The sequence below is a fragment of the Actinomadura sp. NPDC000929 genome (assembly GCF_040492065.1).
GTDB lineage: Bacteria > Actinomycetota > Actinomycetes > Streptosporangiales > Streptosporangiaceae > Spirillospora > Spirillospora verrucosospora.
Genome location: NZ_JBEUPA010000060.1, coordinates 1 through 41,846, shown reverse-complemented (window position 1 = coordinate 41,846; position 41,846 = coordinate 1). Strand labels below are relative to the sequence as shown.

General features: G+C 71.9%; 41 protein-coding genes and 1 pseudogene. 24 read left to right on the top strand and 18 right to left on the bottom strand.

Going from position 1 to position 41,846, the window contains the following annotated elements; all coding sequences use genetic code 11:
- Positions 1-204: 204 nt before the first annotated feature.
- The 3 genes from ABWI04_RS21625 to ABWI04_RS21615 form a co-directional block, all read right to left on the bottom strand.
- Complete coding sequence (locus tag ABWI04_RS21625; RefSeq protein WP_353833573.1) at positions 205-1,227, bottom strand: tyrosine-type recombinase/integrase; 1,023 nt, start codon at positions 1,225-1,227, stop codon at positions 205-207.
- 224 nt (positions 1,228-1,451) lie between these two features.
- Complete coding sequence (locus ABWI04_RS21620) at positions 1,452-1,613, bottom strand: hypothetical protein (RefSeq protein ID WP_353833572.1); 162 nt, start codon at positions 1,611-1,613, stop codon at positions 1,452-1,454.
- A 458-nt stretch (positions 1,614-2,071) separates the two neighbouring features.
- Positions 2,072-2,506, bottom strand: coding sequence for a carboxylesterase family protein (locus ABWI04_RS21615; RefSeq protein ID WP_353833575.1), 435 nt, complete (start codon positions 2,504-2,506; stop codon positions 2,072-2,074).
- Between the two features lie 518 nt (positions 2,507-3,024).
- Here ABWI04_RS21615 and ABWI04_RS21610 point away from each other — a divergent pair.
- Both ABWI04_RS21610 and ABWI04_RS21605 read left to right on the top strand, forming a co-directional pair.
- On the top strand, positions 3,025-4,275 hold the full coding sequence (locus tag ABWI04_RS21610; protein WP_353833571.1) for a hypothetical protein: 1,251 nt from the start codon (positions 3,025-3,027) through the stop codon (positions 4,273-4,275).
- A 269-nt stretch (positions 4,276-4,544) separates the two neighbouring features.
- Positions 4,545-4,724, top strand: a complete 180-nt coding sequence (locus tag ABWI04_RS21605; RefSeq protein ID WP_353833570.1) for a hypothetical protein — start codon at positions 4,545-4,547, stop codon at positions 4,722-4,724.
- Between the two features lie 371 nt (positions 4,725-5,095).
- Here the strand turns inward: ABWI04_RS21605 and ABWI04_RS21600 are convergent, their stop codons facing one another.
- A complete protein-coding gene (locus ABWI04_RS21600) occupies positions 5,096-5,479 on the bottom strand; it encodes a peptidase inhibitor family I36 protein (RefSeq protein WP_345181903.1) in 384 nt (127 codons plus the stop codon).
- 670 nt (positions 5,480-6,149) lie between these two features.
- Positions 6,150-6,284: pseudogene (locus ABWI04_RS21595) on the bottom strand (glycosyltransferase family 2 protein); the annotation flags it as partial.
- Here ABWI04_RS21595 and ABWI04_RS21590 point away from each other — a divergent pair.
- Together ABWI04_RS21590 and ABWI04_RS21585 are read left to right on the top strand one after the other, a co-directional pair.
- Complete coding sequence (locus ABWI04_RS21590; protein WP_353833569.1) at positions 6,227-6,691, top strand: SbtR family transcriptional regulator; 465 nt, start codon at positions 6,227-6,229, stop codon at positions 6,689-6,691. The pseudogene ABWI04_RS21595 and the gene ABWI04_RS21590 sit on opposite strands and share 58 nt — an antisense overlap.
- A gap of 12 nt (positions 6,692-6,703) precedes the next feature.
- The gene (locus tag ABWI04_RS21585) at positions 6,704-7,480 is read left to right on the top strand and encodes a recombinase family protein (RefSeq protein ID WP_353833568.1); all 777 of its coding nucleotides are present in this window, start codon (positions 6,704-6,706) and stop codon (positions 7,478-7,480) included.
- Positions 7,481-7,600: 120 nt separating this feature from the next.
- Here the strand turns inward: ABWI04_RS21585 and ABWI04_RS21580 are convergent, their stop codons facing one another.
- Positions 7,601-8,680: a Gfo/Idh/MocA family protein gene (locus tag ABWI04_RS21580; protein WP_353833567.1), complete on the bottom strand. Its 1,080-nt coding sequence runs from the start codon at positions 8,678-8,680 to the stop codon at positions 7,601-7,603.
- A 113-nt stretch (positions 8,681-8,793) separates the two neighbouring features.
- Here ABWI04_RS21580 and ABWI04_RS21575 point away from each other — a divergent pair, with 113 nt between their 5' ends.
- The 6 genes from ABWI04_RS21575 (at position 8,794) to ABWI04_RS21550 (ending at position 14,313) form a co-directional block, all read left to right on the top strand.
- Positions 8,794-9,372 (top strand): TetR/AcrR family transcriptional regulator, encoded by a 579-nt coding sequence (locus tag ABWI04_RS21575; RefSeq protein ID WP_353833566.1) that lies wholly within the window; start codon positions 8,794-8,796, stop codon positions 9,370-9,372.
- A 377-nt stretch (positions 9,373-9,749) separates the two neighbouring features.
- Positions 9,750-10,508 carry an SDR family oxidoreductase gene (locus ABWI04_RS21570; RefSeq protein ID WP_353833565.1) on the top strand — a complete coding sequence of 253 codons (759 nt, stop codon included), beginning with the start codon at positions 9,750-9,752 and terminating at the stop codon, positions 10,506-10,508.
- A 36-nt stretch (positions 10,509-10,544) separates the two neighbouring features.
- Complete coding sequence (locus ABWI04_RS21565) at positions 10,545-10,982, top strand: cupin domain-containing protein (RefSeq protein WP_353833564.1); 438 nt, start codon at positions 10,545-10,547, stop codon at positions 10,980-10,982.
- Between the two features lie 71 nt (positions 10,983-11,053).
- Entirely contained in the window at positions 11,054-12,082 is a 1,029-nt protein-coding gene (locus tag ABWI04_RS21560; protein ID WP_353833563.1) for a class I SAM-dependent methyltransferase, read from the top strand.
- A gap of 38 nt (positions 12,083-12,120) precedes the next feature.
- On the top strand, positions 12,121-13,215 hold the full coding sequence (locus ABWI04_RS21555; RefSeq protein ID WP_353833561.1) for a ferritin-like domain-containing protein: 1,095 nt from the start codon (positions 12,121-12,123) through the stop codon (positions 13,213-13,215).
- Between the two features lie 156 nt (positions 13,216-13,371).
- Positions 13,372-14,313: an RNA polymerase sigma-70 factor gene (locus ABWI04_RS21550; RefSeq protein WP_353833560.1), complete on the top strand. Its 942-nt coding sequence runs from the start codon at positions 13,372-13,374 to the stop codon at positions 14,311-14,313.
- Positions 14,314-14,427: 114 nt separating this feature from the next.
- On the opposite strand, the gene ABWI04_RS21545 is transcribed toward ABWI04_RS21550, so the two are convergent.
- Positions 14,428-14,670 (bottom strand): hypothetical protein, encoded by a 243-nt coding sequence (locus ABWI04_RS21545; RefSeq protein ID WP_353833559.1) that lies wholly within the window; start codon positions 14,668-14,670, stop codon positions 14,428-14,430.
- A 221-nt stretch (positions 14,671-14,891) separates the two neighbouring features.
- Between ABWI04_RS21545 and ABWI04_RS21540 the strand changes: the two genes are divergently transcribed.
- The 5 genes from ABWI04_RS21540 (at position 14,892) to ABWI04_RS21520 (ending at position 18,738) form a co-directional block, all read left to right on the top strand.
- Complete coding sequence (locus ABWI04_RS21540) at positions 14,892-15,356, top strand: SDR family NAD(P)-dependent oxidoreductase (protein WP_353833558.1); 465 nt, start codon at positions 14,892-14,894, stop codon at positions 15,354-15,356.
- Between the two features lie 294 nt (positions 15,357-15,650).
- Positions 15,651-16,406, top strand: coding sequence for a nuclear transport factor 2 family protein (locus tag ABWI04_RS21535; RefSeq protein ID WP_353833557.1), 756 nt, complete (start codon positions 15,651-15,653; stop codon positions 16,404-16,406).
- Positions 16,407-16,795: 389 nt separating this feature from the next.
- Positions 16,796-17,167: an SAM-dependent methyltransferase gene (locus tag ABWI04_RS21530; RefSeq protein WP_353833556.1), complete on the top strand. Its 372-nt coding sequence runs from the start codon at positions 16,796-16,798 to the stop codon at positions 17,165-17,167.
- A complete protein-coding gene (locus ABWI04_RS21525; RefSeq protein ID WP_353833574.1) occupies positions 17,086-17,736 on the top strand; it encodes an SAM-dependent methyltransferase in 651 nt (216 codons plus the stop codon). The genes ABWI04_RS21530 and ABWI04_RS21525 overlap by 82 nt, the downstream gene beginning before the upstream one ends.
- 444 nt (positions 17,737-18,180) lie before the next feature.
- The gene (locus tag ABWI04_RS21520; protein WP_353833555.1) at positions 18,181-18,738 is read left to right on the top strand and encodes a dihydrofolate reductase family protein; all 558 of its coding nucleotides are present in this window, start codon (positions 18,181-18,183) and stop codon (positions 18,736-18,738) included.
- A gap of 417 nt (positions 18,739-19,155) precedes the next feature.
- On the opposite strand, the gene ABWI04_RS21515 is transcribed toward ABWI04_RS21520, so the two are convergent.
- The gene (locus ABWI04_RS21515) at positions 19,156-19,740 is read right to left on the bottom strand and encodes a cupin domain-containing protein (RefSeq protein ID WP_353833554.1); all 585 of its coding nucleotides are present in this window, start codon (positions 19,738-19,740) and stop codon (positions 19,156-19,158) included.
- Positions 19,741-19,911: 171 nt separating this feature from the next.
- Here ABWI04_RS21515 and ABWI04_RS21510 point away from each other — a divergent pair, with 171 nt between their 5' ends.
- Positions 19,912-20,532, top strand: coding sequence for a dihydrofolate reductase family protein (locus tag ABWI04_RS21510; protein ID WP_353833553.1), 621 nt, complete (start codon positions 19,912-19,914; stop codon positions 20,530-20,532).
- A 180-nt stretch (positions 20,533-20,712) separates the two neighbouring features.
- Here the strand turns inward: ABWI04_RS21510 and ABWI04_RS21505 are convergent, their stop codons facing one another.
- The 3 genes from ABWI04_RS21505 to ABWI04_RS21495 form a co-directional block, all read right to left on the bottom strand.
- Positions 20,713-20,979 (bottom strand): RIO1 family regulatory kinase/ATPase domain-containing protein, encoded by a 267-nt coding sequence (locus tag ABWI04_RS21505; protein ID WP_353833552.1) that lies wholly within the window; start codon positions 20,977-20,979, stop codon positions 20,713-20,715.
- Positions 20,980-21,102: 123 nt separating this feature from the next.
- On the bottom strand, positions 21,103-21,699 hold the full coding sequence (locus ABWI04_RS21500; RefSeq protein WP_353833551.1) for a hypothetical protein: 597 nt from the start codon (positions 21,697-21,699) through the stop codon (positions 21,103-21,105).
- A gap of 19 nt (positions 21,700-21,718) precedes the next feature.
- A complete protein-coding gene (locus ABWI04_RS21495) occupies positions 21,719-21,973 on the bottom strand; it encodes a DUF4158 domain-containing protein (RefSeq protein ID WP_353833550.1) in 255 nt (84 codons plus the stop codon).
- A gap of 354 nt (positions 21,974-22,327) precedes the next feature.
- Between ABWI04_RS21495 and ABWI04_RS21490 the strand changes: the two genes are divergently transcribed.
- The 3 genes from ABWI04_RS21490 to ABWI04_RS21480 all read left to right on the top strand — a co-directional run bounded on the left by ABWI04_RS21490 (position 22,328) and on the right by ABWI04_RS21480 (position 25,669).
- Complete coding sequence (locus tag ABWI04_RS21490; RefSeq protein ID WP_353833549.1) at positions 22,328-23,308, top strand: hypothetical protein; 981 nt, start codon at positions 22,328-22,330, stop codon at positions 23,306-23,308.
- A gap of 192 nt (positions 23,309-23,500) precedes the next feature.
- Entirely contained in the window at positions 23,501-23,941 is a 441-nt protein-coding gene (locus tag ABWI04_RS21485) for a hypothetical protein (protein WP_353833548.1), read from the top strand.
- A gap of 174 nt (positions 23,942-24,115) precedes the next feature.
- Positions 24,116-25,669 carry an FAD-binding oxidoreductase gene (locus ABWI04_RS21480; protein WP_353833546.1) on the top strand — a complete coding sequence of 518 codons (1,554 nt, stop codon included), beginning with the start codon at positions 24,116-24,118 and terminating at the stop codon, positions 25,667-25,669.
- Positions 25,670-25,754: 85 nt separating this feature from the next.
- On the opposite strand, the gene ABWI04_RS21475 is transcribed toward ABWI04_RS21480, so the two are convergent.
- Positions 25,755-26,150, bottom strand: coding sequence for a hypothetical protein (locus ABWI04_RS21475; protein ID WP_353833544.1), 396 nt, complete (start codon positions 26,148-26,150; stop codon positions 25,755-25,757).
- 74 nt (positions 26,151-26,224) lie between these two features.
- Entirely contained in the window at positions 26,225-26,902 is a 678-nt protein-coding gene (locus ABWI04_RS21470; protein WP_345181948.1) for a TetR/AcrR family transcriptional regulator, read from the bottom strand.
- 75 nt (positions 26,903-26,977) lie between these two features.
- Here ABWI04_RS21470 and ABWI04_RS21465 point away from each other — a divergent pair, with 75 nt between their 5' ends.
- Entirely contained in the window at positions 26,978-28,582 is a 1,605-nt protein-coding gene (locus tag ABWI04_RS21465; protein WP_353833543.1) for an ABC-F family ATP-binding cassette domain-containing protein, read from the top strand.
- Between the two features lie 17 nt (positions 28,583-28,599).
- Here the strand turns inward: ABWI04_RS21465 and ABWI04_RS21460 are convergent, their stop codons facing one another.
- Genes ABWI04_RS21460 through ABWI04_RS21450 form a run of 3 tightly spaced genes read right to left on the bottom strand, consistent with a single transcriptional unit; the run spans position 28,600 to position 33,565 of the window.
- On the bottom strand, positions 28,600-29,796 hold the full coding sequence (locus ABWI04_RS21460) for an FAD-dependent monooxygenase (protein ID WP_345181951.1): 1,197 nt from the start codon (positions 29,794-29,796) through the stop codon (positions 28,600-28,602).
- Between the two features lie 35 nt (positions 29,797-29,831).
- Positions 29,832-32,756 carry an ATP-binding protein gene (locus ABWI04_RS21455; protein WP_353833542.1) on the bottom strand — a complete coding sequence of 975 codons (2,925 nt, stop codon included), beginning with the start codon at positions 32,754-32,756 and terminating at the stop codon, positions 29,832-29,834.
- Between the two features lie 26 nt (positions 32,757-32,782).
- Positions 32,783-33,565, bottom strand: coding sequence for an SDR family NAD(P)-dependent oxidoreductase (locus ABWI04_RS21450; RefSeq protein ID WP_345181958.1), 783 nt, complete (start codon positions 33,563-33,565; stop codon positions 32,783-32,785).
- A 247-nt stretch (positions 33,566-33,812) separates the two neighbouring features.
- On the opposite strand from ABWI04_RS21450, the gene ABWI04_RS21445 reads away from it, so the two are divergent.
- The 3 genes from ABWI04_RS21445 (at position 33,813) to ABWI04_RS21435 (ending at position 37,770) form a co-directional block, all read left to right on the top strand.
- A complete protein-coding gene (locus ABWI04_RS21445) occupies positions 33,813-35,342 on the top strand; it encodes a carboxylesterase/lipase family protein (RefSeq protein ID WP_353833541.1) in 1,530 nt (509 codons plus the stop codon).
- A gap of 106 nt (positions 35,343-35,448) precedes the next feature.
- Positions 35,449-36,333 carry an LLM class F420-dependent oxidoreductase gene (locus tag ABWI04_RS21440; protein WP_345181963.1) on the top strand — a complete coding sequence of 295 codons (885 nt, stop codon included), beginning with the start codon at positions 35,449-35,451 and terminating at the stop codon, positions 36,331-36,333.
- A 123-nt stretch (positions 36,334-36,456) separates the two neighbouring features.
- A complete protein-coding gene (locus tag ABWI04_RS21435; protein ID WP_353833540.1) occupies positions 36,457-37,770 on the top strand; it encodes an MFS transporter in 1,314 nt (437 codons plus the stop codon).
- A gap of 94 nt (positions 37,771-37,864) precedes the next feature.
- Here ABWI04_RS21435 and ABWI04_RS21430 read toward each other — a convergent pair whose 3' ends face one another.
- Both ABWI04_RS21430 and ABWI04_RS21425 read right to left on the bottom strand, forming a co-directional pair.
- The gene (locus ABWI04_RS21430; protein ID WP_353833539.1) at positions 37,865-39,400 is read right to left on the bottom strand and encodes an FAD-dependent monooxygenase; all 1,536 of its coding nucleotides are present in this window, start codon (positions 39,398-39,400) and stop codon (positions 37,865-37,867) included.
- Positions 39,401-39,574: 174 nt separating this feature from the next.
- Entirely contained in the window at positions 39,575-40,576 is a 1,002-nt protein-coding gene (locus ABWI04_RS21425) for a helix-turn-helix domain-containing protein (protein ID WP_353833538.1), read from the bottom strand.
- 98 nt (positions 40,577-40,674) lie between these two features.
- Here ABWI04_RS21425 and ABWI04_RS21420 point away from each other — a divergent pair, with 98 nt between their 5' ends.
- Positions 40,675-41,712: a saccharopine dehydrogenase family protein gene (locus tag ABWI04_RS21420; RefSeq protein ID WP_353833537.1), complete on the top strand. Its 1,038-nt coding sequence runs from the start codon at positions 40,675-40,677 to the stop codon at positions 41,710-41,712.
- Positions 41,713-41,846: the final 134 nt, after the last annotated feature.

Here is a 41,846-nt window from a genome sequence, read left to right as displayed (position 1 = left end):
GAAGGCCGCCGTCGAGACACCGACATCGACGCTCAAGCCATCCGCCTGCTGGGATTCCCGACCCCTGTCACCAACCCGATCACTCAAGCCGACATTCAGGAGTTCATGCGCACCCACACCCGCACGCGCTACACCTACGGCCCCGACGGCAACCTCGTCCCGATCGAGAAATGAGCCTCGTGACGGCGAATCGTGAACCAGACGTCATCGGCGGCGGGACAGCAGGCCGCTGGCCAGGTAGGCGGCGTGCCCGTCCATCTGGACCCCGGCGTGGTCGTAGCGCTGAAGGGTGGCCAGGGACGCGTGCCCGGTCAACTCCTGGATCTTGTTCGGGGGGACACCGGCGGCGCTGAGCAGGGTGACGACGGTCGCGCGGAGTACGTGCGGGGTCAGCTGCCCGGGGCGCAGGTCGACGGCGCGGGCGGCGCGGCGCAGCGCGGTGGTGACTCGGCCCCGGTTCCACGGCCGCCCGTCGGGGTGCTGCAACAGGAACTCGTGGTCGGCGCGGCCGTGCAGGAGCGGCTCGACCAGCAGCCGCACCCGAGGCACGACCGGCACCGGGAGGACCCTTCCTCCTTTGACACGGAACCGGGCGACGAAATGCCCCCCGTCCCAGGTGAACGCAGACACCGGCATGGCCTCGAGTTCCCCCGTGCGCAGCCCGATGTTCAACAGCAGCGCGACCGCGGCGGCGTCCAAGGGGCGGTCTCCGGCGATCGCCTCGGCGCCGTCCATCAGGTCGGAGGCCTCGTGCTCGGCCAACGCGGGCGTCATCCCGATCCTGGGAGTCTCCGGCGGGTCGACGAACACAGCCGGGTCGTAGTCGATGACGTGCCGGCGCAACGCGTAGGCGTACAGCGACCGCAGCGCCGAGATGCGCTGTGCGGCGGTGGCCGCGCCGAGCGGGCGCCCGCCCTTCAGCAACTGCGCGGCATGACCGGTGCCGGTGAGGATCTGGTCCTTGTAGGCGACCAGGACGTCCTCGGTGACCTCCCACAGCCCGGCGCCGGGTACCGCGATCTCCAGCCACCGCAGGAACGCCGCCAGGCAGTGCAGGTAGCCGCGGCGGGTGGCGACGGTGTTGCGGGACTGAAGCCACGCCGCGACGGTCGGCCACTCCTGCCCGGCAGGCGGCCGGGACAGCCGGTCGACCAGGTCGACGTTCGCCGCCGGGACCTCCCCCTCACCGCGGCGACGCCGCGGCGACAAGCCGGGGATGTCCCCCACCGTGATCAGTCTCGGCGCCGGTGCGGGCGCCTGCCGGGGCCTGGCCCCCGGTGCCGGCGGCGGCGTACCCGCGTGGTGTCGGCGATCCGGCGTGGACGGCGGCGAAGAACTCGGACCGGGACCCGATCCAGCGCCCGGTTCGGGCGTGCCAGGTGGCGTGAAACCGGGCGGGTGGATCGCGGTGGGCTCCAGCGTCCGCCCGCCGTCGACCTCGTTGGACCGGGTCATCGGGTGACCGTCACGGCGCCGAGGAGCTGGTTGAGCCGGGTCTCGCGGGCGTCGTCGGCCGCTGTCGACGCGAGGCGGTAGCACGCCACCCGGACGCGGCGCCGCTGCTCGGCGGCGCGGGCACGCAGCCGCCAGTTCGCCACGGCGGCCGCGTCCATGATGACCTCGAAGGCGGGATCGGGTTCGGGGGGTGCGCCATCACGGCCTCGCGCACGACGTCGCCGACGTATTCATCGGCAAAGTCGGGGAACTCGGGTGTCAGCGACACGACCACCGCGGCGGCGTAGCCAGCGCTCCGGTCGCCGATCGTGGCACGACGGGGCCAAGTCATCCGGGTCCCCCTTGGTTGAAAGCGGCAGGCGGCGGCGTGCCGAGACCAATCCGGCCCGCACCCGCAGGCAGCATCTTGCCGGATACCAACGAGTTATCCGGCAACCGACTCCTAGAGGATGCACCTCACCCTTGGCCGGGCGGCTCCCGCAGCCAACCCGGAACTTCTTAGCCGTGAATGGACACCCACCTCGGTCTCGGCATGGCGGCCTGGGGCAGGGTCTGCGGGCTGTGTGTCGGCGCAACAGCCGCCGGGCTCCGAGGACGGCGCCGGTGAGCAGGCCGGTCAGGGCGAGGACGCCCCGCGTAGAGCGGCCATCTGGTCCAGCAGCCCGTTGTTCATGCTCTGGGCGTAAGCACTGCCGAGCGAGGACACATCCAGCCAGCCGAACGGCCCGGCCCGGTACTGGATGGTGATCACCACGGCGTCGCGGCGGGCGAGGGTGGCGCCGTTGTACCAGGGGTCGCGGGCAGAGCCGGAGGTGAAGCCGCCGCCGTGGACGAACACGATCACGGGCTTGTCGCCCCGGGTGGAGGGCGTCCACACATTCAGGGTCAGGCAGTCCTCGGAGGTCGGGGTGCCCTTGGCCATCTCGTGGTCGTCGGGCTCCTGGACGCACGCCGACCCGAATAGGGTGGCGTCGCGCGGTTGGGTCCATGTGGCCGGTGGGGCGGGCGGCAGGAACCGCCGGGGGCCGACCGGCGGCGCCGCGTACGGGATGCCTTTGAAACCGACAGGCCCTGCTCGAGGGTGCCGGTCACCGGCCCAGCGGCGGTGGCGACCACCGGTCCCCCAGGCATCTGGCCGAGCGGCGGAACCGCCTGGGCGGCCCGGCGGCCGAGACCGCGGCCAGTACCGCCGCCGCGCCCCCGGCGAACACCGTACGCACCCATGCGGCGTCGAGTCGGGCTCGCCGGGTCGGTCCCGTTCGGGCGTGTGGCCACACTGGCCGCTTCACCAATGCTGCATGTGCCCACACCGGCCGACCGTAGCGCGGGCAGCCGTGGTGGCCCGGCACCCGCCGCCGACATCAGATAGCCGCCCAGCCGCATTAGAGGCGACGAGCCCGCATCAGGTCCGGTGAGCCGGGACAGTCGTCGCGATTACACAGCAGGGCCTCGCAGCGCGCCGTTCCGCACAATCAGCATTGTGTGATGTCGTTCGAGTGAGGCACTACCCGATCCGATCTGAAAGAGATCGGATCCTAATCGGATCGGATCGCCTGATAGTCTGCGGGAATGACAAACGATCATGCTGATCGCGAGCGCGCTGCAGCTGGCAGCCCCGAGCCGCTCGATCCGCCCGCCGCGCTCGCTGACGCTCCCACCGAGCCGCTCTTGGACGAGCCGCTCCTGGACGGCCCGGTCGACGGCGACGACCTGTCCGCCGCGGCGGTCTCCGAGCGCACCGCCCGCACCGAAGCGGCAGGCCGCCGCCCGTGCGAGCAATGCGGCCGCCCGATCCCGCGCGGCGCCCGCCGAGACGCCCGGTTCTGCAGCACCAAGCACCGCAACGACAACGGCAGGCAGGTGCGCCGCCAGGAGACCGCCGAGCTCGGGCCCGCGCGCACGCTGCGCGCCGAAGCCGCGCTACTGGCCCCGCTGGTCGCCCAACTCGGTGAGCACGCCGGCGCGCTGACCGCGCTGCTGAACGGCGCGGTTGCCGACGCGACCAACGACGCAGAGGAAGCGCGTCGCGAGGCGCAGGCCGCGCGCCGCGCTACCGACGAGGCCGGGACCCGCGCCGCTCTCGCCGAGGCCCGCGCCGACGAGGCCGACGCCGCGGCGAAGGAGGCGCGCGCTGACCGGGATGAGAAGGTCGCCGCCGCGCGCCGCGACGCGCGCGAGCAGGTCGCCGACGCGCGAGCCGACGCCGAGCGGGCGTGGCGACAGCAGGGGCAGGCCCAGCGCGCCCAGCAGGCAGCCGAGGAGGAGACCGCCGCGGAACGGCACCTGCGCGAGGTCGCCCAGCAGCAGGCTGTCGAGGCCCAGCAGCAGGCCGTCGAGGCCGGGCGGGAGTGTGCCGAGACCGCCGCGCAGTTGGACGCGGCGCACCAGGAGACCGCGCGACTGCTGGAGGAACTGCAGGCCGCACGCGCCCAGCTCGCCGAGGAGCAGGCGCGGCACGCCGCCACCGCCGACCGCGCCGATACCGCCGAAGCGGCCCTCGCCGAGACCCGCGACCAGCTCACCGACGCCCAGCGGCAAGGGCGGACCGCGCAGGAGAGCGCCGCGCGCAACGAGCGCGCGGCCGAGGAAGCCGCCGCGGCGGCCGACGCCGCGCTACAGGACGCCGCGCAGGCCCGCGCCGACCTGCAGGCCGCCCGCGCGGCCGCCGACGCGGCGATGAACGAGGTGCGGCGCCAACTGGAGGAAGCGCGCGCCGAGGCCCGCACGCAGCGCGAACGCGCGGCCGCCGCCGAGCAACGCGCCCAGACCGCAGAACACGCCGCCGAACAGGCCGCGCGCGCGGCGCCCGACGGCCGATGATGGCTGCCTCCCCCCGTAAGCCCGCACAGAGACAATCGGAGGCCCGCGATGGCCCTCTCCTCTACCCCGGATCGTCCCCGCCTCCCACCGACCCGCCTCCCACCGACCCGCCGCTCGGCGCGCTGACCGGGACGGCCGGAGTACCGGAGGTGCCCTGCCCGGACCTGCGCTGCCGGCCCTGCGGTGAGCCGCGCCTGCTGGACGTGGCCAGCGGATAGCTGGCCGGCGGGAACCCGGTTTGCTGCACGTGGCCGGCGGCCAATCAGCTCGTGTACGTGACCGGCGGGCTGCTGTGGGGGGCGGCCGCGCTGGCCCATCGCCGTACGGCGGACCGGCGGTGCGCGCACTGCGGTGACTCGCCCGCAGGGGACGCAGCCCGCTGGGGCGTCTACGCCACGTATGTCGCGATCGCCGTACCGCTGATCTACACGGCCATGCCCTGGGCCTGAGAGTTCCATATCTCAGGGAGACGCACATGATCAGGAGGGCAGGTCCGCTTCTCATCCTGCTGGGTGCCGGGCACACACTCGGCGGGCTGCTACTGACGGCGGGACGCCATGCCGACTCGTGGTTCACTGGTCGGCTGTGGCGGCCGGAGGAGGGAATCGCCGGCATGAGCTCGGCCATGGCCGCGTTCTGGCTGACTCTGGGCAGCTTCGGCGTCCCGCTCGCCGTGGTCGGCATGATCGTTCTGTGGTTGGACCGCCGAGGCTTGGGGTGGGGCTGGTTGTCGTGTTCCGGGCCGTCGTCCCCTGGTGCGCGTTCTGCTTGTTCGTCTGAGCGGCCCGGAGACGCCGGACGTCAGCGGGCCGCATGATTCCTAGACGAAACGGAACGATGCGTTGTCGTTCAACGTGTAGTTCAGGTTGCGCCAGCTCTGGTATCCGACCCAGTCGCACGAGCCGTTGTACCACTCGCTGTAGCAGACGTGCACGTTCAGGCCGGTTCTGTTCCACACGGAAGCGGCGTTGTTCTTGACCCCTTGTCCCTGGCCGGGAGCGGGCGAGATGAATCTGTAGGGCGCGAAGTCGCCGACCGGGGCGGAGAAGTCCGACAGGGATCCCCACAGGTTGCTCCCCCAGAAGAAGCAGACTTCGCCGGGTTCGCAGACGCCGTTCTGGGCTGCTGCTTGGGCGGTTCCGGTGACGCCGACCGTAAGAGCGCCGGCGAGCACTCCTACCGCGGCCATGCTGCGCATGCGCATGGGTTTTCCTTCTTTCGGGCGTGGTTGTTCGTGGAATCGGATCGGGCCGGGTCTTGCTCGGGGACATCGCGTACGTGTCGACACGAACTGCTAGATCACAAATGGATTGGTGGGCGTTGTCCGACCAGAGGTGATGAGTCCGTTCGTGGTCCCTGCCCGGCGGGGCGGCAACCGGTCTGTCGGGGCTGGTCCATGCCGTGACGGGGCAGGCGGAGGAACGGATTCACGCTGAGCGAGAAGGGGGATTTCGGTTGCGACTGCTGTGGATTTTGAGACACGACACACTGCACTGTCAATAGTGAGCCACAAAGGATCAAGAAGTTCTCGCCGGTCAGGGCTGTGCGAGCTTCTCGGCCCTGCCGCTGCGGCGCGAGCGATGGCACGCCGCCCCCATGTCGACGGTGACGCTATAAAGCCAGGTCATAGGCCCGTGAGCTGTGACGAGCGGGTCCCGGCGCCGCATCGCCTCGCTGGTCGAGCGGCCCCCCACCCAGGCCGAGAACCGCGTCCTCGCCGAGCTCGCCGGGAACGTCTTCGACCGCTGACCCGCCTCTTGCCTCGAACCCTTGGGGCAGGCCGTCCACCACCGTGACGGGGTTGACGGGCCGGTCGCCTGCGGGCCTTCTTCTTCCGGCTGGCGGCCCGGTCCCTCTTCTCGGGAATGACTTGCGGTCTCCACCCCGAAACCCGCGGCGAGCGGGAGCGCGGCGTCGAACGCGGCGCGGGTCAGGCAGTGCTGCCCGTTCAGTGGCGCGGTGGCCTCCCAGCCGGCGGCGCGGCGGATCCCGTCGCGCGACAGCCGCACTCGTCGAGGCCGCCACCAGGGACGGCCTCGATGCGCTCATCGCCGAGGCCCGCACGCTCGCCGACGCGAGGGATCCGCTGGATGCCCTCACCCACTGGATGCGCAGTGCCGTGGTCCACATCAGCACCTTCCGTGGCCTGGTCGGCATCCTCACCGAGGCGATGTACGACGAGGGCACCCCGTCGCACGTGGCGTGTACGGCGATGCACCGTTGCGGCACCGATCTACTACGCGCCGCTCAGGACGCGGGCCGAGTGCGAGCCGACCTCACGCCCGACGAACTGTTCGATCTCCTGACTGCGGCCGGTTGGGTGCGCGAGAACTCGACGCCGGGCAGGGACGCGAGCGTCCGGCTCCTACAGCTGATGCTGGAGGGAGTGGTGACCGGCGACGCGCATCGGCACTAATTAGATGCAGTAGTGACACGCGCGGTGCAGATCTCGCCCGTGCCCCCGGATCTCGACGGATACCAACGGTGCGACTCAACCCTCCTGGAGGGAGGCTCGTCCCACGACCCCACCCTGCACAAGGACAAGCGTATTCAGGCGCAACTTTCGGTACGCGCCGCGGCTCTCACAAATGGTCGAATTCTGAGAAGCGCCCGCTCAGCAGGCCGACAGAGCGCAACGCGGGGCGGATCTCGTCTCAGAATTCGTTCTCACGCGGTTGGTGCCGGGAACGCGCGCGAGAAGGTCTTCGCCGAGAAAGTCTCCACCCGCGTGCGGATCCGCCCCGAGTTCGAAAACGCCCTGGAAGCGTGCCGGCAGATCAAGGCGCGCGCCCCACACTGCCGGGTCATCCTCACCGTGTACGAGATGAAGCGGCTCGGCCGCGACTCCGCCGAACTGACCGCACTCGCCGACCACCTCACCGCACACGGCATCGCCCTGGAAATGCTCGCCGGCCCACTGACCGGGACCTACGACCCATCCGGCACCGGCCGGGTTCTGTTCGCGTTCTTCGCCGCGATGGCCGAAGAGGACATGCTGCACACCGTGCTCCGCCGCCGCTTCCGCGGCGAATCCGTCGAAGACATTCGGTCAGACCTGATCATCCCCACCGGCAAACGCAAAGGGCAAAGCCCGAGCCCTGCCAGCATCTACCGAGCGCTGGCCGAACACGACAAGCGCCAGCGCCACCCCGAGACGGTGGAACAAGCCCGCGCCGACTTCACCGCCCTACAAGCCCACACCTGACCGGCATCTACGAGAGACCACGGCAGGTTTCTGGCGTATTCCGGTCCCGCCCCTACGAAAAACTCCGCGCCGTCGGGATCGGGCATCAGCGCCCAGCCGCCGTTGCTAGTGCCGAGTGAGTTAGGAGATTTCCTGGGCGGTTCCATCGGCTGCGGACCGTTCGATGGCGGCGAGGAGCCGGTGGTGCCGCAGGGCTGTCTCGAAATTGGGGTGTGGCTGCCGGTCTTCTTCGATGGCCCGGGCGACTTCCTGGTAGAGGGCCGCGATGTTGGCCGGCGGGCCGGACCGGATGCCGGCGGGGACAGTGCGATAGGTGTCGGGCACCGCGAGTACGTCGTCCCCGATCCTGATGTTCCAGTCGTTCCAGTGGATGTACGTCTCGCGCTGGTCCGGAGTGGCGGTCAGTGTTGCGTCGCTGCCGACGAGTTTGAGCGCGAACGCGTCTTGGATGGGTCCGTTGCCGCCGTGAATGGCGACGGAGGCGGTGGCGCCGCTGGTCAGCAGTCCGTGTAGCAGCACGTGGCTGGGCGTGAAGTTGGGCGCGGTCTGTTCCGTCCCGGCGACCCGCACGCGGTCGTGCGTGCGGGGCAGCCGTGCCGAGACCTCGGCCAGCGGTCCCGCGACCCGTTCGAGTGTGGCCAGGAAGTGGCCGGCCATGATGGTCAGGATGTTGGTTCCCTCTGAGGGGTCGAGGCCGAACACCAGGTTCGGCCAGATTTGACTGCCACCCCAGGGTGCGCCCTCGGCCACCAGTGCGACCGATTCGAGCGTGCCGATCCGGCCTTCGGCCAACAGGTCGGCGGCGAAGCGCACGCTCGGCGAGTGGTGCCCCTGGAGGACGACCGCATGGATAACGCCTGCGGCAGTGGCGGCCTCGGTCAGCTCGCTCGCTTCGTCGGCGTCGACACCCAACGGCCACTCGGACACGACGTGCTTGCCGGCCTTGAGCGCGGCCCTGATCACGGCGGCATGCCCGGACGCCTTCACCGAGACGACGACCAGGTCGACCTCGGGGTGCTCGGCGAGCTCGCCCGCGTCGGCGAAGGCGTGCCGCACGCCATGGGCGGCGGCCGCCCGGTCCGCGCTGGCCTGATTGGTGGTCGCGACCGCGGTCACCTCGAACTCCTCAAGCGCGGCCAGTGCGGGTAGGTGCGAGCCGTCCGCCCAACCGCTGGCCCCGACAACTCCGACTCGGATCATGCGTCACTCCTCAGTTATGTACCTTGCGGTATGAAACTAGAACAGTGCGACGCTCTCACGCAAGAGGTAACGTACCGAAAGGTATAGAACTGGGTAGGAGTAGGGAGGACGGCATGCCCGGCGGACGCCCACGCTCGTTCGACGCAGACGCCGCACTTGACCGCGCGCTGGAGGTGTTCTGGCGGCATGGCTACGAGGGCACCTCGCTGACCGACCTGACCGCCGCGATGGGCATCAACAAGCCCAGCCTCTATGCCGCCTTCGGCAACAAGGAGGAACTGTTCGCCAAGGTCCTGGCCCGCTACCTCACCGGCCCCGGCGCCTACACCGCCGACGCGCTGGACGCTCCCACCGGCCGCGAGGTCGTCGAGCGGCTGATCCGCGGGGCGGTGAAACTGACCGCGGGCGAGCACACGCCCCACGGCTGCCTGTGCGTCAACAGCGTGCACGCCCGCGGCCCGGAGGCGCACACCGTACGCCAGGACGCCGTCGCGGCACGCAAAGCCGGTGAGGCGGCGCTGCGCAGGCGGCTGGAGCAGGCCGCCGACCTGCCCTCCCATTACGAACCGGCCACCCTGGCCGCCCTCGTCCACACGATCTCCGACGGCATCGCCGTCCAGGCGGCAGCCGGTCGCAGCCACGACGAGCTACAGCAGATCGGCGACCTGGCGCTGCGCGCCCTGTTGGACTGAGAGCCCTCAGACGCCGCCGCTCCACGTCTCGAGGCCCCGCTCCGCTCACCTGTTCGTCACCCGCACCGGCCGGCGCGTCGACGACAAGGGGAAGACCTGTAGGAACGGGACGAGCCCAGACGGGGCGTGCCTGCGGTGCGGCTCGTCGACCGCGCGGTTATCCGGATACGGCATGCGGCGCCTGCTCGTGGCACGGTCTCGCTTCCGTCGTCGCATGGGCTCGTCCGGCTGCGGAGGCGAGCGAGGGACCGGGCTTGTGACGGCCGCGTCGGGCGGGCTCCGGAAATCTTCGCGGGAGCTGTCACAGCCCGGGTGAGTGCCCTGTCTTAGCTGTCGACCGGGCTGTGACCGACGGCCCGGCGGACAGGAGGGCACTCATGAAGATCGTGGTTATCGGCGGCACCGGCCTGATCGGTTCGAAGGCCGTGGAGATGCTCCGCCAGCACGGGCACGAGGCGGTGCCGGCCGCGCCGAACACGGGCGTGGACACGCTCACGGGCGAGGGACTGGCCGAGGTGCTGGAGGGCGCGTCCGTGGTCATCGACGTGTCCAACTCGCCGTCCTTCGAGGACGCGGCGGTGCTGAACTTCTTCACGACCTCGACCGGCAACCTGCTTGAGGCGGAGAAGAAGGCGGGGGTGGGCCACCACGTCGCGCTGACGATCGTGAACACCGACCGGCGGCCCGACATCGGCTACTTCCGGGCGAAGGTCGCGCAGGAGAAGCTGATCGAGGAGTCGCCGATCCCGTTCTCGCTGATCCACGCGACGCAGTTCTTCGAGTTCGGCCGCCGGATCGCCGACGAGGCCGCCGCCGGCGGCGACACGGTCCCGATGCCGCCGGTGCTGTTCCAGCCCATCGCGGGCGAGGAGGTGTCCCGGACGGTCGCGCGGACCGCGGCGGGCGCGCCGCTGAACGGCCGCCTCCAGATCGCCGGCCCCGAGGTGTCGCGGATGGACGAGTTCTTCCGCAAGGCGCTGGCCGCGTGGGGCGACCCGCGCGAGGTCGTCACCGACCCGCACGCGCACTACTTCGGCGCCGAGATGCACGAGCGCGACCTCGTTCCGGACGAGGGCGCCGCGACCCTCGGCGAGCTCACGTACGTCGACTGGCTGGCCGCGAACCCCGTCAAGTGACCCCCGTCCGCACCGACGAGACTAGGAGGCACCACCATGCCCGGCCCTGACGCCACCGCCGCCGAGCCGAAGCCCAGATCGACCGCGTGGCAGACCGCGCTCACCACCGTCCAGGAGGTCGAGTCGCCCTTCATCCCGGCCGGCGCGCACGCCATGACCGTGGTCATCGAGTACCCGCCCGGCGACCCCGGCGCGCCGCCGCACCGGCATCCCGGCCCGGCGTTCGGCTACGTGCTGGAGGGCGAGATGCTGATGGAGCTCGAAGGGCAGGCGCCCCGGCCCGTCCCGGCCGGTGAGGCTTTCTGGGAGCCCGGCGGCGACGTCATCCACTACCAGGACGGCAACAACCGCGACGACATGCCGGTCCGGTTCGTCGTCACCATGTTCTGCGAGCCCGGCAAGCCGATGCTGACCCTCGTGGACGAGACCGAGCTCGCCGAACGCGCACACCTGCGGTTCTCCGAAGATTCCTGACCATCCGCGAGATGCCTGTCGTCGGGCCGTCGGAGAACCGCCGCGTCCGATCCGTACTTGGGAGACTCCTCATGACCGCATCGGCGATGGTCGCCGAGTTCGATGACGTCGCCGGGTGGACCGCCGACGCCGTCGAGCGGCTCGGGGAGCGGTACGCGATCCCGGCCGCGTGTCGCGGCAGTGCGAACCCGACGGCGTTGGCCTGGCTGGCGGAGGCGTGCGAGCTGAAGCCCGGATCGGTTCTGCTGGACGTGGGCGCCGGCGTCGGCGGCCCGGCGGCCTGGGCGGCGGAGCGGTTCGGCGTCCGGCCGATCCTGCTGGAGCCGATGCCGGCCGCGTGCCGCGCCGCGGCCCGGCTGTTCGGGCTGCCGGTCGTCACGGCGGACGGCGCCCGGATCCCGCTGCGGGCCGGGGCGGTCGACGCCGCCTGGTGTCTGGGGGTGCTGGACACCGTCCGGGACAAGGCCGCGGTCCTCCGTGAGATCCACCGGGTGCTGCCGCCCGGTGCGCCGCTGGGGCTCCTGGTCATCGTCGCCCGGGACCCCAGGGTCCCGGGCCCGGAGGGCAACCTCTTCCCGACCCGGCGGGCGCTCGCCGGTCTGCTCGACGCCGCGGGCTTCGAGGTGGTCGAGCAGACCGATCGGCCCGGCGACGCGCCGCTGTCGTGGACGCGACGCGTCGAGCGGGTCGCCGCCGCCGTCGCGGGCCGGCACCGAGCCGACCGCGCCCACGCTCTGGCCGTCCGCCAGAGCGAGACCTTCACCCGCCTGTTCGCCTCCGGGCAGATCTCCGTGCGGCTGGTCCACGCGACCAGGCGTCCGGCCGGGCGGCCATCCGAACGATCCGCGCATGGAGGACCGATGAGCACCCCGACCGGCGACGAGTTCGAGATCGAGTTCGAGGCGGAGGTCGAGGCCGAACTGGAGCTGGCCAAGGCGAGCGACCCGGCGCGGGCCGCGGCGCAGCCGGTCTCCGAGTGGCTGTTCGACCCAGCCGAGGCCGAGGCGGAGGAGGTCGAGCTCCGCAACCTGCTCGGCGCGGCCGAGGAACTGGAGTCCGGTTTCCGGTCCTGGGGGCACGGCCCCGGCGAAGGCGCCTGACCCCTGCCCCACCTCACGACATCCGAAGCGAGACACTCATGAACCACCCACTCGGGCGGCAGCATGCCCCCGTTCCCGTCCCGTCGACCGGAATCGCCACGCTCGACGATCTCCGCGAGCACCTGCAGTGGGCGATCGAGCTGGAGCACGCGACCCTGCCGCCGTACCTGTGCGCGCTCTACTCGCTCGACCCGGAACGCAACCCCGAGGGCGCGGAGGCGGTGGCGGGCGTCTTCATCGAGGAGATGCTGCACCTGGTGCTGGCGGCGAACCTGCTCAACGCCGTCGGCGGGAGCCCGCGGCTGGACGCGCCGGAGCTGCTGCCGCCGCACCCCCGGCGGCTGCCGCACGGCGACCCCTCGCTGGAGCTGTCGCTGCTCCCGTTCGGCGATGCGGCGCTCGACATGTTCCTCCGCCTTGAGCGGCCGGCGCCGCCCGGCGCCCCCGCCGAAGGCGACGGCTACGAGACGATCGGGCAGTTCTACGAGGCGATCGAGGCCGGGCTGAGCGGCCTGTGCGACCGGCTCGGCGAGGCGGAGGTCTTCTCGGGCGACCCGTCCCGCCAGGTCCACGCCGGGCACTTCCAGCACACCGCCGGACAGATGATCGCGGTCACCGATCTGGCCTCGGCGCTGGCCGCGCTGGAGGAGATCGTCGAGGAGGGCGAGGGCACGTCCCGCGGCGCGGTCTGGGACGGCGATCCCGACGTCCACCACCCCGGCCGGGACGAGGTCGCCCACTACTACCGCTTCCAGGAGCTCAGAGTCGGCCGCCGCTACCGCCGCGGCGACACCCCGCGGTCCGGGCCCACCGGCGAGCCGGTCGGCGTGGACTTCTCCGGCGTCCTGCCGATGCGGCCCAACCCCAAGATCGCCGACCATCCCCCGGGCAGCGCGATCCGCGCGGCCCAGGAGGAGTTCAACCGGACGTACTGCACTCTCCTGCACCTGCTGGAGCAGGCGTTCAACGGCTGCCCGCAGCTGCTCGGGGTCGCAGTCACCACCATGTACAGGCTCAAGGCGCAGGCCCAGGCGCTGATGCGCACGCCCGACGGCGACGGCACCACGGCCGGCCCCACGTTCGAGTACGTCCCGCCGGATGAGCGCGGTGGGAGCGCCGGCGACGAGCCGTAACGCATCAACGCACCCCGCGCGCGGTCTCCTCTTGGAGGCGCTCCGCCGTCTCGGACTGGTAGCGGTTACTGTCACAGAAGTGAGGCCTGCCTTGTCTGAGCTGTCCGAGGGCAGGTGAGACCGCACAGGCCGGCGATCCGAACGGGGGCGATCTTGGTGGCGGACGGCGGACCGGGCGGCGACCCGGCGGCGGCGGACGGTCCGGCCGCCGCCGTTCCGGCGGCGGCGGGCGATCTCGACCACGCCGCGGCGGTCTTCGCCGAGGTGCGGCGACGGCTGTTCGGGATCGCCTACCGGATGCTGGGCAGCGTCACCGAGGCCGAGGACCTGGTGCAGGACGTCTGGCTGCGGTGGCAGACCTACGACCGCGCCGCCGTGGCCGATCCCGCCGCGTTCCTGGCGACGACCACCACCCGGCTGGCGATCAACGTCCTGCAGTCCGCCCGGGTCCGCAGGGAGAGCTACATCGGTCCCTGGCTGCCCGAACCCGTCGACACCGGCTCCGATCCGTACCTGGGAGCCGAACGCGGCGAAGCGCTCAGTTTCGCGGTCCTGATGCTCCTGGAACGGCTGTCGCCCACCGAACGCGCCGCCTATGTCCTACGGGAGGCGTTCGACTATCCCTATCCGCAGATCGCCGAGATCCTCCAGGCCGGGGAGGCGGCGGTCCGGCAGCTGGTCAGCAGGGCCCGCAAGCACCTGCGGTCCGAGCGGCGGGCACCGGTGACCGGCGCCGAGCAGCGCAGGCTGCTGACCGCTTTCGTCGCCGCTGCCCGCGCCGGCGACATGGCCGCTCTGGAGGAGCTCCTCGCCGCGGACGCGGTCAGCTACTCCGACGGCGGCGGTGCCGTCCGGGCGTCCCGTTTCCCCGTGGTGGGCGGGGTCCGTGTCGCCAAGTACGTCCGGGCGTTCGCGAACCACTTCTGGGACGGGGTCGACGTGGAGTGGGCCATCGTTAACGGCCAGTGGGCCGCCCTGCTCCAGCGCGACGGCCAAACCTTCACCGTCCTCACCGTCGACGGCACCGACCAGGGCATCGGCCAGGTGCTGTGGATGATGAACCCCGCCAAGATCACCGCAGCGACGGTCGTCACCTGACCGCCCGCGCGACCCGCCACCCCGTTGGATGGCCGCACCAAGGCCGGGCGGGGCCGTCCGCCCACAACCTGCCGCTGCCGGTCATGGGCGGAGGCCCCGTCGGGCTGCCGTCCCTCAAGCCGGTTTGCCGATGTCGATCCACCGCTGGAGCTTCTCCAGGTCCGCCTCGGGCCATGCGCCGTCGCACGGCATTCGCCCACTCAGCAGGGAACCGATGATGGCGTCGGCGTGCTCGGAGACGTCAGCATGATCGAACAGGTCGAATCGGGTCAGCATCGCGGCGCGGTCCTTCGTCCGGAACAGGGGCTTAATGTCCTGCTCGAAGCTGAGCTCGTCGCCCTCAGTTGAGAATGGCACGTCTTGCTCTCCTTGCATGGAATGGCGGCATCGGTCCCCTGGATAGACCGGACAGCCCCCTGATCCGTGACAGGCTCCGCGCCGACGAGGGTGAGCACGCACTTTCAATGGGGCTGTCACAGCCCGGACGGCTCGCCTGTCTTAGCTGGCGACCGGGCGGCGCCCGGGGCGCGGTGGGTCTGTGCTCCGGCGGTCGCCGCGAACCTACGGGAAGGCTGAAAGTGCACCGCGAGTTCAACGGCAGGGTCGTCCTCGTCACTGGAGCGTCCTCGGGCATCGGCGAGGCAACAGCGCTGGCCTTCTCGGCGGAGGGGGCCCGCGTCGCCGCCGGAGCCAGGCGCGCGGATCGGCTGGAGTCTCTCGCGCGCAAGGCGCCGGGCGAGATCCTGCCCCTCGATCTGAACGTGACCGACCAGGAGTCGGCCACCGCCTTCTCCGAGGCGCTGCGGCAGGAGGTCACGGCTCAGGGCGTTCGCGTGGTGGTCGTCGAACCCGATTTCGTCGCGACCGAACTGATCAACCACAACACGGAACCCACGATGCGGGCCCTCGCCCGGGACATGGCAGCCGCCATGCGCACCCTGCAGCCCGAGGACATCGCCAACGCCGTCGTGTACGCGGTCACCCAGCCCGAACACGTCGCCGTCAACGAGATTCTCGTCCGGCCGACCGACCAGACCAGGTAGGTGAGCGATCTCAGAACGGGCCCGGGCCCTGGGTGCCGCACCAAGGACCTGGGGCGGTGGGCGCCTCCATCCGCGATGCCGCCGGTGTCAGCCGAAGGGGTCACGAATCGGTGAGCCGTCCGGTCTTAGCCGGCAACGGTGAAGAGGTGAGGACGACATGCCCACGATCCGGACGCCCGGCGGTCACGCGGACCGCTCCCCCACCGGGGAACGGCCCAAGGACGCCTCCCGCTCCCCGGAGCCCTCGTCCCGCCGCGGTGCTGAGAGCGGCCGCGGCGTTGACGACGGTCGGCCATGACCGGGCCGGACTCCGGCGCCCTCGCCTCGCTCGCGGAGATGCTCGACGAGCGGCGGCACCTGGTGGACATCGCCACCTGGATGTTCGGCTCCGCCGCCGCGGCCGAGGAGATCGTCCAGGAGACCTACCGTCGCTGGTACGTCCTCGACGACGGCGAACGCGCCGCCATCGCGTTGCCACGGGCCTGGCTGACGCGGGTGGCGGGAGGCATCTACCTGGAACTGATCGCCTCCAACGCCGCGGCCCTCCCCACTGCCTCGACCTCCTTCGGTTCCACGGCCGAGGACCGGGATGCCTCCGTCGATGGTCGCCGTCCGGCCCCGTCCAGCACGCCCGACCTCGCCGAGGGCTGGGCGCGGCCCGTACGGGACGTCCCCGACCGTGCGATGCTGCGGAGGCATGATCGGATCGCGCGACGGTTCGCGGCGGCTTGCGGCGCCGGGGACACGGCCGCGCTGATGGCCGTCCTCGCCGCCGACGCGATCGTGGTCAGCGACGGCGGCGGCAAGCTGCGCGCCGCGGTCCATCCCACCCACGGCGCGGACGCCGTGGCCCGGTTCATCACGGCTCTGCTGTCGGGCAGCCCCCGTACCGCCGTGACCGTCGGGTCCGTCAACGGCCGCACCGGCCTCGTCCTGCGCCGCGAAGGGCGGAGGGTGGCGGTGGTCATCGTGAGCACGGCGGGCGACGAGGTCATCGCGGTCTGGATCGTGCTGAACCCCGCCAAGCTGGAAGGCCGGCATCGTCCCTGATCTGCGGGCCTGGCCAGACGTGACCTGACCTTCACGTAGGCACGCGGACCGCGATGGCGGGCCGCACGGGCTGGTGCCGGAAAGGCGACCCACCCCCGCAGTTGACCAGGTTGACCGCCGCCGGTGCCTGCTCGGCGGCGGTCATCTGGGGGTCAGATCGCGGGCTCCGACCGCTGGCCGATTCGTCGCCGGAAGGGGCGGTGTGAGGGCGCGGGTGGCTCCTCCCAGGTGCTCACCGGCGCAATGGCCGACTCACCTTTCGGCGCGCGCCTCCGGGCGGCCGAGTATGGCCAGGTATCCGCCGGTGACGATCGCGTCGGCGGACGCCGCGTATTCCGCGGGGTCGTCGGGCAGGGTCGTTGCCCAGGCCGTCCACGTAGCGGTTGAACATGCAGAACGCGGCGGCGATGAGGACCGTGTCGTGCACCTCGACGTCGGTCGCGCCCTCGGCCCGGCAGGACCGCGCGTTCCTGGGCCGGGCAGTGCGTTTTCTGGCTTCCCAGGGCATCCGGCAATACCTGGACCTGGGAACCGGGCTGCCGACCGTCGACAACACACACGAAGTCGCCCAGCGCGCCGCGCCCGAGTCCCGGATCGGCTACGTCGACAACGGCCCGCTGGTCCTCACCCACGCCCGCGCCCTGTTGACCAGCACCCCCGGCAGGGGGTCTGCGACTACATCCAGGCCGACATCCGCGACACCCGCGCCGTCCTGGCCGGCGCCGCCGCCACCCTGGACTTCGACCAGCCGGTCGCGCTGATGCTGCTGGGAGTCCTCAACCACATCGTCGACGACCACCAGGCCCGCCAACTGGTCGCCGACCTGCTGGCGGGCCTGGCACCTGGCAGTTACCTGGTCATCTCCCACACCTGCGACGCCACCACCGACGCACTCGACGGCCAAGCGATGCGCCGCGCCGTCCAGGAGGTCATGGACCGCGGCGGCACTCCCATCCGTGCCCGCTCGCCCGAGCAGATCCAGGAACTGTTCAGCGGAGCCGACCTCCTGGAACGCGGAGTGGTGTCCTGCTCCCGATGGCGGCCCAACCCCTCCCATGGCCCGTCAGTTGTCGGATGTATCCGTCCTGCCAAGACGGAGGGGCCGGGTCCTCACGTTCCTGGGCTGGGGAATCGGGCCCCCACCCAGACCAGCCAGCGGGCTTCGGCACTGGCGGCGGTCTCGTACAGCAGTAGTCCACACCACCCGCTTGCGCAGCGCGCGCGTCGTCAGCCAGCAGTCTTCAGGCGGACGGGGGACGGCGCGTTCGCTACAGCCGCGTGCACCTTCGCCAGCTCGCACTGCCAGCCTCCGCCGCGCGCGAGTCGATGACGTCCAGTAGCAACTCGATGAGCCGCTGCAACCCTCCGGTACCGCATGACCGGCTCCGCGCACCCGCGAGGATGCCGGCCAGGCCGCGTGGAGTCCTTCATCGGTAGTCCCGTGCGAGCCCGGCGGGTGCGACCGCGTTCACTCCGTGATGATGGTCTACGACCTCGGTATCGTCCGGACCGTCCTTCAGCCTGAAGTCGCATCCGCAAGGCCCGTCACGCGGCTGATGCCCCAGGGCTTCGCGCTTCTTTAGCCTGGCCACAGCCACACGACGAAGAGCAGGACGGCACATGACTTACTGCCCTGGGTGTGTCGATGGTGCGGAGTGCGATGAGTCTGGGCGAACCGTCAGTCTTACGTGCGAGTGGTCGACCACTGAGCACGAGCTGATTTGGCCCGCGTAGGGTCCGTCCTGGCGCGGGGAGGAACACATGGAGGCATCGGATGCGGAAGTTGATTCTGGGTTTCTACGTCTCGCTGGACGGCAAGAGCGCCGACGGGGACAACGGAATCCGTGATGTCATGATGAGCATCGACGACCCTGAGCAGGAGAAGTATTTCGTCGACCGGCTGTGGGAGGCTGGGGCCTTCCTCATGGGCCGGAACACCTACGAGATCATGGCCGGATTCTGGCCCAACTCCGACCACCCGTCCGCCAAGGCGATGAACGAGATCCCCAAGGTCGTGTTCTCCCGCACCCTCGAAACCGCCGACGACTGGCCCGAGACCCGGATCGCCGGCGGGGACACGGCGGAAGAGATCGCCAAGCTCAAGGCCGAGCCCGGCAAGGACCTCGTCGCCGCAGGCGGCACCGGGTTCATGCACTCCCTGATCAAGCTCGGCGTCGTCGACGAGTATCGGCTGTGGGTGCTGCCCGCCGTCACCGGCAAGGGCGCCCCACTGTTCCCCGAGTTGGATCAGGCCGTAAAGCTGTGCTTGGTCAACAGCACCGCATTCCCGTCCGGAATCCTCGAACTGGTGTACACGCCAGCCGACCAGTAAAACCCGGCAAGCGGCGCGCGGATGCGGTGGCGCCGGAGATTCTCAACGAGAACTCTGTTCTTGGTCCGTGACCGGGTTCGGTCCACAAACAGCGCCATCGCGCCGGCATGCGCGGTCGCTGCGCAACCGCGGTCTGCTCGATTGCTGTAGTTCCTGCGGTCAGAGCATTCGGTCGGCGGACATCGTGGTGGGGTGGCTCGTTGGCAATGGTGAAGGCTCGGTGACTCCGGCACGGTTCTGCTCGCCGCGGGGCTCACCGGCCGGCGCTGTGCCGGATGCGTAGTGTCGGTGCCGTGAGGGCCCTCTCATTTGCTTCAACTCGAACGGTCGCGGTTATTGCTCAATTCGCATCCGCACCAGCGCATGGGCCGCCCGACGCGGCATTTCTGAGACCGCCCGACCTGCTCGGCCGGACGTTCAGCCGGCATCGTCCGGCGCCTCTCCCATCTCGACTGCCCGGCTGTGCAGCTTCGCTCCGTCGGGGTTGAACATGCACAGCACTTCGAGGACCTCGGGCCCGGGGTTGCCGAAGCCGTGCGGCACGCGCGTGTCGAACTCGACGGCGTCGCCTGCGGCGACGATGAGTTCGTCCTCGCCGATGAGGAGCCGCATCCGTCCGGCGATCACGTAGATCCAGTCCCATCCCGGGTGGACCCATCGCTTTATCGGCTTCCCAGGCGCAGGCGGATGCACCTGCTTGAAGGCCTCCCACGCCCCTGTGCCGCTGGACAGCGGCATCGTGACGACGCCGTCCCGGACTCGCGGACGCGGATGGATCCGGGGGTCCCCGAGGGCAGGTGCGCCGACGAGGTCGTCGAGCGGCAGCCGGTAGAGTCTCACCAGCGGCATCAGCAGCTCAAGCTGGGGGCGCCTGTTCCCCGACTCGAACCGCGAGAGCGTGCTGACCGAGATGCCCGTGGCGTCCGACACCGACCTGATGGTCATGCGCCGCGACTCCCGGATCGCACGCCGGGGGCCGACCGCGGACAGATCGTCCCCCATGCTCGACCTCTTGCCCTTCCGTCTCACGATGTTGCTAGAACAGCTTGGTCTTCCGGACGGACAGGATCGACCCTCTCTGTGCCATTCGGAGAAGGCCAGTCGGGTGCGTTGCTGTTGCCGTTTCGGCACGCATGGGTGCTGCAAAACGCCCGGTGCGTCCAGGATGGACACATGAGGCTGACGACGATGACGCAGATCACCGTGGACGGTGTGATGCAGGGCAACGGTCACGCGACTCCCGAGGAGCTGGCGAGCGGGTTCAACCGGGACGGCTGGGCGCTCGGGGCATTCGCCGATGACACCGGCGAGATGATCACCGGGACCTATCAGCGGGCGGATGCGTTCCTGTTCGGGCGGCGCACGTACGAGATGTTCGCCGAGACCTGGGGCACTCGGCCGGAGATGCAGGCGCACCCCATCGGGGTCGCGCTCAACGGAGCGCAGAAGTACGTCGCATCCAACAGTCTCGAGCGACCGTCGTGGGGACCCGTCACGCTGCTGTCCGGGGATGCGACCGCGGCGATCAGGGAACTGAAGGAATCGTCGTCCGGCGAGATCCAGGTGCACGGGAGCGCGAAGCTGATCCGCTCGCTACTCGCCGCCGGCCTCGTCGACGAACTGACGCTTCTGGTCGTTCCCGTGCTTCTCGGACAGGGCATGCGGCTGTTCCCAGACGATGGGCCCGCCGCCGCGCTCGAGGTCATCAGCTCCCACACCGACGCAAGGGGCGTCGGGGTGCACGTGTACCGGCCGGCCGGACAACCGGAGTTCCACCCGGCGCGGCCGACGTAAGCAGACCGGGATCCCCGCGCGATCGGCCCTGCCGAGTCGCCACGGCGCGGCGCCTCGTCGACGAGGGCGTGAACGTCACCAAGGCCGCACCCGCTGTCGGCAAGGTACTCGTCCGCGCCGGCAGCCAGGCGGGCGGCCCGATCCGGGTGTTGTTGCGGGGCCGCCTTCTTCAGAGGGCGATCAGAACACCATTGTGAGCAGGGGTGCGAACAACTCTTGTTCGTCGATTTCGAGCCCGCGGTTCGTGAACCATGTGGCCATGTTGTGGCAGTCGCGCATCAGGAAGTCCATGCCTTTCGGGTCGCCGACGATGTCGACGACCTGGGGCAGGTCGATCCTCACGATCCGCTCGGCCTGGGCGAGGACGTTGTAGGGCGAGAGGTCGCCGTGCGCGAGCCCGGCGCGGGCCAGTTCACGCATTCCGTCGCGGAGCTGCTCGAAGTCCACGCCAAGCAGCTCTTTGAGGATGCCGAGTTCCGTATCGATTGCAGCCTGCTCTGTGACGACTCACGACGGGCGTGGTTCGGGGCCACGCGAGCTTCGCTCGACGTCCAGCCACGTGGACCATCGTTAATCCGGGCCCACTTCCTCGCTGACCCGAATGGAATTCGAAGGCGAACGCGCCGGCCGGATCCGCTCGGGTCTTCTACCGGCCGGAGGTGAACTCCCGTTACGCCCACACGCCTCCACCCCCGCCCGCCTGCTCCAGCGTCTTGAGCACCAGCCGGCCTGCCGCTCATCGACCCCCGCACCCGGCACCGCGGCGTCCGGCGGCGCTGCGTCAGAGCCCACCTCCCGGGCCGCTGCCAGCACCTCGCCGAACACTCCCAGCAGGCGCTCGGACTCGGCGCGGTGCGCCTCGCGCAGCGCCTCCAGATGGTCGCGGCCCCTCTTGTGGATCGCCGCGATCCGCTTGCAGAAGATCGTCACCACGTCGTCGCGGACCCCGGTCGCGACCGTGTACACGAAACCGGCCAGCAACGTCAGCTGCTTGTCGGTGCCGACCTTGCGCATGTCGGCGGTGTCGGCGACCCGCGCCTCCCCGGCGAAGTGCGCGACCTTCCCCGCCGGCACGCCCTCCAGCCACACCCCGGTCGGGCCGATCGCGTCAAGGTCGGCCACCAGCGCCAAACGCTGCTTGAACTTGGAGAGCGACGCCGCCGCCACCTGCCGGACCCGGGCCGCCTCATAAGCCCAGCCGTTTGCGCACCAGCGCGCGGTGCCGCTTGGCCGACGCCGGGACCTCCGCCCGCTTCGGGAAGTACCCCGACCGCTGAAAGGACTTCAGCCACACCACCAGCGTCAGCAGATGATGCTCATCATCGGTGCACGACCTCGCCCACTCCACCTCGGCCCCGGTCGGCGTGAACGCCTCCGCCAACTCACGCGCCGACAACACCCGCGCAAACTGCGGATACGCGGTCCGATCGATCGAGGTCACCCACAACCCGCAGGACCGCCGCCGACCCGACGTCGATCACCCTAACGATCAACCGTCAGGCCGTGATCCCTTTCTGGCGTAGTCCGGCCGCCCCCCATATGCGGTCTGCCGGTCGGACCCCAGGGCGATCACGCATGACCGTCGCCTCCTGACGTCTTCGAGCGGCTGGCCGCCGAGCCGGTTCGGGTGCCGGGCTGTGGGCCGGGCGGCAGGTGACGCGGGGCGATCCTGCTTCACAATTATGCGTTTTCGACACCTTGGATCCAGCACAGTGGTGAAATATGGGCTGTGCACCGTTCTATCCACTTTGTCGGCAGTCTTCCTCCAGAGCTTTCCGCCAGCCCTCGCCAGGCCATGGAGTGGGTCCTCGATCACGCCCGCGGCCACCGGCTGATCTCCCTGCCCTGCGATCTCGACCCGGACTGGGTCGTCGCCTACCTGCGGGATCTCGCCGAACGGGAGGCGTTCGAGATCAGGCGGGCCGGCGAGTACGCCGACTACGACGACATGCGCACCTACGGCGTACGGCGCGGTCGGCGGTTGCGGCCCGATGACGTGTCGATGCGCCGCTCTGACCGGTTGCGCGAGATCGTGGACGAGTTCCGTGCGCTGCGCGCCGAGCGCCCAGAGGTCGCCGACACCCGTCTGCAGATCAGCCTCCCCAGTCCGCTCGACCTGGCGATCTTCGCGTTCGCCGGCCGGCCGTGGTTGTCGCTGCGATACCTGCCGGTGTTCGCTCAGGCCGTCGTGGACGAGGTGGCGGACCTGGCGGCCTTCGCCGGACCGGACGTCGTCTGGCAGCTCGAGACGCCGTCCGTGCTGATAGGCATGGACATGGCCAGGCGGGTGCCCGGAGGCCCTGCCCTGGCCGCGCGGCTCATGGCCGGCCAGGTCGCGAGCCTGATCGCGCGCTTCCCCGACGACGCTCAGGTGATCTTGCATCTGTGCTACGGCAACTACCGGAACACCGAGATGTTCGCGCCCCGCGACCTCGGCTCGGCCGTCCGATACCTCAACCTCCTCGCGGACGCGCTGCGCCGCCGCGGCCGGCGTCTGCCGCCGGTGCACCTCCCCGCGGCCTACGGCGCGCACCCTGCGCCGCGTACCGAGGCGTTCTACCGGCCGCTGAGCGGGCTCGCCCCGGAGTGGCAGGTCATCGCGGGGATCGCAGCGGCGGCCGACCCGGCGGGCGGCGTCGAGAGCCTGCGGCTGTTCGAGGCCGCCGCGGGCCGCGAGGCGTATGCGGTAGCCACGGCCTGCGGTCTCGGCCGGCACACCCCCGACGAGGCCGAGCAGGCGGTCAGAGCGATGACCGCTGCGGCCGGCACCGGGTAGTGCGGGACGCGGCGGCCGAGGAGCGCACTACATGATCAAGGGCTGGGGCGTGCTCGGGTGCGGACCGCGCTGAGGCGGAGGATCCGCCGCGACGGGCCCGTGCCGCCGTGACCTGAACGTGACGGTCCGTAGGCATGATCGGACGTCCAGCATGATCAAACGTTCTGCGGAATCGGCGAGCGGGAGGAAGCCTTGGGACGCGCGAAGACCACCGGCTACGGATGGGTCGGTTCGGTGCTGCCCCTTCTCGCCTTGGTCCTCGGAGCCTCGCTCGGTATGGCGGTCGGCGCCTGGCTGGAGGTCGAGGACGTCTTCGGACCGCCCGCCACGGGCGTCCTGATCGGCGAGGTCGCCGCCGCGGCGGTGGTGTTCCTCGTCGGCTTCCGCATGAACAGTTCGTGGACGCCCGAGGGGCGGAGGTGGACCAGGGAGCACAGCTACGGCGGCCACGGCGTCCAGTGGCTCGGCGTCACCATCGCCCTCGCCATCGCGACGGTCCCCTTCTCCATCACGTTCGAGAAGCTGACCGCACCCGGGCTGGACTGGGCGGGCCTCGTGGCGGCGATGGCGGTGACGGTCGGCGTCAGCCGCCTGATCTACGTGAAGACCTGCGCACCCGTCATCGACGCATAGAAACCACGGCCGTCGGCGCGCCTGCTCCTCCGCTCTAGCCGAGCACCTGCCCGTCGTCACCGCCGCGCCGCATGTGGAGTTTTCTCTACCTGGTTGGGGGTGGTAACTCCCTAGTCCCGGTGCTCAGGCCTCAATAGCGTCCCCTACGTGGGCGGCCTGACATGAGGAGGCCACGTGGTCGAGCACAGCCGAAGGACCGTCTTGCGCAGCGGCGGCATCGCCGCGGCGTCCGTGCCGCTGGCCGGGCGGATCAGCCCGGCGGCGGCCGGTACCGATCCGATCATGGTCGGCCCCGGCGATCCGCGTTATCGCTCGCTGGTGCTCCGGGGCTACAACCGCCGCTTCGAGGGCAGACCCGAGGAGATCTGCGTCGCGACGTCCACCGAGGACGTCGTCCGGGCCGTCGAGAGGGCGGAGCGCACGGGCCGGCGGGTGGCCGTGCGCAGCGGCGGCCACTGCTTCGAGAACTTCGTGGACGATCCGTCGGTCCGGGTGCTCATCGACCTGTCCGGGATGACGGCCGTCGACTACGACCGGCGGCGCAAGGCGTTCATGGTCGAGGCCGGCGCCACACTGGGCGAGGTCTACCGCCGGTTGTACGTGGGGTGGGGCGTGACTCTTCCTGGCGGGACCCATCCGGATGTCGGGGTGGGCGGGCACGTCGCGGGCGGCGGCTACGGGGTGCTCTGCAGAAGGGACGGTCTCTCCGTGGACCACCTGTATGCGGTGGAGGTGGTCGTCCTGGACCGCGCGGGGAAGGCGAGGAGCGTCGTGGCCACACGTAAGGCCTCGGATCCCAACCGTGACCTGTGGTGGGCCCACACGGGAGGGGGCGGCGGCAACTTCGGTGTTGTCACGCGCTACTGGTTCCGGTCTCCGGGAGAGCAGGCGGCGCTGCCGAAGCCGCCCGGCACCGTCCTCACGTTCACCGTGGACTGGCCGTGGGAGAAGCTCGACCGGGATGCCTTCGTACGGCTCCTGCGCAACTACGGCGAATGGGGTGAGCGCAACTCGGCCCCCGGCTCGCCCATGGCGCCCCTGTACGGCGAGTTCATCTTTTCCAGACCCGCCGAGAACGCCACTCTGACGGGACAAGTGGTCAGTGACAGCGGCGCGGAACGAATACTGGCCGATCTGATGGGCGCCCTCCACCGCGGGCTCGACCTTCGTCCCCAGCCGAAGACGGTCGCCATGCCGTGGCTCCACGCGACACGGTACGGCTTCGGCGGAGGCCCCGCGCCGTTCTACCGGATCAAGATCAAGTCGGGTTACCGGCGGCGGCGCCTCACCGACGCGCAGGCAGCCGTCGCGTACGAGCAGCTTGCCAGGACCGACTTCGACAACGGGCACTTCTTCGTCAACACCTACGGAGGCCGGGTCAACGCGGTGGCTCCGGGGGCGACCGCCGTGGCCCACCGCGACTCTATCTTCAAGATCGGCTACCTGGCGGGCTGGGAGGACGCGAAGGGCGACGACCGGAACCTCACGTGGATCCGCGAGTTCTACCGGAAGATCTACGCGGCGAGCGGCGGAGTCCCGGCCGAGGACGGTGGCTTCGGCACGTTCATCAACTATCCGGACGCCGACCTGGCCGACCCGCGGTGGAACCAGTCGAACGTTCCGTGGCACACGCTCTACTACGGCGACGGCTACGCGCGACTTCAGCGCGTCAAGGCCCGCTGGGACCCGCGCAACATCTTTCACCACGTGCTGTCGGTCCGTGGCTGAGCTCAGATCAGGGCTGCGCTCGACCAGCCCGCCGTGGTGGCGCCGTTAACGGACGCCTCACTGCGGAGACCTGCGCGGGAGCCGGTCAGCCGTCGTAGTCGAACTCCCGGAACACGTACGCCACGTCGCGCTCGTCGAGCCACCGGACCAGTCGGCCCTCGATGGCGGACGCGTCGTTCCTCTCCTGACCCTTCGCCACCACGGCCGCGCGCACGGCCTCCAGCGGATCGGTGGCGTCCCCGACCAGGCGGGGGACGTCCGCGGCGGCGATCGTCGTCCACCGCCGCCACTCCAGCACCGCTTCCCCGATCTGCATCGTGACGCCGTAGCCGCTGTCCACGAGGTAGAGCGTCAGATCTCCGTTCGGCAGCAGGTAAAGGCGCGCGCTCGAACGGCCGTCCTTGTCGCTGTGGCCGCCCAGTTCAAGGGAGCGTTCCGAAGCACCCTGCCCCTCCAGTTCGAAATCACGACCGAAAACCATTGTGCGATCTTGTCATGCGCCGCGGGCAGATCCATCGGGGCCCGCGATCGACAGGTTCCACCGGCGGGAGTCGGCTACCCGAGGGTGTTCGCGCGGATTCCGTCGATCAGGTATCCCAGGCCGCGGTGGAACGCGTCGTCCCAGTCGTTGTCGCTGGGGTGCCCGTGCGCGGCCAGCGTCGGGTACGCCTCGCGCCGCGCCGCGAGGATCTCGTCCGCGGCTTCGCGGGTGGACGGCTCGTCCCGCCGGCGCCACGACAGCTGGCTGATCGTGGCCCCGATCACGAAGTGCGACAGCCCGTAGGCGGCGGCGGTCAGCGGCGCGCCCGTGAGCCCGGCGCGTTGCAGCGCCGCGTGCAGGAACTCCGTCCGCGCGAGGACGTTAGGGCCGAGCATCGGCCGGCCCATCAGCGTCGCGGTCCATGGATGGCGGAGCATCACCGCGCGCCACCGCTCCACCATCGCGGTGACGTCGGCGCGCCAGTCGCCGGTCGCCGGCGGCACCTCGGCCTCGCCGAAGACCGTGTCGAGGGCCAGGTCGAGCACGTCGTCCTTGGTGTCCAGGTGCCAGTACAGGGTGGTCGAACCGGTGCCGAGCCGCTCGGCCAGCCGCCGCATGGTCAGCCGGTCCGCGCCCTCCTCGTCGAGGAGGGCGACCGCTCCGGCGACGATGCGCTCCCGCGACAGCGGCGGCCCTTCCCGCCGCCTGCGCGGCTCCCTCAACCAGATGGCGCCCGCTCGACTCGTTCCCATGCGCCCACTCTAGTACGGTGGACGGGTGACCGGATCAATGTTCCAGTACCGGATCAGTGTTCGGAAGGGTGGTTCGTGGGCCACATCGATGTGACCGACCTGAGTTATGCGCTGCCCGATGGACGGCCCTTGCTGCGCGAGGTCTCTTTCCGCGTTGGGCAGGGCGCCAAGGCGGCCCTGGTCGGACCGAACGGCGGCGGCAAGACGACGTTGCTCAGGCTCATCGCCGGGGAGCTGGCCCCTTCCGCGGGGAAGGTCGCATGCACGGGCGGCCTCGGCGTGATGCGCCAGTTCACTCCGGAGGACCGCACCGTCCACCGGCTCCTGCTGTCGGTGGCGCCGCCGCGGATCAGAGCGGCGGCCGACGCGCTCGCACGCGCCGAAGCCGCGCTGAGCGGCGCCGCGGAGAGTCAGATGGCCTACGCCCAGGCCATCAGCGACTTCGCCGACGCCGGCGGCTACGACCTGGAGGTCGTCTGGGACGCCTGCACGACCCTGGCGCTCGGCCTGCCGTACGAGGACGTCCGCGACCGGCCCGCGGGGAGCCTGTCCGGCGGCGAGCAGAAGCGGCTCATGCTGGAGGCGCTTCTGCGCGGGCCCGACGAGGTCGTGCTGCTCGACGAGCCCGACAACTACCTGGACATCCCCGGCAAGCAGTGGCTGGAGGAGCGGCTGCGGGCCAGCACCAAGACCGTGCTGCTGGTCTCCCACGACCGCCGGCTGCTCGCCGGGGCCGCCGACCGGATCATCACCGTCGAGTCCGGCACGGTCTGGGTGCACGGCGGCGGCTTCGCCACCTACCCGGCCGCGCGCCGGGACCGCGCCGCCCGCATGGACGAACTGCGCCGCCGCTGGGACGAGGAGCACGCGCGCCTGCGCCGCCTGGTCCACACGCTGCGCCAGCGTGCCGCCGCCAACGACGCCGTCGCCTCGTCCTACCAGGCGGCCCGCAGCCGCCTGGCCCGTTTCGAGGCGGCGGGGCCGCCGGAGCCGCCGCCGCGCGAGCAGAACATCCGGGTCCGCCTGCGCGGCGGACGCACCGGGAAGCGCGCCGTGATCTGCGAAGGGCTCGCCGTCGCCGACCTGACCGAGCCGTTCGACCTGGAGGTCTGGTACGGCGAACGCATCGCGGTCCTCGGCGCGAACGGGTCGGGCAAGTCACGGTTCCTCAAGCTGCTCGCCGCCCCGTCCTCGGTCCCCCACCAGGGCACGGTGCGCCTGGGCGCCCGCGTCGCTCCCGGCCACTTCGTCCAGACCCACGCCCGCCCCGACCTGCGCGACCGCCACCCTGACGAGATCATCACGACCGACTTCGGGACGACCCTCAACGACGCCATGCGCGCACTGGCCCGTTACGAACTCGCGCCCGCGCGGCACCAGCCCTTCCAGACCCTGTCCGGCGGGCAGCAGGCGCGGCTGCAGATCCTGCTGCTCGAACTGTCCGGCTGCACCCTTCTCCTGCTGGACGAACCGACCGACAACCTCGACCTCGCCAGCGCCCAGGCCCTCCAAGACGGCCTGAACGCCTACCAGGGGACCGTCCTGGCCGTGACGCACGACCGCTGGTTCGCCGAGGACTTCGACCGCTACCTGGTCTTCGATCCGGACGGCACCGTCCACCACCGTTCCGCCCCGACATGGCCTGCGGAGAACCGGCCGCTCCCCCGCAACCGCCCGTAGGAGCACCGCCGGGGCGTTCAGGGCCGGGCGAGTTCGCGGTAGTCGCGCAAGGTGATGTTCTCGGCGGCCTTGCGGGCGATCTTGGCGGGCATGTTCCTTCCCGGCAGGTACGGCATGACCTTGTAGTACCGGTTGAGGAGCGTGGCCAGGGCCCGGCTTCCGGGGACCATGAGCTTGGCGACGCCGTCGCCCATCTTCTGGCAGCCCACCGCGTACTCGCGCATCTCCTCCTCGTACCGGCCGAACGCCACGTGGTGGTCGCCGTGGGCCGCGGCCAGTTCGCCCGCCAGCACGTACGCGCCGACCAGAGCGAGTCCCGACCCCATGCCGGACAGGGAGGAGGGGCAGTAGGCGGCGTCGCCGAGCAGCGCGACCCGGCCGCGCGACCAGGTGTCCATGTGCACCTGGCCGACCGAGTCGAAGTAGAAGTCGGGCGCGTACCGCATGTCGTGCAGCAGCCGGTCGCTCTGCCAGCCGTTGCCGGTGAAGGCCTCGGCGAGGACGGCCTGCTGGCTCGCCACGTCGCCGCGGTCCAGGTCCAGCTGCGGCGAGGCGAAGTAGAAGACGGCCTTGGCCTCGGTGTTGTGGCGGGCGCTGTACATCGCGACGAGCTTGCCCGCGGTGCGGTAGGCGTGCCCGGTGTGGTCGAGGCCGAGATGGTTGGCCGTGGTGAAGATCGCGCAGTTGACGCCGAGGTGCTTCACGAACCGCTCCTCCGGCCCGAACGTCAGGCGGCGGGTGGTGGAGTGCAGCCCGTCCGCGCCGATCACCAGGTCGAACCGGCGCGGCGCGCCCCGCTCGAAGGTCGCCGTCACGCCGTGGGGGTCCTCGGTGAGCGAGGTGATGGAGTCGCCGAAGACGTACTCGGTGTGCTCCCTGGTCGCGTCGTACAGGATCCTGGCCAGGTCGCCCCGGAGGATCTCGACGTCTCCGGCGAACAGGTCGGCGGGGAGCTTGGCCTGCTGCCTGCCCGCGCTGTTGACGTACGACATGGAGCCCATGCCGGTGCGGGCGCGCTCGATGTCGGCCAGGATGCCCATGCGGCGCAGGACCGTCAGGTGGGCCTCGCCGCGGAAGTCGACGGCGTAGCCGCCGTCGCGGAGGGCGGGGGCGCGTTCCACGATGGTGGCCTGGAAGCCGTGCCGGTGGAGCCAGTAGGCGAGCGCGGGGCCGGCGACGGAGGCACCGGAGATCAATACCTTGAGGTTCGTCATGCCCCGGAGCCTCCAAGGGAGCGCTCACCGCGGGCTCACCGTGCGCTCACCGCGCTCAGGGCGGCGTCCACGACGTCCTCGGACAGCCCCAGCATCCGCAGCACCTCCCGCGCGGGCGCCCCCATCCCGTCCGCGGCCGCGGCGGCCTCCCGGTAGCGCCTGCGTGCCTCGGCGTCATGGCCACGGGCTTCGGCGACGCGCCCCAGTCCGATGAGCGTTCGCAGCCGGGGACCGAGGCTTTTGATCCAGTGCGGGTCGATCAGTTCGAGCGCCTCCGCGTACAGCCGTTCGGCCTCGGCCAGGCCGCCCTCCTGCAAGGCGATGTCGCCGAGGCCGCGCAGGGCCGCCGCCAGGTAGGTGGAGCCGCCGGTGCGGCGGGCGAGCTCGGCGGCCTGCGCGTAGTCGGCGCGGGCCGCGGCCGCGTCCTCGGCGGCGAGGTGGTCGCCCCGGTTGACCAGCAGGTCGGCGCTGTCCTCCAGGGCGCCGAGCCGTTCGGTGAGGACGAGCGCCTCGTCGGTCAACGCGACCGCCCGCCCGCGGTCGCCGCGGGCGCCCGCCGCTCCGGCGAGCGTGTCCAGGGCCAGGGCGATGCCCCATCGGTCACCGAGGGAACGGAACCCCCGCAGGGCCTCACCGAAGGCGTCCTCGGCCCTCGCGGCGTCCCCCTCGCCGAGGTGCCCGAACCCTGAAACGTAGTGGGCGGCTGCCCGAGCCCACGGCTCGCCGCAGTCGCGCTGGGACGAGACGAGCGCGAAAGCGCCCTCCGGATCGGGTCCCATCGCGTTCCGCATCATCCACAGCAGCAGGACGACCGGGTAGCGGCCCGGCCGGTCGCCGGGCCACGCGGCCGCGAGCGCCTTCGCGGCCGACGCGCGATGGCGCTGCCATATCCGCTGCCCCGCGTCGCCCGAGGCCGGCGCCGACGCGGCGAGCAGCGCGCACGCCGCGTACTCCTCGCCGAGCCCGGCGGGGATCGCCTCGCCCGTCCGTGCGAGCAGCGCGGTCGCCTGCGGCGCGGCCGACGCGGACGCGCCTCGGATCCACAGGTAGTTGAACGCCGAGGCGAGCAGCTCGAAGGCCGTTTCCACCTCCGGCTCCTCGACCGCCCAGTGCAGCGCGGCCACGAGGTCGCCATGCTCGGCGGCGAGGACGGGCAGCCACTCCAGCTGCTCGGCCCGCCGCAGATGCGGGTCGGCCGTCCGCACCAGCTCCAGGAGGCGCCGGGCGTGGTCGCGCCGGACGGACGTGCGTTCGCCCGCCGCGTCGAGCAGTTCGGCGCCGTACGCGCGGATCGTCTCCAGCATCCGGTAGCGGCCGCCGGCGAACTCCAGCAGCGACTTGTCGACCAGCGACTCCAGCGTCTCACCGTCGGTGCCGCACACCCGCAGCGCGGACTCGGCGGTCGCGCCCCCGGCGAAGACCGTGAACCGCCGCGCCGCCCGCTGCTCGGGCTCGGACAGCAGGTCCCAGCTCCACGCGACCACCGCGCGCAGCGTGCGGTGCCGCTCGTCGGCCGTGCGGTTGCCGCGGGCGGCGACGCCGAGCAGGTCGTCCAGGCGTCCCGCGAGGTCGTCGATGTCGAGGGTGCGCGACCGCGCCGCCGCGAGCTCGATGGCCAGCGGCAGGTTGTCGAGCGCCGCGCAGATCCGCCGCAGGAGCTCGGGGGCGGCGGTGAAGCCCCGCCGCACGGCGGCGGCCCGCTCGGTGAACAGCCGGACGGCCGAGTCGGCGTCGAGCGGGCGCACCTGGAAGAGGTGCTCGCCGATGATGCCGAGCGGCTCCCGGCTCGTCGCCAGCACGCGCAGCCGCGGGCACGTCGCCAGCAGCCGCGCCGCCAGCCTCGCGACCTCGTCGACGACGTGCTCGCAGTTGTCCAGGACGAGCAGCAGCACCCGGTCCGACAGCGCCGCGATCAGGCGGTCGACCGGCGTCCTCGCGCCGCCGTCCATCTGGAGACCGCTCTCGCGCAGGCCGAGGGCGCCCAGCAGCGCCTGCGGCAGCCCGGCTCCGTCGCGCAGCGGCGCCAGTTCCACGAAGCACACCTCGCCGGCCGCGCCCTCCGCCGTCGCGGCGCCCGCGACCTCGACCGCGAGCCGGGTCTTGCCGACGCCGCCGGGGCCTGTCAGGGTGACCAGCCGGGCCACGCGGAGCAGCCCGGCGACGTCGCTCACCTCGCCGTCCCGGCCCACGACGTTCGTCAGCTGGGCGGGCGGCGCGGCGGGCGCGGGCGCCGGATCGGCACTGAGCAGTTCCCGGTGCAGCCCGGTCAGCTCGGCCGACGGGTCGGCGCCCAGCTCGTCGGCCAGACGCCGGCGTGTCTCCTCGAACGCCACGAGCGCCTCGGCCTGCCGGCCCGCGGCGAACAGCGCCCGCATCAGCAGCCCGGCCAGCCGTTCCCGGAGCGGATGGCGGCCGACCAGTTCGCGCAGCTCGGGGACGGCCGTCCCGTGCTCACCGAGCCGGAGCGCGGCCTCGATGCGGTCTTCGAGCGCATCGAGCCGGCGCTCTTCCAGCCGTGCGGCGGCGGCCCGGGCCGTCTCGCCGTCGGGCAGGTCGGCGAGCGCCGGTCCCCGCCACAGCTCCAGGGCCTCGCGCAGCAGGGCGGCCGCCCGCCCGGCGTCGCCGCCGGCCAGCGCCGCCCGGCCCTCCGCGGCCAGCCGCTCGAACCGGGAGGCGTCCACGTCGTCCGGGTCGACCGCGATCCGGTATCCCGCTCCGGCCCGTTCGATCACGGCTCCGGCGCCCAGAGCCGCGCGGAGCCGTGACACCTGGGACTGCAGGGAGTGCGCCGACAGCGCCCCGACGGGGTCGATCTCGTCGGCGAGCCGGTCCGAGGAGACGACCTCTCCGGGACGCAGCAGGAGCAGGGCCAGCAGCGCCCGGCGGGCCGGACCGCCCAGCGGGACCTCGCCGCCGTCGCCGTGCCAGGCCCTGGTCTCGCCGAGGATTCCGAACCGCATGCCGGCGATTATTCACCGGCACGCGATCACGGAGCGATCGGGCCGAGGAACGTCCCGCCCGAGACGTCGACGGTCTGGCCGGTCACCCACCGGCCCTGCGGGCCCGCCAGGAATCCGACGACGTCGGCGACGTCCTCGGGCTCGCCCAGCCGCCCCAGCGCGGTGATGGACTCCAGCCCGGCGACCACTTCGGGGATGGAGGTGTAGCCCGCGGTCATGTCGGTGCGCACCGCGCCGGGCGCGACGGTGTTCACCGTGATGCCGCGGCGGCCGAGCTCGTTGGCCAGCGACGGCGCCATCGACTCCAGCGCCGCCTTGCTGATCGTGTAGCCGATCTGGGTGGAGACCGCGAACCGGCTGGCCGTCGAGCCCATGTTGATGATGCGGCCGCCGTCGTTGAGCAGCGCCATCGCGCGCTGGACCACGAAGAACGGGACGGCGACGTTGATCTCCAGCAGCCGGCCGAGCTCCGCCGCGGTGACCTGCGAGATCGGGGTGGTCGAGCTGATGCCCGCGTTGTTGACCAGGATGTCCAGCCCGGCCCCTTCCCTCCCGGCCCGCGCCAGCCCCGCGGCCAGCTCCTCGAACAGCCGGTCCACCGCGCCGTCCTCGCCGAACCGCGCCCGGATCGCGAACGCGCGGCCTCCCGCCTCCTCGATCCGCGCGACGGTCGTCCCGGCCGCCTCCTCGTCGCCGCCGTAGTGGACGGCGACCAGCGCGCCTTCGGCCGCCAGCCGCAGCGCGACCGCACGGCCGATCCCCCGCGAGCCGCCCGTCACCAGTGCCGTCTTGCCGGTCAGAACGTTCATCGTCGCTCCCTGTTCAGCGGCCGGTCCGCGGCGGATCCGGCGATGGACCAACCGTCGCGAAGGGGACTCACCGGATGCTCACCGCGAGCTCACCGGCGCGCGTCGACGCCGGTCGGAGGCGTCACCGCGGAGGCGACGGCCCAGGAATCCCGAGGACCTCCCGCGAGCGCCGGACGGCTAAATCGCTTGCCTGCCGACAGTGCGCATGGCGATGCTCTGCCGAACCGGTAGGGAAGGAAGCCGCGAAATGGCCGTCACCGCGTCCAGCAAGCCCTCGGGGTCCGAGCCGGAAGTCCGCACGGCGGCAGGCGTTCTGCGCGGCAGGCGGGAGGCGGGCCTGGCGGTCTTCCGCGGCGTCCCGTTCGCCGAGCCGCCGGTCGGCGACCTCCGCTTCGCCGCCCCTCGGCCGGTGCGCGGGTGGGACGGGGTGCGCCCGGCGGCGGCGTTCGGCCCGCCGCCCCCGCAGTCCGGCATGCTCGGGGCGTCCCAGGACGCCGCCGGCGACGACTGGCTGACGGTCAACGTCTGGACACCGGAGCCGGACGCCGCGGCGAGGCTCCCGGTGATGGTCTGGATCCCCGGCGGCGGTTACGTCATGGGCGACTCCGGCCTCCCGGAGTACGACGCCGGGCACCTGGCCGGAAGCGGCGCCGTGGTCGTGTCCCTCGGTTACCGCGTCGGTGTCGAGGGTTTCGCGCAGATCGACGGAGCCCCGGCAAACCGGGGGCTGCTCGACCAGGTCGCGGCGTTGCAGTGGGTGCGGGACAACATCCGGGTGTTCGGCGGCGACCCGGACCGGGTCACGGTCTTCGGGCAGTCGGCGGGCGGCGGATCGGTCGCCGCGCTGCTGGCCATGCCGCGCGCCGTTGGGCTTTTCCGCCGGGCGGTCGCGCAGAGCGTGCCGGGCACGTTCTTCTCCCCCGAACTGGCCGCCGACATCGCCGCCGCCTGCGCCGCCGAACTGGGCCTGAGTCCCACGGTGTCCGACCTGTCGGCGGTGGCCCCGGCACGGCTGCCCGCCGCGGGCGACGCGGTCTCCGCGAAGATGGCCCGGTGGCGGGAGCGGTGGGGACCGATCACCCACCGGCCGATCCCGTTCGCGCCGGTCGTCGACGGCGACGTCCTGCCGGACACGCCGTGGCGGGCACTGGCCGGCGGCGCCGCCCGCGATGTCGCGCTCCTCGTCGGGCACACCCGTGACGAGCACCGGCTGTTCAGCCTGATCGACGGCGTGCTCGGCCAGGTCACGCGCGAGCAGGCCGAGACCGCCCTCCGCCTGCTCGCCCCCGGCCAGGACGGCGCACGCGGGTACCGCGAGGCCTACCCGTCCGCGACCGACGAGGAGCTTTACGAGCTGGTCAACGCGGACTGGCTGTTCCGCATGCCGAGCCTCCACCTCGCCGTCGCGCAGACCGCCGGCGGCGGGCGGTCCCACCTCTACGAGCTGACCTGGCCCGCGCCGGGAGCCGGCGGCGGCCTCGGCGCCTGCCACGGCCTGGACGTGCCGCTCGTCTTCGGCAACCTGACCAGCGGACAACCCGCCATGCTGATCGGCGAACCGCCCTCCCCCGCGGCGGAGGAGCTGTCCGCGCGGATCCGGCGAGCGTGGACGGGGTTCGCCGCCCACGGCGACCCGGGCTGGCCCGCCTACGACGCCCGGCGCCGCCTCGCCCAGATCTTCGACACCCCGTCGACGGTCAGCGCCTACCCCGAGGAGGCCTCGCGGCGGTTGTGGCAGGACCACGCCTTCCCGGCGCTGCCCCTGCTCGCGCGGTAGCGTCCCTCGGCTGCCGGGGTTGACCTTGACATTGACGTCAACGGATACCGTCCCACACCGAGATCAGGGACCTGGCCCTGGTCGCAGTGGAAAAGACGGGGACGACGTGAAATTCGCGATCAGCTACAGCACGCCCTTCTTCGGGGTGGATCCCGACCGGATCACCGCCTACGCCCGGCACGCCGAGGAGTGCGGCTTCGAGGCGCTCTACGTGCCCGAGCACATCGCCCTCTACCCCGGCGCGCAGGTGGGCGCGACGGCCCTCCCTCCGACGCTGCCCTACGGCGACCCGCTGGACTGCCTGAACTTCGTGGCGGCCGCGACCGAGCGGATCCTCCTCGGCACGGGCGTCCTGCTGCTGCCGTACCACCATCCGGTGACGCTCGCCAAGCGCCTGGCGACGATCGACCAGCTGTCCAGGGGCCGGATGCGGCTGCTGACCGTGGGGCTCGGCTCGCTGCCCGGCGAGGCGCGGGCGGTCGGGGTCGACTTCCGCACCCGCGGCCGGCGCGCCGACGAGGCCATCCAGGTGCTGCGGCTGCTGTGGGCCGGGGACGGCGACGGGGTCGGTTTCGACGGGGAGTTCTTCTCCTTCGAGAACCTGTGCAGCTTCCCCAAGCCCTTCGGCGGCGCCGGTCTGCCGATCCATGTCGGCGGTTCGAGCCCGGCGGCCGCCCGCCGCGCCGGACGCCACGGGGACGGCTTCTTCCCCGGCGGTTCGCTCACCCCGGACCAGCGGGCCGCCCAGCTGGACATCGCCCGGTCGGCCGCGAGCGAAGCGGGCCGCGATCCGGCGGCCCTGGAGTACACGCGCTGGGGATCGATGGACATGTCCGAGGAACGGGTCGAGGAGTTCGCCCGGCACGGCGTGACCCGCATCGTCGTCAGCGCCACCGCGCCCGAGCCGGAGCAGCAGCGCGAGCAGATGTCCGCCTTCGCCCGGCGCTTCGGCCTCTCCCCCGGCGACGGTGCCACGCCGAACACGCGCTGAGGACACCCGCGCGGGCGGTTGCTGGATCGAGACCCGAATGCAGGCCGACGCCCGAAGTGGGCCAAGATCCTGACACGGAAGCGGACCTTATCGTCGTCCCGTACCCGCCGTAGCGTCGCGCTCGTGATCATTGCTGAGGTGCTGGGACGGTGGTCCGGCGGGGCGCGCCGCACGCCGCGCCGCACGGTCTGGCTGCTGGCCGTCGTCTACGGCCTCACCATCGCCAACCTGTACTACTGCCAGCCGCTGCTTCCGCAGATGGCGCGCTCGTACGCGGCCTCCTCCGTCGGGTACCTGCCCACCGTCGGGCAGGTGGGCTACGCGCTGGCGCTGGTGCTGGTCGTGCCGCTCGGCGACATCGTCCGCAGGCGCCCGCTGGTCTGCCTGCTGCTTCTCGCCGAGACGGCGGCGCTGGCGGCGACCGCGACGGCGCCCACGGCCGGGGTAGTCCTCCTCGCGGGGACGGTGATCGGCCTCGCGAGCGCGGGCGTGGTGAACATCCTGGTGCCCTACGCGGCCACCGTCGCCGCCGACCACGAACGCGGCCGGGCGGTCGCGACGATGCTCAGCGGCGGACTGGCGGGCATCCTGCTCTCGCGCACGGTCGCCGGTCTGACCGCCGAGGTCTTCGGCTGGCGCGCGCTCTACCTGGCCGCCGCGGCGGGCACGCTGCTGCTCACCGCCGCGCTCGCGCGCGTCATGCCGCCGTCCGCCGCGGAGGTTCCGATCGGCTATGCCGCGCAACTGCGGGCTACCCTCCGCCTGGCGACGAGCGAGCCGATGCTGAGACGCCGGTCGCTGATCGGCGCCTGCGTCTTCGGAGCCTTCGGGGTCTTCTGGACGACCGTGGCGTTCATGCTGGCGGGGCCGCCGTACCGGTTCGGCGAAGCGGAGATCGGTCTGTTCACGCTGGTCGGGGTCGCGGGCGCGTTCGCGGCGAAGGTCGCGGGCCGGGCCGCGGACCGGGGCCGGCAGCGCGCGTCCACCGGCGTGCTCCTCGTCGCGGGCGCGGTCTCGTTCGGCGCGACGGCGGCCGGGAGCCACGGCCTGGCATGGCTCATCGCGGGGCTCCTGGTGCTGGACGTCGCGGTCCACGGCACCCATCTGCTGAACATGAGCGTGGTCTACGGCCTCGTCGACGGGGCGCGGTCGCGGGTCGCCTCGGTGTACATGACCTTCTACACCCTCGGTGGCGTGGCGGGCTCCGCCGCGGGCGCGGTCGCCTACCACTCCGGCGGCTGGGGCGCGGTCTCGGCGACCGGCGCGGCGTTCATGGCCGCCGGGCTCGCCGCCTGGGCGGGCGAAGCCCGTGAAGGTCGCGTGGGCGAAGCCCGTGAAGGTCGCGTGCCCGGCCGGGCCTCGGCGGCGCCGAGGCCCGGATTGTTCAGGGGCGGGGGTCCGCGGGGCCGACGAGGCCGTGGAGGAGCAGGCCGGTGAGGGTGTCGACGACGGGGCCCGCCGGCTGGCGCCCCCCACCAAGCACGACGCCCCGTCCCCAACGTGAACGCACGAGATCCCTGCTGCTCCCGCCTCAGGCAGCGTCTGGGGTGCCGAACCAGTCGGACAACGCTTGGCGCAGCGCAGGCGCCGCAGTACCGGCGGGTTCGTCGACGGCCGCGACCCAGGCGACGTGGGCGTCCGGGCGGATCAGGAGGACGTCGGCCGGGCGGTCACCGGCCTTGGCGGTGCGGACGTCGACGCGGTCCTCCCAGCCGCGGGCCGCCTCGCGCAGGTCCGACCGGTCGGCGAGGTCGAGCAGGACGGGCCGTGCGGAGCGCATGAGTTCGGCGACGCTGGTGATGCCCTGGTCGGTGTGCAGGGTGAGGTCGGGCGCGAAAGCACCGGCCAGCGGGTGAGGGGCGGCGCCGGGCATCGGGTAGCGGATGTCGGCGCCGGACAGGAGCGCCCCCATGCGGCGCAGCGGCTGCTCGTCGGTCAGCAGTTCCTGGAAGAGCTCGCGCAGCGCCTCGGCGGCGGGATCGTGCGCGCGCCGCAGCGCCACCTGGGCGCGGGTGTGCAGCAGGGTGCGTGCGCCGGCGAGGTGGCGTTCGCGGTGGTAGGTGTCCAGCAGGCCGGACGGCGCCCGGCCGTGGACGGCGGCGGCGAGCTTCCAGGCGAGGTTGACCGCGTCCAGCATGCCCGCGTTGATCGCGACGCCGGTGGCGGGGAACAGGTGCGCCGCGTCACCGGCCAGAAGGATCCGCCCGTGGCGGTAGCGCTCGGCCTGCCGCGCCTGGAAGGTGAACCGCGACAGCCGGTGCGCCTCTCCGACGGGCAGGTCCGCGCCGAGCACGCGGCGGAGGCTGGCCTGGAGCTCGGCCACGGTCATCGGCGCGTCGTCGTCGTACTCGGTGGCCTCGTCCTCGTTGGTGTAGAGGGAGACGATCCTGGAGTCCGGGGACGAACCGAGCCCGAACATGCCGCGGTCGGTCTGGGTGAACCCCGGACGGATCGTGCCGAACCCGGGAACGTCGAGGCCGCCGTCGCCCAGCACGGTCACCGTGTCGGGCAAGGTGACCTGGGCCAGCCGGTTGACCTCCGGATAGGTCGTGCCGGGGAAGCCGATCCCGGCCAGGTCGCGGACGCGGCTGCGCGCACCGTCGCACCCCACCAGGTAGCGGGCGCTCACCTGGTAGGTCCCGTCCGGGCCGCGCACCTCCGCCGTCACCTCGGCGTCGTCCTGGCTCACCCCGGTCACCGGGTGCCCGCGGCGGACCTCGGCGCCGAGCTCTTCCACGCGCTCGTCGAGCAGCCGCTCCAGCAGCTGCTGCGGCAGCGGCAGGGCGTGCATCGGAGGGTCCGACAGGCGGGTGAAGTCCAGGTGCACTCCGCCGAACGGGAACCGGGGCGCCGGAACAGGGTCGGTGCAGGCCTCTTCGAAGCGTTCCAGCAGCCCCCGGTAGCGCAGCAGCTCCAGGATCTGCCCGCCCAGTCCCCCGGCCTTCGGGGTGTCGCGGCGCTGCGGCCGGCGCTCCAGGACCAGCGGCCTCACCCCCGCCGATCGCAGCTCGCAGGCCAGCATCAGGCCGGTCGGACCGGCGCCCACGATGATCACATCGGCGTCCATGCGCTCTCCCTCGATTGAACGGCATCGCGCCGCGCCTGCGGCACGAGCCGGGTCGTGTCCTGATCGCGGCCGTGAGACGGTCCGCGTTGAAGCCGGGCAGGCGGATCGCCTAACCCAGGCGCGAGAAGGTCCTCCGGGGCGGGTCCGCCGGGAGGCGTCCAGGAACGGGGGCCGCTACGTCTGGGATGGCGCGTCCTGCCGTTCGCTGATCGCGGTCGTGCCCGCAGCGCCCCCGGCGTGGGAGCGGCGGAAGGTGCGGCGGTAGGTGTCGGGCGGGACGCCGACCGTGCGGTTGAAGTGGCGGCGCAGCGTCGTTGCGGTGCCCATGCCGGTGGCGGCCGCGATCGCCTCGACGCTGTCGTCGGTGGTCTCCAGCAGTTCCTGCGCGCGGCGGATCCGCTGGGTCAGCAGCCACTGCAGCGGGGTGGTACCGGTCACCGACCTGAACCGGCGGCCGAGGTTGCGCGAACTCATGGCGGCCCGCCGGGCCAGGTCCTCCACGGTCAGCGGGTGCTCCAGCCGTTCGATCGCCCACGGGAACAGCTCCGCGAGCGGGTGGTCCTCCTGCGCGGGCACCGGGGAGGGCACGAACTGGGCCTGGCCGCCGGCCCGGTGCGGCGGCACGACCAGGCGGCGCGCGACCGCGTTCGCGACCGCGGAGCCGCAGTCGAGACGGACCAGGTGCAGGCACAGGTCCATCGCGGCGGCCTTGCCGGCCGAGGTGAGAACGCTGCCGTTGTCCACGTAGAGGACGTCCGGATCGACCTCCACGCGGGGATAGCGCGCGGCCAGCGCCTCGGTGTGCGCCCAGTGCGTGGTCGCGCGGCGCCCGTCGAGCAGTCCCGCGGCGGCCAGCACGAACGCGCCGGTGCAGAGCGAGGCCACGCGCGCGCCCGCCCGGTGGGCGGCGCGCACCGCGTCGACGAGGTCGCCGGGCGGATCCACGTCGACGTCGGCCCACCCTGGGACGATCACCGTGTCGGCGGTCGGCAGCCGGTCGAACCCGTGGTCGGGCTCCAGCCGGAAGCCGCCGGCCCGCACGGTCCCCGTTCCGCAGCCGAGGAGGCGGTACCAGGGCCCGGCCACATCGGCCGGCGCGCTGCCGAACACCTCGTAGGCCACCGACAGCTCGAAGTGCAGCATCCCGTCGGTGACCGCGACCGCGACCGTCGTCATGTCCGGAATTGTACGAGGCATGGCGTTCCAGACGCTCGTGCGGGACGGCCGCCGCCGCCATGATCGATCCACTGGTCGGACCGAGGGCAACGGGAGAGATGATGACGGGATCGGGTCAGGCGGTCGCGGTGTTCGGCGCGTACGGGCACACCGGGCGGTTCGTGGTGGCGGAGCTGCGGGACCGCGGGTACGTCCCGCTGGCGTCCGGCCGCGACGCCGGGAGGCTTCGAGCACTGGCGGAGTCCTTTCCGGGGCTGGACGTCCGGCCCGCGTCGGCCGACGACCCGGCGTCGCTGGACCGCGCGCTGGCCGGCGCCGCCGCGGTGATCAACTGCGCGGGGCCCTTCGCCGCGACGGCCGCCCCGGTGATCGAGGCGGCGCTGCGCGCCGGCGTCCCCTACGTGGACGTGGCGGCCGAGATCGAGGCCAACGCCGACACGCTCGCGCACTTCGCCCGGACCGCCCGCGACGCGGGAGCCACCGTCGTCCCCGCGATGGCCTTCTTCGGCGGGCTCGCCGACCTGCTGGCCACCGCGGCGATGGGCGACTGGACCGCCGCCGACGAGGTGCACGTCGCCTACGGGCTGAGCAGCTGGCACCCCACCGCGGGCACGCGCGCCTCGGGCACGGTCTCCCACGAGCGGCGCGACGGGCGGCGGGTCCGCTACACCGGCGGGAAGCTGGAGTACCACCAGGACGCGCTCCCCTCGTTGAAGTGGACGTTCCCCGAGCCGATGGGCGTCCGGTCCGTGCTCGGGGAGTTCAGCATGGCCGACGTCGTCACGATCCCCAGCCACCTGGCGGTGCCCGAGGTGCGCTCGTACATGACCGTCGAGGCGGCCGAGGACCTGTCGGCCCCCGGCACGCCGGCGCCGGCCGCGGCCGACGAGCGCGGACGCTCCGACCAGACGTTCCTGGTCGACGTCGTCGTGCGCTCCGGCGGCGAGGAGCGGCGCGCCACGGCCAGCGGCCGGGACATCTACGCCGTCAGTGCGCCGCTGGCGGTGGAGGCGGTCGACCGCATCCTCGGCGGCCGCACCAGGGCGACCGGCGCCGCCTCCGCCGGGGAGGTCTTCGACGCCGCCGACCTCCTGCGCGCGCTGTCCGCGCACCTGTCGGTCGACCTGCGCCGATGACCGTCCCCGGGGCCGCCGCCTCTCAGATCTCGTCGACGTTCATCGCGCCCTCGTTCGGACGGCGGGAGAGGTCGATGCCGAGCTCCTCCGCGGCGCGGAAGACGTCCTCGTCGGTGTCGCGCATCTCGATGGAC

Excerpts from the sequence above, each read along its gene's own strand:
- ABWI04_RS21430 (WP_353833539.1), bottom strand. The coding sequence starts at position 39,400 with ATGGACGCCGATGTGATCATCGTGGGCGCCGGTCCGACCGGCCTGATG.
- ABWI04_RS21470 (WP_345181948.1), bottom strand. The coding sequence starts at position 26,902 with ATGGGAACGAGTCGAGCGGGCGCCATCTGGTTGAGGGAGCCGCGCAGG.
- ABWI04_RS21510 (WP_353833553.1), top strand. The coding sequence starts at position 19,912 with ATGAGGCTGACGACGATGACGCAGATCACCGTGGACGGTGTGATGCAG.
- ABWI04_RS21475 (WP_353833544.1), bottom strand. The coding sequence starts at position 26,150 with ATGGTTTTCGGTCGTGATTTCGAACTGGAGGGGCAGGGTGCTTCGGAA.
- ABWI04_RS21530 (WP_353833556.1), top strand. The coding sequence starts at position 16,796 with ATGCAGAACGCGGCGGCGATGAGGACCGTGTCGTGCACCTCGACGTCG.
- ABWI04_RS21600 (WP_345181903.1), bottom strand. The coding sequence starts at position 5,479 with ATGCGCATGCGCAGCATGGCCGCGGTAGGAGTGCTCGCCGGCGCTCTT.
- ABWI04_RS21575 (WP_353833566.1), top strand. The coding sequence starts at position 8,794 with ATGCCCGGCGGACGCCCACGCTCGTTCGACGCAGACGCCGCACTTGAC.
- ABWI04_RS21420 (WP_353833537.1), top strand. The coding sequence starts at position 40,675 with ATGATGACGGGATCGGGTCAGGCGGTCGCGGTGTTCGGCGCGTACGGG.
- ABWI04_RS21565 (WP_353833564.1), top strand. The coding sequence starts at position 10,545 with ATGCCCGGCCCTGACGCCACCGCCGCCGAGCCGAAGCCCAGATCGACC.
- ABWI04_RS21455 (WP_353833542.1), bottom strand. The coding sequence starts at position 32,756 with ATGCGGTTCGGAATCCTCGGCGAGACCAGGGCCTGGCACGGCGACGGC.
- ABWI04_RS21570 (WP_353833565.1), top strand. The coding sequence starts at position 9,750 with ATGAAGATCGTGGTTATCGGCGGCACCGGCCTGATCGGTTCGAAGGCC.
- ABWI04_RS21535 (WP_353833557.1), top strand. The coding sequence starts at position 15,651 with ATGACCGGGCCGGACTCCGGCGCCCTCGCCTCGCTCGCGGAGATGCTC.
- ABWI04_RS21580 (WP_353833567.1), bottom strand. The coding sequence starts at position 8,680 with ATGATCCGAGTCGGAGTTGTCGGGGCCAGCGGTTGGGCGGACGGCTCG.
- ABWI04_RS21515 (WP_353833554.1), bottom strand. The coding sequence starts at position 19,740 with ATGGGGGACGATCTGTCCGCGGTCGGCCCCCGGCGTGCGATCCGGGAG.
- ABWI04_RS21560 (WP_353833563.1), top strand. The coding sequence starts at position 11,054 with ATGACCGCATCGGCGATGGTCGCCGAGTTCGATGACGTCGCCGGGTGG.
- ABWI04_RS21450 (WP_345181958.1), bottom strand. The coding sequence starts at position 33,565 with ATGAACGTTCTGACCGGCAAGACGGCACTGGTGACGGGCGGCTCGCGG.
- ABWI04_RS21445 (WP_353833541.1), top strand. The coding sequence starts at position 33,813 with ATGGCCGTCACCGCGTCCAGCAAGCCCTCGGGGTCCGAGCCGGAAGTC.
- ABWI04_RS21555 (WP_353833561.1), top strand. The coding sequence starts at position 12,121 with ATGAACCACCCACTCGGGCGGCAGCATGCCCCCGTTCCCGTCCCGTCG.
- ABWI04_RS21460 (WP_345181951.1), bottom strand. The coding sequence starts at position 29,796 with ATGACGAACCTCAAGGTATTGATCTCCGGTGCCTCCGTCGCCGGCCCC.
- ABWI04_RS21520 (WP_353833555.1), top strand. The coding sequence starts at position 18,181 with ATGCGGAAGTTGATTCTGGGTTTCTACGTCTCGCTGGACGGCAAGAGC.
- ABWI04_RS21620 (WP_353833572.1), bottom strand. The coding sequence starts at position 1,613 with ATGGACGCGGCCGCCGTGGCGAACTGGCGGCTGCGTGCCCGCGCCGCC.
- ABWI04_RS21610 (WP_353833571.1), top strand. The coding sequence starts at position 3,025 with ATGACAAACGATCATGCTGATCGCGAGCGCGCTGCAGCTGGCAGCCCC.
- ABWI04_RS21490 (WP_353833549.1), top strand. The coding sequence starts at position 22,328 with ATGGAGTGGGTCCTCGATCACGCCCGCGGCCACCGGCTGATCTCCCTG.
- ABWI04_RS21425 (WP_353833538.1), bottom strand. The coding sequence starts at position 40,576 with ATGACGACGGTCGCGGTCGCGGTCACCGACGGGATGCTGCACTTCGAG.